This window comes from Vibrio stylophorae (assembly GCF_921293875.1).
In the GTDB taxonomy this organism is placed as follows: domain Bacteria; phylum Pseudomonadota; class Gammaproteobacteria; order Enterobacterales; family Vibrionaceae; genus Vibrio_A; species Vibrio_A stylophorae.
Map to the genome: position 1 here is coordinate 286,271 of NZ_CAKLDI010000002.1, position 57,671 is coordinate 343,941.

Sequence of the window (57,671 nt, forward strand, 5' to 3'; positions counted from 1 at the left end):
CACGGCACCCATTTGAGCAGGATGCGAAAAATGAACGCCGTGACGAATAGTTCTATGACGGGGTACTTCACTGCATTGAAGTCTTCGAGCGTCATATAACCTTTGGCTTGTTCAAGCGTCATCCAAATGAGCTCGCCTTGGCATTGGCCGTTGGCAATTTCACCGATACACGTTTGAACAAATTGGGCTGGCATGGGTTAAGCCTTGGCCTTGATTTCAGGCAATTTAAACAGGGTGATGTTGGTGCCTGATTGGTGCTGGCCACGACCATCAACAAAGCTGTAGTCACGGGTAGCAAGGCAAAAATCTTGTTGTTTACCCAGCATGCTTTCAAAGGCTTTGCCGTTTTGGGCTTCTTGCCAAAGCTCAGCGGATACTTTGACTTTCACAACCTGCGAGGGCTTGGTGGTCAGCAAGTTCAGTTCACCACTAACCGTGATTTCACCGTTGTCACGATTGGTGAATGTGCGCTGTTGAATGTCATCAATGTCTGCAATTTGTGCTTGTACGATCATCTTTCAGTTCCTTTGCTATGTTCGGGGTTCATAAGGGGAGTTATTGACACAAGTCCAAGGCTCCCGATTCTGGGGACCCGCAAAGCGGGTCTCCCCAGAATTCGGGAGGCGCACCATAGATTTCACCGGAATACATCCAAGCTGGCTTCATGGCTGGAACATCTAATAGAAAAGCGATTTCATCTTGCATGCGCTCGAATTCTTCTTGCTGCATCAAGTGGTATTCCAATTCTTCTTCAAGGGTTTCAAAGACAGTTTTTACACCGCCCATGATGGCGCGAACGCCACGGATGAAGGCTTTCTTGTTGGCAAATTTCCAGTTGGCAAAGCGCGTAGGGAGACGTTTACCAAGCATGGTGATACCGACGATTTGCGCGGCCATCTCATCGCCATAACGGGTTTGACGAACAAGGCCGTCAAGGTCGAGGCGCTTGAAGTAAAGAGGGCGCGCAGCAATATCTTTGCGGCTGACAAATACGCCACCACAGGCCATCACAAAGGTTTTGAAATCACCCTCATCAGCGGCGCGGCGAACGGTCTCAAGTGCAAAGTGTTCTTCTTTGGTAAATCCGTTTTGAATGAGCAACGCGTCATCCTCTTTGAATTCATTGCGAAAGCGGCGAAGCTCGCGCCATGCGGTGATGCTGGGACCACCAATAAATTGAAACTGGCGAATGCCATTGAGACGCGCAAAAGCCACCACAGATGCTGCTGCATCTTTACCGCTTTTATCTGTGACACGGTCACTTTCAATGTGTGCGCCGTCGATGTTCTTACTCAGGTACTTGGCGACATAGCCAACGGCTGAGCCGCGTTTGCGTTTGAAATCGATTCGCACTGATTTGAAGCGATACTTGCGAGCGCCTTTTTCCGTTGGGCTGTCTTGCAAGGCATAACGGCGAAGCAGACTTGTCACTGTCTTTTGATGCTCGGCGCGCATGAAATAAAGCATGTGATGATGCGGTGTGCCGTCATGGTGCGGCTCAACGATACGCATGCCATAGATTTTGATATCCAGCTTGCTTAGCTCACGGCCAAAGTTCTTATGAACGCCCATCAAATGCTCATGCGTATCCAGCACGGATGGTTTACCTGCTTCGAGCCAATTGGGGTTTACATCATCGCCACGGTAAACATGAAAGCGACTTGGCGCGGTCACGGTATAAAACATCGCAACATGGCCTGACTCTTTGGCGATTTCTTCAAAGGCGCGCAGGCGTACAAACATTTCGGCGCGGCGAATGGTTGGATTGGAAACGGACTTGGCCGCCAGTTCATAAAGCGTGAACCAAGTGGATGGGTCATCTTCTTTGTAAAGCACAGTGTTGGTGAGAGCGCGCTCAGAATCGACTGAGCGCGCCTTGATTTGCTCAAGGCCGAACGCCGAGCAGTAGGGGGACTGTGCTTTGTTAATCAGTTGAAGGTCACGGGCAACCGACTCAACGCGAGCCAAGTAAACGCGGCGAATTTGGCGGCGCAGCCAATCTTCGCAGCAAGCTCTATTGATAAGCGGCTCAAGTGGTATGTCATTTTGTGGGGTTGGAAATGACAAACCAAGGTCAGCAAGAAGTGACTGCACCTTGAGGAACTTGGCTTGAACATCTGGAATGCGAGCCGTTGCCAGGCGATGTGCGCGTGCTTTTGCCTTGGCTAAATCACGAATCTCATGGGCATCAAGCGTATAGTTCAAGTTGTTTTCGCGTAGGCGGTCGTGCGCATCTTGAATTTGCCGCATCGCAGCATGGAAACCTTGGCGCTCAGCGATGCTCTCAAATGCTGAAACCATATGAGGGCCAAAGTCACGACAGCGACGCGTGAGCGAATAGAGATTTTTACGCCAATTGGTTAGGCGTGTTTTGTGATTGTTTGATAGCGTGATGCCATTAATCTGGTCATTGAGTGCATCAGAGCGTTGCTGCGATGCGCTTAGTGAGCAGTTGCGGAAAGAATCCGACATGTGGTGGTCAGCAAAACCACCAAGACCCAATTCATCATAAGCGTTGCCAGTGTGGGCAATGGCCGCTTGATACTCAGCTTTGCTTAGAACTGCGTGAGCATTTAGCGCTGGCACGAAATGAGCCGAATAGCTTTGGCCAGTGGCTGAATCGATGCATTGGGTGAGCTGGCTCATTTGGATTGTTCCATATACGCTTGCATTGCAAGATGAACGCGGCGAGTAATTATTGGATTGCTCAAGGATATAAAAAACGCGATCTTAATCTCAGGCCACGTAGGGGCGCCCACCAAATCTGCATCAGTGATACCATGAATTGCAGTGGCCTCAGCGGATACAGTCTGAGAAGGTTTCACCAAGGTGTCTAAAAGAACATGGCCAGATTCTGAAATAATGCTGATTTCAATGATTTCAGCATTGTCGTCTAAACCTGTGGTTTCAGTGTCGAGGTAAATGTTCATGAGAGTGCCTTGATGAAATGCGAATATTCGCAATCCTAGATGCGGATTTCCGCAATTACAAGATGCGAAAATTCGCAATCAATCCGCTAAAATCAGAAAAAACAGGAGGCTTTCATGTACCAAAGTAAGCTGTTAGATGCCTACAAAAAGGCTCAAAACTACATACAAGACAAGCAAATCGCACATGATTTGAACGTAGATGCATCTCGAGTTAGTGAAATGCGCAAAGGTAAACGCTATATCTCTGATTCTGAGGCACTTTTTCTTGCTGATGGTGCAGGCATTGACCCACAGCTTGCGTTGCTCGGTTGTCATGCTGATCGTAACGATAACCCGCACATCAAAGGGCTATGGGAAAGCATTGCAAAAAAGTGGAATAGCCAAGGATTACAAGCGCTCGCGGTAGTTTTTGGCGCTGGCACCCTGACCTATATTGAGTTCGCATTACATAGATTATGTTAAATTAAGTATTCTATGAATAAGGGAGAACCTAGTTGTTCTCCCTTTTCTTTTGGTTTTTCAGCGCATTACCAGATTTTCTATTTAACCGATTATTTACCATAAAATAGATAATTGCCACTTTATATTCGTCATATCTCATCTTTGCTCGAGGCGCGCATCGTGCTCAGCTGATGATACAACGAACATAAGATGTCAAATTGACATGGCTCGATGTTTTTTAAACATCAAACTAGCAATGGTTTTCTGCTTTAATCCTTTAAATTCAATGAATTAATATTTGGCATGTTTCATGCTCTTTATGGCTATCGACATAAATCATGAAAGAAAAATACGTTGGAATTGCGTATTTGAATATCGTCAACGAGGGTTATATGGGAATTAGTTTCGCAGAGCCAGAGCGCCTTACATTAATATTTGATGCAGACAATCGCCAAGAATGGCAAAACACCTCTGCTATTTTAGAACAGCTATCACTGTGTCATTCTGACATCATTGCTGATATTGGTGCTGGCACGGGTTATTTTAGTCAGCTTTTTTCTGAGCAAGCCCATAAGGTCTATGCCATTGACCGCGAGCCGAACATGGTGACTTATCTTCAAAATCGATTCGATGCCGCTGAGACAATGGCTGAGGTGGTTCCTATCCTTTCAACCGACGAAAATCCACACCTGCCTGATGATGCCAATGTGATTTTTATCGCCAATACCTATCGCTTTGTGCATCAGCGCCCTACTTTTCTTACTGCGCTAAAAGCGCAATCCATGGAAAATGCGCGTTATATGATTGTCGATTTTAAGGGAAGTCATGCCAGAGTGAGCCCAGAACAAGCTTGCGAAGAAGTTGAGCATGCAGGTTTTAGAATCACGCATTTTGATCGCATAACTTGCCCCGACCATTATATTTTGCAATTTACGCGCTAACCTTTTCGCATCCATTCCGCATCAATGAAAAAGCCACCCGAAGGTGGCTTTTTGCGTAGCTGTGCTGTCGTCATTAGAAATCAATGAAATCAAACGCAACTTCTGGATTCACATCGGCGTCGTAATCAATACCGTCGATACCAAAACCGAAGAGTTTGATAAATTCAGCTTTGTAGTTTTCATAATCAGTCAATGATTTAAGATTTTCATCGGTGATTTGCGGCCATAGATCGCGGCAATGCTGCTGAATATCATCACGCAGTTCCCAATCATCGAGGCGAAGACGGTTTTTCTCATCCACTTCTGCTGCAGAGCCATCAGCTTTGTACAAACGCTCTGCAAACATGCGATATGCTTGCTCGATACAACCTTCGTGAACGCCCTCTTCGCGCATTTTCTTAAAGACCATGGCGATATAAAGTGGCATCACAGGGATTGCTGAACTTGCTTGCGTTACAACACTTTTCAGTACTGCGACATTTGCGCCGCCGCCGATGGCAGAAAGACGAGTGTTGAGCTCTTCTGCTGCGCGATCCAAGTCCATTTTTGCTTTACCAAGCGCGCCATCCCAGTAGATTGGCCAAGTGAGCTCAGTACCGATATAGCTGTAAGCGACAGTGCGACAACCTTCTGCCAGTACGCCAGCATCAGCCAGTGCATTGATCCAAAGTTCCCAATCTTGGCCGCCCATCACAGTGACAGTATCTGCAATTTCTTGCGCTGTCGCTGGCTCAATGCTGGCTTCGATAATGGTGTCTTTATTGGTATCAACCGCAGTTGATGTGTAGGTTTGGCCAATTGGTTTTAGGCTTGAGCGAATGAGTTCGCCAGATTCTGGCATCTTACGCACTGGAGAAGCGAGTGAGTAAACCACCATGTCGATTTGACCGAGATCTTCTTTAATCAATTCGATGGTTTTTGCTTTTGCATCATGCGAGAAAGCGTCACCATTAAGACTTTTTGCATAAAGGCCAGCTTCGTGCGCTAGCTTGTCAAAAGCCGCAGCATTGTAAAAACCAGCCGTACCAGGTTTTTTCTCAGTCCCTGATTTTTCAAAGAACACGCCAATGGTTGCTGCATCACCAGCAAATGCTGCGGTAATGCGTGATGCCAAGCCGTAGCCGCTTGAAGAGCCGATCACCAACACACGTTTCGGCGCATTAGCGATTTTGCCTTTGGCGAGAGTGTAATCAATTTGTTCGCGAACATTGTGTTCACAGCCCACAGGATGAGTCGTTGTGCAGATAAAGCCACGAATACGAGGTTTGATGATCATAATTTTGGGTTCTTAGTCTTAAATAACATTGGCCGTAGGATAAAAGGTTCATTCGACCTTGGCGACTCTTTTTCTAGAAAAAAGCGAGTGGTTGGAGCTGTTTAGCGATCCTTTTGCCACTTTTCGCTTAAATTTTCATAGCCAGTCGCAAATCCCTAACGCTTTTTATCGCTCTGTGCGGATGCGCTGGCATCGGCATGTATGTTTTTTTGGTCAAGTAGCTGTTTGATTAAAGCCAGCTTGCCTTTAATCACGCGTCCACGTACGTATAAATACCAATCTGACGGCGCCCCACTGTCATTTTTGATGACAAAACCATTATGACGCTCTTCCAAGCTTTGCGCTCGCTCAGTCGGTTTCTCTTTCCCCTCGACCACATTGGGCTCGACGAAAATATTGAGCTCAACCCACCAGTCGATGCAGCTTTTAATCTGTGTCAAACGCCCAGTTATGACACGGTTGTTTAAACGGGCTCGCCATGTGGGCGCATCTTCAGAAAGGCGCTCAACAAGGTAACCGCGGTATAGCGTACTTCTCATTTTCATGGGCATACCAATGTTTTTTATCTTTTTGATTTAATTATTTTATTTACATTTCATCACTTACATTCACATCCATGATCGAGTTCGCACTTTACTGTTTTTTCTATCAATAAAATATACGAAACGCCGTTATCTTAAAGAGGTTAGCAATGTCTAACTTTTTATAATAACTATATCTCAAGAGGCTCATATGAATTGGTTAAACCAAGTCAGCTTTAAGTATAAGCTCGCATTCCCTGTTACGATTATCGTACTCGCATTTTCTCTTCTTATCTCGCAGGTCTTTTTTGTTGCCAACGAACAAGCGAAAACTAACACTATTTTACGCGAACATGTGCAACCAGTGTTAGATGATTTAGAAGATGCCTACCGCGATATGTATCAGCTAATGAATGCCGGCATGGGGCTTGCGCTTGCCAGCGCAGAAAACGAGGAAGGCATCAAGCTGCATACCTTTAATTTTTATGATAATGCAGATAAAGCCGGTCCACGCGTCGCGACTGTATACAAACTAATTGATAGTGGATTTTTAGATGGGTCACTACGTCCAGAAGTCGACTTACTCGCACGTGAACTGAAAAGTTGGCGTGACCGTTACGAATTTATGGTGAAAAATCCAGCGCAGGCCGCTGATTATTATCGCCAGAACGAAATTGCACTCGAAACGACTTTTGAAGCGATTCGTGAACAGCTTAAAGTGATTCGCAAAGCAATTGAGAAAAATCGCGCCGCGATGACCGATAAAGTAGAAGCGCATGCCGCCCGCACCAACCAAATGCTCCTTTGGGGAACGCTTGTGGTGATTCTACTTTCTGCTGCCATGACTTGGGTGCTAGTGAAAATGCTACTCAACCCAATGCATCGCTTAACCGGTACCTTGCAAGAGATTGCTGCGGGTGATGGCGACCTCACCTCACGCGTTGAAGTACTTGGTAATGATGAAATTGCCAAATTAGGCGGCGCATTTAACACCTTTGCCGACAAAATCCACAACACGGTGAGTCGCGTGATTGCAGCATCGCATCGTGTTCGTACTGGCGCTGAAGAGTTAACGGCGCTAAATCGTCAAATCCTCAGTGCAAGTCAGTCACAGCAAGATCAAAGTGATCAAATCGCTACGGCGATTAACGAGCTTAGTGCAACCACACATACGGTGAGTGAAAATGCCAATGATGCATCGGTAGCGACGCAAGATATCTACACCCAAGCTGACCACGTACAAGCGACGCTGAACGATGCCATGGGCGCGATGACTCAGCTTGTGGCAGAGATTCAAAACTCAAGCGATATTGTCAGCACACTTGAGCAAAATGTGGAAAGCATTGCCTCGATTCTTGATGTGATCCGTGGCATTGCTGAGCAAACCAACCTACTTGCCCTCAACGCTGCTATTGAAGCTGCGCGCGCGGGTGAACAAGGTCGTGGCTTTGCTGTGGTTGCGGATGAAGTACGTTCACTTGCAAGTAAAACACAAGCAAGTACGGGTGAAATTCAGCATATGATTGAGCAGCTGCAAAGCACCGCGAAGCAATCAGTCAGCGCGATGCAAACCAGCTCAAGTGTGGGTAATCGCACTGTGGAGCATGCGCAGCAAACCAATACTTCACTAGAAGCGATGAATACCGCGATTGCCGTGATTAATGAAATGAACGATCACATGGCAACTGCGGCCAATGAGCAAAATCATGTCACCACGGATTTGAACCGCAATATTCAATCCATTGTAGATAGCTGTAACCAGACCTTAGCGCATATTCAAAATGCGCAAAGCGCTTGTCAATCACTGGCCAATGAAAGCGGTGAGCTGGATCAGTTGATGTCGCAGTTTAAGGTTTAAACTGTCAGTAATATTGTCAGATGCACAGACACAATGAACGCCTCTTTTGAGGCGTTTTTTGTGTCTACTAAACAGTGTTTAGTCGCAAATCTGATTGTTGTATTGAAGAACTATTAATGACTCATCCAAACAAGTTAGTTATAGTGCATTAGAGTTAATGAATGAGTGATATACGCGATGGCAAAACAAGTACAGATCACCACAGACAGCCCAGCTTTATTCGCACTATTTACCCGGCCTCTTGAGGATTTAGCACCGCTGCAAACCCTCACGCAGGGTGAATATGCCAAAAATTCTTTGCTAGCGATGCGCAAGGATTGGAATCACTTTGTCGAATATTGCCAGCTCAATTCGCGCTGTCCGCTTCCTGCGGAGCCCAATACCGTAAAACTATTTCTGCTGCAGATGAGCCAAGCGCGTAAGTTTGCTTCACTGCGGCGCTACAGCTTAACCATCGCCCGCGTACATCGATACTTAGGGCAAATCGACCCTGTGGCACATCGCGAAGTTCACTACACCCTGCAATCACTGCGTGGCGACAAAAAAGATGACGCAACACAGGCGCGCCCTTTTCACGCCAAGCACCTCAAAGCGCTCTATCGACAATTAGGCGAAAGCGAACTGGTTAAAGATCAGCGCGATTTGGCGATTTGGGCGGTAATGTTTGAAACGCTGCTGAAAAGAAGCGAGCTTTGCGAACTCACCTGCGCCAATTTGGCTGAAGATGACGACGGCACCTTGTTTATTGAAATTGATCAGCACTATTTGCCCCTCACCCAAGAAACCAGAGCGCAACTCGAGTACTGGCTCGCCTTAGCCGGTATCAGTGATGGCCTGCTCTTTCGTAGCATCGACAGGCATAGCAATGTGGCGCAAAGCCCCATGGATCACTCCTCCATTTATCGCGTGTTTCGCCGCGCGAGTCAGCTACTGGGCTTTGATCACAAAAATCCATTTTCAGGGCAATCTTCGCGCGTTGGTGCCACCCAAGCACTGGCTAAAACAGGCTTAAATCTCGATCAGATCCAGAAAATTGGACGTTGGAAGAGCGCAGCAATGCCCGCGCAATATTTGGGTAAAAAAGTGAAAAGTGAGCGTGAAAAAGCGAAATTTAAGCGACAAAAGGACTTGAATTAAGCGAAAGATTTCACTTGTTAAGTGGGATTGAGTGGATAAATATTTGGACAAGGCGGTTTTCAAGGATGCTTTCTGACTAAAAGTATCACAAAAAAAATTGAAAATGCAGTCTTGCGAAAACGTTTTCGCGCACTAGAATAATGAAAAACGGGACGCCCCAAAAAGCGCCCCGTTTTTTTTGTGTCCAAAATACGTTAAGGAAAAGAGATGCGTATTGAACAAGACTTAAAACTCGGTTTTAAAGATGTGCTGTTTCGCCCAAAACGCTCAACCCTAAAAAGCCGGTCCCAAGTGGAATTAACCCGCGAGTTTACATTCAAGCATAGTGGTCGTCAATGGTCTGGCGTGCCTGTCATTGCCGCCAACATGGACTCCGTGGGCAGTTTTGACATGGCTTTAGCTTTGGCGAAACACCAGATGCTGACTGCAATCCACAAACACTACACCGTCGAACAATGGCAATCTTTTGTGACCGCCCATCCAGAAGCCTGCCCCTATGTAATGGTGTCAACTGGCACATCGGATGCTGATTTTGAAAAAACCAAAGCGATTTTGGCACTGAACCCAGATCTTCTGTTTATCTGCATCGATATCGCCAACGGCTACTCTGAGCATTTAGTACAATATGTGCAACGCGTACGCGCCGCCTTCCCAGACAAAGTGATCAGTGCTGGTAACGTTGTTACTGGTGATATGGTTGAAGAGCTGATCCTTGCTGGCGCAGATATCGTCAAAGTGGGTATCGGCCCTGGCTCTGTGTGTACCACGCGCGTTAAAACTGGCGTCGGTTATCCGCAGCTTTCAGCCATTATTGAATGCGCAGATGCCGCTCATGGTCTAGGTGGTCGCATCATCGGTGATGGCGGCTGTACTTGCCCAGGCGATGTGGCTAAAGCATTTGGCGGCGGCGCTGATTTCGTGATGCTTGGCGGCATGCTGGCAGGCCATGAAGAAAGCGGCGGCGAAGTCATCGAAAAAGATGGCAAACTCTGGATGAAATTCTACGGCATGTCATCACAATCAGCCATGGACAAACACTCAGGCGGCGTTGCCCAATACCGCGCAGCTGAAGGTAAAACCGTGCTACTACCTTTCCGTGGTCCTGTTGAACTCAGCGTGCAAGATATCCTTGGCGGCGTACGCTCAACCTGTACCTATGTGGGCGCAGCACAGCTCAAAGAGCTGACCAAACGCACCACCTTTATCCGCGTACAAGAGCAAGAAAACCAAGTTTTTGGTCGCGAGTAATTCGGTTAGACCACGATAACAAAAGGGAGCTCGCTGCTCCCTTTTCTCAATGCGTCACTCATTAATGGATAGTTGGCTGTGCACTTCACACCGAAAACACGAGCAAACCTCTTCTAGCATTCAGCGTAGCCGACGACTAACGCACAACTTGTTGCGAACATCAAATACCTAAATCGAGTGATAATTTATACTATCCAGCGCCGTTCCAACGGACTGTCGCCTATTTGTCGGGTTACTGTCGTTACCGACAGCGCGCGAATTGCTTATGGTAAGTGCAAATCACACAGGGAAAGAAAATGCTCATACGTAAACTTCGATTGCAGCGCGGTTGGTCGCAGGATCAACTCGCGACATTTTGTGATGTTAGCGTCCGTACCATTCAGCGCATTGAACGCGGCGAAAAGCCTGGATTAGATACATGCAATGCACTAGCTGCTGTTTTCGAAATTGACGTTGAGCAATTACAGCAGGAGATTGCCATGCACCATTACATAAATAACGATACGACGACACCGAAGCACACAAATGAAACTCGTCACGACACTGATCGTAGTGCCAGTAAAGAAGAACTAGAAATGCGCGAGGAAGTGCGAAAGCTTAAAAAGTTTTACGCTAAAGTGCTCTGTTATCTTGCCGTGATGACACTCCTTTTAATCATAAATTTAATCACAGACCCTAGTTATTTATGGGTCGTATGGCCAGCCTTAGGTTGGGGTATTGGAATTGTCTGTTATGGCATCAGCACCTACCGAATCTTCGATTTTTTCGGTGACGAATGGGAAAAGAAACAAGTTGAAAAACGGCTGAAACGTAAGCTTTAGACAGTGTCGTTTTGCCTTGAATAGGATTGCTGAATTGTCCTTCCTTCGCTTTCCTTACTTTATGATGCTGCCAGTGAAAGTAAGGAAAGTCAGATCAAAAGAAGTGCAGAATAGATGTCAAATAATCATTACATTTGCGCTTGTCTATTATTTTCGATCACCCTCAATCACCGCTACCCTAAATGATAAATCGGCGTAAAGTCGAAAGACCATTTCAAATTCTGAGTGACCCATGAAGACAAAACTCTTGGCAGCGCTCCTTGCCTCCTGCTTTGCTTATTCAGCCAATGCGTGTACCGGCATTTCATTAAACACCACCGACAACGACTATATTCAAGCCCGCACCATTGAATGGGGCGAAAATAATCTCAATAGCAAATTAGTTATCTCCCCTCGCAACTATCGCTATGCCAGTACCCTGCCAAATCAAAAGCAAGGATTAAGCTGGCAATCTAAATATGGCTTTGTGGGTATTTCAGTCAGTGACGATCGATTTATTGCAGAAGGGGTCAATGAACAAGGCTTGTCCGCTGGGCTTTTCTATTTTAAAAACTATGGCGATTTAGCCAAATTTGATCCAAAAGACAGCGCCAACAACATCACGGATATGGACTTTGTCCGTTGGATGCTTAGCCAATATGCAACGGTCGATGAAGTCAAATCAGCGCTCAATAGCATTAAAATCGTCAATGTTTATATCGATAAGAAAGGCAATCCATCCCCCACAGCGCACTGGCGCGTGTCAGACAAACAGGGACATAGCGTGATCATTGAGATCACCCATGGCGGGCAAATTCATTTCTATGACAATGTCGCCAAAGTCCTCACCAATGCGCCAGATTATCCATGGCAGCTCACCAACCTAAATAATTACGTTAACCTCACCCCAGGTATCGCGCAAAACCAAAGTATCAATGGTGTGAATACATTCTCCTTTGGCGTTGGCTCTGGCGCTTTGGGACTACCAGGTGATATCACCCCACCGTCTCGCTTTGTGCGCGCAGCGTTCTATGTCAATTCCGCACCCAAATTGCCTACGGCAAAAGCGGCTGTATCACAGGCATTTCATATCCTGAATAACTTTGATATTCCCATCGGTAGCGAGTTTAACAACAAAGCCCATATTCCAAATTTACCCAGCGCCACCCAATGGACCTCAGTCATCGATCAAACGCATGGCATGCTGTACTACACCACTATGTTTGATAATCGTATTAAGTCCATCAATCTGCATAAAATCGATTTTCATCAGTCACGTGAAAAGACCTATCCACTTGATGATCATCGATTCCATACCATGGATGTCACACCAAAATAGCCCATGGCTAACCAACAAAAAGACGTGCAATGCACGTCTTTTTTGTTACGGACTATATGAGCGGCTCACAACTGCTCAGCGGCTCTATATCATCACAGCGAATTTTAGGCTTCGTCTGTTTTCAATAAGGACTCATGGGAAAACTGCTGGCGTGTCACCCAACCCCATTTGGGATCTTGGTATTGGTCTTCCCGATAATTTTGCTGGGTATAATCGCCAATCACCTCGCGCCAAAAGCGTACCGCGTGATCGGCCCCTGCCACTTGCTTGATCTCCCATGCACCTTGCAAGGATGCAAAAATCTGCTGAATAAACTGTTTGCCGAGCTGATTTTGTCGAAAATAAGGGACGATATAAAAATCGCACACCTCAAAATGTCCAACAGCCTCCTGCGCAATGGCGGTCAAACCCGCAGGCACACCCTCATGATAAAGCAGGTAGCCTGTGACATCACCGCCAAGCTCGGTATCTAGAGGAAAGCGCCCCGCTGCATCCGGCTTTTTTTGCATGATCTTTGAAAATTCAGCTTCATAGGCCTGCGCAAGGTTATGGTAGATTACGAGCCGCTCTTGGGTGACTTTGATAATTTGCATAGCGCACCTTTAATCATCTATTTATCAATAGAGTTTAGCGCTGATACGCCGGCCCAATCAAATCAAGGCAACGGAGCTGAAAGAAACGCTATTTAGCGCAATTCAAGCAAAGAAAATTGATTGGCCCGCACAGAGCAAAAAAGAACCCACAGAGAGTAAAAAAGCGCCGAAGCGCTTTTTGATTGAAGAGTGACAACTCAACACATTGATACCCGTTATTGAGGCTGATGGGTGAGCAGCACCATCACCTCGGCATGCTCAGTATGTGGGAACATATCAAACCATTGCACCTTAGTGACAACGTAACCATCAAGGCGGGACAAATCTTCTGCAAGTGTCTGCGGATTACAGCTAGAGTAAATGATGTGCTGCGGCGCAAAGTGGCTCAACTGTTGGCAAAGCGGCGCACCTAACCCGCGACGCGGCGGATTCACCAAGACCAATTCTGGCGCACTATCGTGCTGCATCGAAAAACCCGTAGAATCAAGGGCTGCAAATGACAAACCCTCAAGACCCATCATTTGTGCTGAGCGTTTGGCACTGGCGATGGCTTCAGGTTCAATCTCAATGCCAGTGACCTTGGTGGTTTCACTGGCGCAATGCAACGCAAATCCACCTACCCCACAAAAGAGATCCCACATGTCACTTGGATTGATCGCACGAACCCATTCTCGCGCTGTGGCATAAAGCTGCTCGGCAACTACGCCATTGGTTTGAAAAAAACTTTTGGGACGCACCACCAGCGGCACGTCATTGAAATACTCCAGCAGATGCGTTTGCTCAGTAAGATATATCTCTTTCTCGCCTTCCAAACGCGCCATATGCACCGGCTGAATATTGGCGGTCACTACCGCAATGGCGGGACACATCTCTTTTAACAGTGGCAAGGCACGCTCAATACGCGCAATGGCATCTTCACTGCGCAGCACCAAACGCAGCATCATAGTGCCACCAGCTAAGTTTTCGCTAAGCAGCACAAACTTTAGCTCGCCTTTTTTCTTTGCCAGATTATAGGGCGGGATCCCTGCTTTTCGAATCCACGCTTCAAGTTGCGCAAGCACGGTTTGCATGCTTTCAGAGTAAAGGGCGCAGTGCGTTAAGCTCAGCGGCTGACCATTGGCATCCATGGCAGCTGCACCTAAACAAGGCGCATGCGCTGCGCCATGCACCACCATTTTTGCTTTATTGCGAAAGCCTGTGGTCGGGCTTTGGATAGGTTCAAGCCATTGCTGCGGCGAAAAAGGCGCAAGCAATTGGCGAAGCGCACTATCCTTTTGCGCGACTTGTTGGGCATAAGGCATCGCAGCAAGCGGGCAAGAGCGACATAAACCTTGTTCTGATAATGAGCAGTGCATGAATTGAGTCTTACTGGTGCTGCGTTGCAGCAAATTAAGGGCGGCGCATTCTACCACTGCCGCCTAAGGCGCGCTAACAAATAATGGATACCGCCTGCCGCGGAAGGTTCGTCGAAAGACAGTCCAAGTGATAACGACGATAAACACCCGCAGCGGATGATTCCCTGCATATACTTAGCATATCAGCTCAATGCATGGCTGCTCTCAATACATGGCGCTAGCAAAGCCGCAATCAAAGAGACTACACATCCACAAACTAAATCGCCTCAAGCTGGCACGAACATACTGTGTCATCAGGCGCTGTCTATCACCTATCGCAAAAGGAGCTTTTATGCCGACCCCGACCAACCGCCAAGCACTTTTAGTGATCGATCTACAACATGACTACTTTCCTGAAGGCAAATTTCCGCTATGGAATACCGCCCAAATCCTTGAAAACATAAAACGCGCTATTGGGCAGGCAAGCGCAAAAGGCATGCTGATAGTTCATATTCAGCATATTGCGGATCCCGCTATGGGTCTGGCACCCTTTTTTAATGAGGGCAGCCTTGGCGCGCAAATCCATCCGCATATAATTGCAGCCGCGCCTAATAGCCCTGTGGTAGTGAAGCATTTTGCTGATAGTTTTGAGCAAACTAATCTCAATGACATACTGCAAGCCCATGATATTGAAACGCTCTATTTGTGCGGCATGATGACGCAAAACTGCGTCACGCATACAGCGCTATCCAAATCTGCTGAAAAGTATCAAGTATCCGTGCTTGCCGATTGCACCACTACGGTCAATGAAATGCTGCATTTAATTGCGCTGCATGCCCTTTCGCCGCGTATTCCACTGTTGCCGTCGGTGCAGGCATTGGCTTAGGCAATCGTCTATATAGACGTAAATAAACAGCGTAAATAACAACAAAACAGCCAACATCAGCTCAGCAATCACCAACAACTGAGCGCAAACTTCACCGTATTTTTATTCCCGCTTTTTCACTCAAGCCATACACGCCATCCCTGAAATGGCGTGTGTGGCGTTTTTCTGTCCAGTTATTGATACGTTCTCCCCCTTCATTAATTTATCGCCTATCAAAACTGAAGATTGCTATTCATTTTCTTATTTATTAATTAGATAGATTGAAAAAACAAACTAAGTTCGCGTATTCAACACGCTGAATTAATTTGTAGTTCAAATCAAAAGAGCGAAATATAGCTATCAGTCCGCTCAGATTTTTAACTGAGCGAATGGTTTTCTTTTAATCCAACCTTATTCGTAAGGAAAAGCAGTAAGAAGAAACATCATGAAACGAACAATGATGAAAACAATCCCCCTTTACGCGCTTGCGCTGTGCGCATTCCCAACATTTGCCGCACCCTATGTTGGTGTCGGCTATGCCCTTGGCTATGCACAGCAAGATCAAAATATTCGATTTAATGAACAGCCAAGCTCAAAGCTGGATCCAAACTTAGAAGATGGCATCGCCAGCCTATTTGCCGGCTATACCTTATCCCCAAGTTGGGCCATTGAGTTGGGCTATCGCCAATATGATCTTGATGATAGCCACACTGCGAATTTAGGCACCGTCAATCAAGGCGGTAAAGATTACTACCACAGTAAAGAGTGGGATGCCTCCGTCGATGCCAAACAGGTTTATTTGGCTCCGGTCTGGCGCTATCAGCTCAGTGAAAAATGGCAAGGACAGATCAAAGCCGGACTAACCTACACCCAGTATCAAGCCTCGCAATCATTGGATAACGAGCTTGAACTCATCACCAATGATGATATTGAAATCAATAACCGTCTTGAGCATCAAAGCAAGGATCACAATCAGTTTGGCGGCCTTGTTTCTGTGGGCGTTGCGTATCAACTTATGCCGCAATGGTTTGTCGGTGGTGATGTGCAATATCAGGCCGATAGCTTTGCGCAGGTCACCGCAATCAATCTCGCGACCCGCTATCAGTTCTAGGGTCTTCTTAACCGTTCTTCATTCTGGAAATATTTTCACCAAGCGTATGCAATCAAGGCAGCCATTGGCTGCCTTTCTCTCCCCTAGGGTTTTCACACTGGGTTTCAATCAGTTTTTTCAAAGCGCACAGCTTTCAAGGCAATCAGTTTCATAGTTTTTTGCTATCAAATGGATAGGTACAGCCGGATTGTTGCACGTGTTTGACGTTGTTATCTTCACTGCAAGCCCAAAGAGAGACAATCCTTATGTTGATTCATACCTATCGCATTGCCTTATTCAATCATTGCCAAGAAAGCGTCGAGTTCAAAATCATCTCGACCAAAAGCCGCGATGAAGCAGAGCTCATGACCCTGTTAGAAAACGACCCGCGTTGTCAGCCTTTTCTAAGCAGCCATAACAAGCAAACCAAAGCATGGCTTTGCGACAGCGACCAATTCCCAAGTTGGTCTCATGAGCAGGACTACCTGATTCAGTTTTAATCACCTATTAAGCGCAGGCGGATTTTTCCAAAATTTATCAACATCATATTGAGCGCCGCCTGTTTTTTCGCACTGCATCCCCTAAATGGGGAATGGGATATCACAATGACTAAAGAAAACCAAAATATGAGCGGTAAATGCCCTGTGATGCACGGCGGCATGACTTCATCGCAAAACTCAAACGTTGCTTGGTGGCCAAATGCCCTCAACCTCGACATTCTTTCTCAGCACGATCACAAAACCAACCCAATGGGCGCAGACTTCGACTATCGCGAAGCTGTGAAGTCTTTGGATGTGGCAGCGCTAAAAAATGATGTTAAAGAGCTGATGACCAACAGCCAAGAATGGTGGCCAGCAGACTGGGGTCACTATGGCGGCTTGATGGTACGTATGGCATGGCACTCAGCAGGTTCATACCGTATTGGTGATGGTCGCGGTGGCGCGAGCACGGGTAACCAACGTTTTGCGCCGCTGAACTCTTGGCCTGATAACGCCAACCTAGACAAAGCACGTCGCCTACTTTGGCCAATCAAACAAAAATACGGCAACAAAATTAGCTGGGCTGATTTGATTGTTCTTGCCGGTACCATGGCTTATGAGTCAATGGGTCTACCATCTTATGGTTTCGGCTTTGGTCGTGAAGATATCTGGCATCCAGAAAAAGATGTGTACTGGGGCTCTGAAAAAGAGTGGCTAGCATCAAGCGACACTGAAAACAGCCGCTACAGCGCGAATAGCGAAGAGCGCGATCTTGAAGATCCATTGGCAGCGGTCATGATGGGCCTTATTTACGTCAACCCTGAAGGCGTCGATGGCAACCCAGATCCACTAAAAACTGCGCAAGATATGCGTGTGACCTTTGCTCGTATGGGGATGGATGACGAAGAAACCGTTGCCCTTACCGCAGGTGGCCACACCATTGGTAAAGCGCACGGTAATGGTGATGCCGCCAATCTTGGCGATGCACCAGAAGGCGCAGATATTGCTGAGCAAGGCTTCGGTTGGCAAAACAACACCACACGTAGCATTGGCCGTGACACTGTCACCAGCGGCATTGAAGGTGCGTGGACCAGCAATCCAACCCAATGGGACAATGGCTTCTTTGAAATGCTACTGAACCACGAGTGGGAACTGACCAAGAGCCCAGCCGGTGCATGGCAATGGGAACCGGTTGAGATCAAAGAAGAGAACAAACCGGTTGATGTGGAAGATGCCAGCATTCGCCACAACCCAATGATGACCGATGCCGATATGGCGCTGAAAGTTGACCCAGATTACCGCGTGATCTCTGAGAAATTCTATAACGACCCAGAATACTTCTCACAAACCTTTGCTCGCGCATGGTTCAAACTTACCCACCGCGATATGGGACCAAAAGCACGCTACATCGGTCCAGATGTACCAGCCGGTGATTTGATTTGGCAAGATCCAATCCCAGCAGGCAACAGCCTTTACAATGTGCAAGCTGTTAAAGCAAAAATTGAAGCCGCTAACCTTAGCATTCAAGAGATGGTGAGCACTGCATGGGATAGTGCCCGTACTTTCCGCAATTCAGACAAGCGCGGTGGTGCTAACGGCGCGCGTATCCGCCTTGCACCGCAAAACCAATGGCAAGGCAACGAGCCTGAGCGTCTTGCTCGCGTACTCAATGTACTGACCCCAATTGCTGAAGAGTTTGATATTAGCGTTGCTGATGTGATTGTGCTTGCTGGTAACCTAGGCATTGAACAAGCGGCGAAAGCAGCTGGTTTTGATATCGAAGTGCCATTTGCACCAGGTCGCGGCGATGCCAGCGAAGAACAAACCGATGTTGAATCATTTGCGGTTCTTGAGCCTGTGGCTGACGGTTTCCGTAACTGGCAAAAACAGCACTATGCATCTGCCCCTGAAGAGTTGATGCTAGATCGCGCTCAATTGCTTGGTTTAACTGCACCAGAAATGACAGTACTCCTTGGCGGTATGCGTGTGATGGGTGCGAACTATGGCAACAGCCTACACGGTGTGTTCACCGATCGCGTTGGCGCACTGACCAATGACTTCTTCGTGAACTTGACCGATATGAACTACAGCTGGAAACCAACAGGCCGTAACTCATACGACATCGTATCTCGCGCAACGGGTAACGTGAAATTCACCGCAACCCGTGTGGACTTGGTGTTTGGTTCAAACTCCATCTTGCGTGCATACGCTGAGGTTTACGCACAAAACGATAACCAAGAAAAATTCGTCAAAGACTTTGTTGCCGCATGGACCAAAGTGATGAATGCAGACCGTTTTGATATCGCGTAACAACATACGTCCAAAGGGACATTTCAGTTAAAACAAAGCCCGCTTTTGCGGGCTTTTTATTACAGGCAATCTTGCACAAACATACGGCTATAGGGGCAAAAGAATACGCCCGGTATAAAATATGCCTGCGCAATGCTCTCCTCTAATGTGGGCACATACCCTTCTTCATAGGGATCAAAGGCAATACTGTAGCTATTAAATTCTTGGTGACAAAAGCGCTGATAAAGCGTTTTAAAAAAAGTGATGATTTCAGCGCTAGCGTACCCAGGATTGGGAGATAACGCGCGATAGCCCTCGCCTTTCCAAAACAGCAATAATGCCGTGCCCGCATCGCACAAAGGATGATCAATCATGGCTTGCAGCGACGGCAATGCATTGTCATCCCAATTATAATGATCAGCCACGACATGCAATTCCTCTTTGCTTTGTAAGCACTCAATCGTCACTACAGCATCATCGTCAATATTCATTTGATCGGCCATATAGCGAACATCGTCATAATCCTCACCTTTAGCTTCACACATCCGCTGCCATGCTGTTTGGCTTGGTATACAACCACATTCAAAGCAGATTGACGCGCGCAGCTTTTGCGCATTGTTTAATTTTTTAGCCATGTTCTTTGTCGTCTTCTTTAACCAGATTTTGAGTCATCAACTCAAGCCGTTTAGCTAGTGATCCTTAAGCAAAATTTGGCAACTTTTATTGCGGCCAAATATGTTCACACATCAATAGCCCCTAAAAACGCCTGAATTTTAATCACGCTTATCAATGACATATCAACAATACCATTGGGACATTGCGCGCATTTGTTTACACCGCAATCGGCTAAAACAAAGTGTCAAAGCAAAGCCCATCTTTAGAAATCAAGCACAAACAAGCTTTTCATGATGAATAGGACTGAAATCAGCAGCGCCCTTTACGATTGGCTTAACAATTGGAATTCAAGTGAATTGCTGTACACAGCAGAATATATCACTCTAAAATAATGATAAGCTCATCAATCAAAGATTGAGCTAAATAACAAATCAATACAAAAAGATAACGAAGCATCAACATGAATCAATATGTCAACGAGCCGTCGAACTACCAGTTACTGATCAAAAATCTGCTTTTTTCTCCAGTGGCATTTAATCCCGAGCAAGAAATTGTTTACGCCAACCACCGCCGCCACAGCTACAAAACCTTTCATCAGCGCGTCAAACAATTTGCCAATGCACTGACCCAAATGGGCGTTAAAAAAGGCGATACCGTTGCTGTAATGGATTACGACTCGCACCGTTATCTTGAATGTTACTTTGCCATTCCCATGATTGGCGCCAAACTCCATATGATCAATGTGCGCCTTTCGCCCGAGCAGATTCTCTTTACCATCGATCATGCGGAAGATGACATTCTCTTAATTCATGAAGAATTTTTGCCAATCCTTGATCAGATCAAAGGTCGCATCGATACCATCACCAACTATGTCGTCCTGCGCGATGGTGAAGGTTGTGAATATGAGCAGCTGCTCGAAAATCAAAGCACCGAATTTCGATTCCCAGACTTTGATGAAAACACCGTCGCCACCACCTTCTATACCACGGGCACCACAGGCATGCCCAAAGGGGTTTATTTTACCCACCGCCAGTTGGTACTCCATACCCTAGGCATTTTGAGCACCATTGGTACCAATGAATCGCAGGGGCGTTTACATCAAGGCGATATCTATATGCCAATCACCCCAATGTTTCACGTGCATGCCTGGGGCCTGCCCTACATGGCAACCATGCTCGGTGTAAAACAGGTCTACCCCGGCAAATATGTCCCAGACGTCTTACTCAATCTTATTGAGCAAGAGAACGTGACCTTCTCGCACTGCGTACCAACGATTTTGCATCTACTTTTGAGCTCGCCAAAATCAAAAGACATCGACTTTTCTCGCTGGAAAGTGGTGATCGGCGGCGCCGCGCTTCCAAAAGCGCTGTGTAAATCAGCCCTTGAGCGCGATATTGATGTATTTGCAGGTTACGGCATGAGTGAAACTGGCCCGATTCTTTCGATTGTACAGCTCTCACCGGACTATCTTGAACTCGACAATGACCAACAGTCCGAGTACCGCTCAAAAACGGGTAAAAAAGTGGCCATGGTCGAGGCGTATATTATCGATGAAGAGATGAATAAGCTGCCGCATGATGGTGAAACCAGCGGTGAAATTGTGGTTCGCGCGCCGTGGTTAACCCCCAACTACTACAAAGACAACAAGAACTCAAAAGCGCTGTGGCGCGGCGGTTATTTACACACAGGTGATGTGGCAACCATCGACAGCGACGGCTTTATTAAGATCACCGATCGCGTCAAAGACATGATTAAAATCTCAGGCGAATGGGTCAGCTCACTCGAACTTGAAGATATTTTGCATCAACACTGCGCCGTGTCAGAAGTCGCTGTAATTGGCATGCCACACAACAAATGGGGCGAAGTACCGCTTGCACTTGTGACGCTCAAAGAAGACGCGCAAGTCAGCGAAAAAGAGCTGGTGAGCTTTGCCAAAGAGTTTATCTCCAAAGGTATTCTGGCCCGCGAAGCCCTGCTGATGAAAATCAAACTGGTTGATAGCATCGCCAAAACCAGCGTCGGCAAAGTCGATAAAAAAGAGCTACGCCGGCTTCATCTGTAATAAATTCATGGGGTCGAATCTGATTTGCACTCAGCTGACGACAAATCGATAGACATGTGACGATAGCCATGTGACGAAATAGAAACATGAACAATTAGTCCGATAAATAGTCCGATGGTTTTGCCACCGGACTATTTGTTTATAGGACTTAAGCGATGACAGCTTCGGTTTCTAAATGGAAGAGATGACAATGCTTCGTTTTAAAATGAAGGGAAATCAAATCACCGCTTTCGACCATCCTATCGGCGTCAAAAGGTAATCGCGCTACCATCTTATTTTTCCCGATATGAAAGTAGAGATATTGCTCATTGCCCATAGACTCCACAACATTGATTCGGTGTTGTTGTGTATTGGTCGATGCATGCGGCTCATCAACCAGTGCTATCTTGATATGCTCTGGGCGCAAACCAAACCAGACCCACTCATTGACCCGTTTACGTGCTAGTTGTTGTTTATTTTGCGGTAGCTCCCAGCAAGTATTATCTTCGCTGACAACGTGCATGATACCGCGACGCTCAACGATTTGTGTTTTGATGATATTCATTGCCGGCGAGCCAATAAACCCAGCGACAAATTTATTGGCTGGATAGTGATATAGGTTCATGGGTGTGTCCACTTGCATGATTTCACCTTTATTCAGCACACAGATGCGATCGCCCAGCGTCATTGCCTCAACCTGATCGTGCGTCACATAAATCATGGTTGCATTCTGCCCTTCAGCTTTTAGATCATTGTGCAGCTGAGCGATACTGACCCGTGTGGAAACGCGAAGTTTTGCATCTAAATTCGATAACGGCTCATCAAATAAGAACACATCGGGCTTTCTAACCATGGCGCGGCCTAACGCAACGCGCTGACGCTGACCGCCGGACATCTCTGCGGGTTTATGATGCAGTAGGTGCTCGATTTCTAGTGTTTTTGCAGCTTCAGAAATACGCTTGTCGATTTCTGTTTTTGGCAATTTTTGCTGCTTCAAGCTAAACGCCATATTCTCATAAACCGACATATGGGGATAAAGCGCGTAGTTCTGAAATACCATTGAAATACCGCGCTCTTTTGGCGGCAGATCATTGACTCGCTTATCACCGATAAAAACATCACCCTCACTAATGTCTTCTAATCCAGCAATCATCCGTAGCGTTGTCGATTTTGCGCAGCCTGATGGGCCAACGAACACCATAAATTCACCTTCATGGATATTCAAATCAATCCCATGAACTGCTTTAAAGCCATTTGGGTAGATCTTTTCAACCTTTTTTAGAATGACTTCTGCCATGATTATTCCTTAATCTAATGCGTTAAATGCTTGAAGGTCGAAATGCGCGACGGAGGAAATCACCAAATCGGCAACAGGCGCTAGTTCATCGCGAAGCGCCGTTCCCGTAAGAACCCCTACTTTTTTTGCGCCCGCACGGTGCCCAAATTCCATATCAGAAACCGTATCGCCAAACATAATGACTTCATGCGGCTCAATACCGCATTGCTGACAAAATGCATTCAACAGTGCTGGCGCTGGCTTTGGCTCAATATCGCCATCGCTATAGCCGATGTAATCAAATAATTCGCTAAGCCCAGCCTTTGCAAGTGAATACAGTGTCGCGTCTTTGGTGTCTGCCGTTGCGATCCCGAGATAGATCCCTTGCTGCTTGAAAGCTCGCAGTTTTTCAGTGACGCCCGGTAACGCTTGAATCCACTCACAATGATGCTTCACCTGCTGATTAAATGCGGCTTTCGTCACCTGAGTGAACGCTGCGATTGAGACATCTGGTGCCAGCATGTCAAACCAAGCTTGCGCTATATCTTCAACAGGATTCGAAGCTAACAATCCGTGATTCAATACCACATCACCTTCGATACCAATGGCTGAGAGTAGCGCGGTAATGGTGACGTTTTGATGACCTTGGTGCTGATTGCTGTAATCTTTAACGACCTGACTTACGCCGTGAGACACATTGAGCCATAGGTTATGAAACTCAAGTAAAGTTCCGTCTTTATCAAACAAAAGTCCTTTAAATTTCATGATGATTCAATCGCTCCATCAGCTCACCCCAAGTCTCAACTAAAGGTGTGATAAACATCGGTTGCCGGCCGTCAAATACAGGGTTGATGCAGCCTTCAAATTCATGGTTATCTTGGCGGCGAATATCAATGCGACACCATGCATAACCTTCTTTGACGTCAAAATATTGCGGCTCCTGAGTGAGCCTATGACGCGCATAAACCTCGCCATCGATGATGATTTCTGCAATGTAATTCATTGCGTCATCTGTCACTGAAAGTGCGTAAGTTAAAGCAACACCTTGCGCATCTTGCCCCGGTAGAATGTCACCTTGATTGATTTGAAAAACTAACCCACAACGACGCTCAACATAAATCCGACCACGACGCAGACCAGAAAGAATGCCTTCACCACTAAGTCCGTGACTAAATACAAACGTTGAAGGGTCGCCATAAATAGAAGGCTCCGTGGCATTGGGATTACGCTCCTGCAGTGCGAGGTGAGAATCACTACCGCCAACCGCAGCGATTCGATGACCGCAGTTCCATAGTTCATTGAGCACTTGAAGCGCCTCATCGGCAGCTTTTGCTGATGTTGGCCATGTGGGATCACAACAAACCTCAAGCGTGGATACTTGACTCAGCTCCATGGCATCAAAGCGCCAGTGCCACGGTTGCATCATCGGGTGGTTAATACTGATTGAACTTTGCCCGAGCTCCGCTAATGCCATCCCAGCCTCAATAACCGCTGCTGCATTGTGCTTCACCTGTCGCAAATCAAGTGAGCGGGCAGCGCCATGAACATTGAAGTGGCCAAGCTCAGTTGTCACTTCAATGCCGGGTAAAAACAGACACTGCTCTGATAGAGGCAGTTTTGAATGACATATGTTGTGCTCAGTGAAAAAGAAGAAATCGAGCCCTTGCGATTCAACAATCGCTTTTGCCACGTCTAAGCTATTATGTCCATCTGAAAGCTGGGTATGCGCATGCAGATCGCCGCGATACCAACGAGCGTCCGCATTGAGCGTTCTGTTATAATCGAACATCAATTGATGCGCTGAATTTGCAACTGACACTACGGGTAAGGTGCATAGGGGAATGTCCGCATCAAACACAATGTCAATTTGATAAGGCATCGTGCGCTCGTGATGACATTCACCTTCGAGGTTATAAAGCGCAAGCGTCCATTGACCTGACGGCAACTCGCCATCAATGGCACCCAAACCTGAATTTTGCACACCAATATGAAGCGATTTTGCGGCGTTATCGAATAAAAACATGCCTCGAAAACCTTGCTTTGCATCATATACAGCTGCGTATAAAAAGCCTTTTGTGATCACACTACCAGTCATACTGACTGACACGACGCCCACAGGAACATCAAAGCCCAACTGCTTTCGACCTGCACTGAGCTCACCATGAAATTGAATCATGAGATTTACCAAATAGTTAAAAGAATCTGAAATAGCCCACTGCACGCACGGGGTGGTCGTGGGCTTTTTTTAAGTTGCAATGAACAGTTACTATGAATGGTTGCTATGAATAGTTGCTATGAACGATTGGCCCGATTGACTCTGTCCAATGCTCTTTGTGCTTTCTTCGCCGCATGCCGAAGTGCTTTTTCAGCGGGAACGTTTTGGATTTGGATTTGGTCCGCTGCGACTTTCAGCGCATCAATAATCTTACCGTTCGTTGGGTCGCGAAAATCTGGCGTTGCTGTGGTTGCTTGCTTCAGTGGCACCAGCGCTTGCGGATTCTCTTTTGTATAAGCTTGATACTCAGGCACAGTTTCAACACTCAACCGCACGGGGATGTAGCCTGTAAACTTCGACCATGTCGCTGTATTTTTGGCATTCGTGAAGAACGCCATAAACTCAAAGGCCCCTTTTGCCGCCGCTTCATCCGTACCTTGTGGCATAACGAAAACCAATGCACCAGCTTGCGGCGCAGAGCGGTGCCCGCCCCAGCCTGGTTGCGAGGTTGCTGCAAGCTTGGAAAAGTCGAGATCGCCCTGATCGCCAGATGAGCCAGTATAACCAAGCGTGTTGTTTTTCATCACATCATCAATGGTTTTGTACCAATACTCCCAACCTTGGCCGCCATGGTGTATACGCATAATTTGATCATCATGAATCCACTGACGAAAGCTCTCCCAAACCGTGACCCACTCTTTTGAGTCAATCAGAACCTTATTTCCATCATCACTGATCACCTTCGCACCATTTGAAAAGGCAGCATCAATCATGTTTTCAGGCCCCCACATCGGTTCCCAACCATAAAAAGTGGTATTGCCACGGTCATCGCGCTGTGTGACTTTCGCTGCAACCCTTGCCACACCTTGCCACGTGCTTAAATCTTGTTCATCAAAGCCATGTTCTGCCAACACATGCTTGTTGTAATAAAACACCTGCGTCGTACCGTATGCTGGTAAGCCGATAATGGTGTCATCTTCTGCTGTCACTTGGTTTTTAAAGGCACCGACAAAATCAGCAAAATTAAAAGCATCATCCATGTAGGGTGCAATATCGCGACTCAGACCACGCAGGTGCATGGCATGCGCTCTGCTAGAATCGAGTAATACCAGCTCTGGCGCAGTACGAGACGCAAGGCCAGCTTGCAGTTTTTGGTAAGTTTCGGTGTAGTTCCCTTGCAGCGCAGGCTTAATCACATATTCCTCTTGGCTTGAATTAAATTCCGCAATCATTTGAGTCATCATTTGCTGTGGTTTCGTACCACCTGAGTACCAAAAATTAACCTCTGTTTTCGCCAAAACCTGATGAGAGAACATCGAGGCACCAGCACATAACAATGCGAGTGTATGTCGTTTCATTTTCGTTTACTCTTTTACGCCGCTATCGGCGATACCTGAAAGAATCGTCTTTTGACAGATGATAAATAGAATGAGCAAAGGCATGACGGCGATAGTACTCGCCGCCATAATTTGCGACCAATTCAAGCCATAGTTCCCTTCAGCAATAAAATAGTGACGAATCCCCGTGGCAATGAGATTCAACTCTTGCGTTGTGATCACAAGGCTCGGCCACATATAGCTGTTGTAGTTCGTGATAAAGGTAATTAAGAAAAGGGTTGCGATCGCCGCTTTGCATTGCGGCAGCAAAATCTTCCATAGAATTTTCAGCTCGCCTGCGCCATCAATACGTGCCGCTTCAATCAATGATGGATGAATCTTGAGAAACACTTGGCGTAAATAAAACACCCCAAAAATCGAGGCGGCATTGGACACCACCAATCCCATGTGAGAATCAAGCAATCCAAGCTTTGCAAGCGTCATATAGGAAGGGATATAAGTCACCGCACCTGGCAACATGTAACACCCCATCACCACAAAGTAGATCAGCGTTTTTGCTCGAAACTTCAATTGCGTTAGCGCATAGGCGAACATCGCTGAGTTGATGATCACCAATAACGTGGTAAGCAGCGCGACTGTAAAACTGTTAAAGATATACAAACCAAAGGGTGTGCTTTGAAAGGTTTCAATAAAGCTCTGCCAGCGAAAGGTTTCTGGGATCAGATTGAGCGGGCTTGCGAATATCTCATCGTTACTTTTCAGTGCGCCTGAAAGCATCCATAAAAATGGGAAAACCATGATGCTGCCGCAGGTCGTCAAAAACAGATGTTTGAAGCACACCACGCCTGATACGCGATCAATCTTGCTTACTTTTGCTCGCGTGAATGTTGTTTGTGAACGTCGCGCCATGCTGATGGTCAGCACGTTATCCATAACTTGCGTTGTCATACTTGAATCCTTAGTAATAAACCCAGCGTTTACCTATGTAGGTATTCGCTAATGCCAACAAACCCGTGATAATAAAAATAACCAGTGATGTTGCCGCAGCTGGCCCCATCTCATAACGCTCGAACGCTTGCTGATAGAACAAATAGAGCAAGGTGCGCGTCTCACCACCTGGACCGCCTTGCGTCAGGATCTGAAATTGATCAAAGGCCTGCACCGCAGTAATGCTATTCACCACCACTAAGAAAAACGTGGTTGGTGAAACCAATGGCAAAGTAATCTTGATGAAATAAGTCCAAGGGCTGCAGCCATCAATTAACGAGGCTTCATAAAGGGAGGATGGGATTTTGTTCAGCGCGCTGATATAAAACAGCATGGTCCAACCTATTGCTTGCCAAATGGTCACAATAATCACGGCAATCATCGCCGTATCACCATGTTCAAGCCACGCGATGCTTTCAAATCCAGCCGACATCAATAACTGGTTTGCTAAGCCCGCTTTCGATTCAAAGACCCATGACCAAATAATAGAAACGGCCACCGTGGGGGTAATCCAAGGAGAAAAGATCACCGCACGATAAAATTGGCTACCTGCAAAGTTTTTGTGCAATAAAAGCGCGAAGACAAGACCAAGCATCACGGTTGGAATCACCACACCAAGTGAAAACCAAAAGGTATTCAATAAGGCTTGTGTGAATTCGAAGTCTTCAATCATATATTGGTAGTTTTCGAACCCGATAAAGTCATAATCAGGCGAGATATAATCCCAATCGGTAAAACTGATATAGATGGAATAACCGAAAGGCATGAGCCAAAACATCACTAAAGGCACAAGTAAAGGTGCAGTAAAAAGAAGCACCTTGAATCGGTTATTCATCTGTTGTGAAAAAGCAGACATAACGTTCTCTTTGTTCTGTGTATGCCGTTAATTTAGGCGAGCAATGTGACAAGTCTGCGCGGCTGTTCTTCATATTTTTTATGGTCAGCCATAAGAAAATCTTTACTCTGCATCAGCCAGCTCAATTTGGTGATAAAGCCAGTCACAGAAAAAATTCACTTTGGCACTGCGGCAATGTTTCGTAACGAGGTAGTGCCCTGAGTCAGATGGCATTGAAGCATCAACAGCTAAAACGAGATCTTTCTTTTTGAGCAATGTTGAAACGGCAAGGGAGCGAACAAGCAATACGCCAATGCCCTGTTTTGCCGCTTCAAGGGCATGGAGTGAATTACTAATTTCCAGCTGAATTTGCGGAAGTTCTGTACTCAATTGATTGTGGCTAAGCCACTGCATCAAATTTTCTTGATAACCTTTCACCTGAACAGCGGGCAGCTTAGAAAATGCATTCGCATTCAACTGCGCCTGATATTGCTGCTTAAATGCGGGGCTACAAACCAACTGCCAATGCTCTTGGAATAGACGTTCATAGCTGGTCTCTTCACTGTCGACTTTGCCATTGGTGATCTCGATATCGACATTTTCACATGGGTTTGTCGATGGCCAATCAACAAGCTGAATATCTAAGCGAATAAACGAGTATTGCTGGTAAAAGGAAGGCAAACGAGGCAATAACCAATTATGACAAAAGGTATGATTGACACGCAGACTTAAAACATCCGTCTCTTTCTCGCCAAATAAGATCTGAGTTTGCAGCTTCAGATGCGCGAGTGAGCCAGAGACAATCGGTTGATAATGTTGCGCCGCAGATGTGAGTTTGACGCCTCGTTTTCCGCGCTCAAATAATGTCGCCCCAAGAAAGCTCTCTAAGCTTTTAAGTTGCTGACTCACGGCGGCTTGAGTTACGCATAACTCGCGCGCCGCTGCGCCAATCGATCCCAGGCGTGCTACTGCCTCAAATGCCACCAAGGCACGTAATGGAGGAAGCATAAATTCACCGAATTGAAATAAAAAATAAATTACTTCAATCAAGTTTCAGTTTTTATAACAATCTATTTCAGATTGATGACGGATAGAGGCATTGAGGTAGAAGTATAGAGGGTTAAAACTGAGCTCATAACGTTTGTAAAAGCCGGAATCGCTATGAATTCGACTGACTCATCCTATGTTCTTCATCGGCGTGTATGAAAAGACACCACGTACAAAGCGTTAGATAGCGACCAAACCACACTGTGAATATAATTTATCATCAATAAGATAAGTCATTCACCAGCAAATCAGGGGCCAATATGCTATGCAAATCTAATCAAAAATTCGTCTAAATCCTTTGCTATAACATTCAACATTTCCTTTTCAGACTGTTGAAGAACTACCGCATGATACGAAAATTTTTTGCGCAATTGTTCATAGCTTAATTGATATCTATCTCCACTCAAGATTGTTTCAATCGGATTACCATATCCCCTAAAAAAACCGAGAAAACCAGACCTTTGGTCTAAACAACTCTTTATTGCTCCTGCGATATTGACTATGTCCTGATAGTCATCGCAAAACTGTCGTAAGAGTGCTTGATAATTAGATTGAAATCCATTGTCTAAGGCGATGCTTATCTTCAATTCATTGATTTGTTCAAAGAGAGAAGACAAACGCAGATAAAGATCTGAAACATCTATCTGAGCAATTAATCCCATATTCCGCTTATAATTGCGCTCATGAAAATCCAAATTTCGTGTATTTTTTTGAGTTTCATCAATAATCTTAATCATTACATTTTGAATAATTTCAATACATCATCCTGATAGCTCACTCAATTTCCCCATCTAAACATAATGTAAACGATATAGTTAAACATTAAAGAAATTTGGTCAAATATGAATGACTACAAATGTTATGAATAAAAGTTCTAGCCAGATATGAGGTGAGAATTGTTTTGTACCATCCACTCGCCCTTCAATTAATGATCCACAAAATGTCCACACAGCATGCACATCAGGGTATCTAATTGACATTTAACATCGCTGGAATCCGCATTTTTACTGGGATGAGGAATGATGAGTCTTAGTAAAAGATACAACAAAGCCCACTTTCGTGGGCTTTTTTATTACTAGGCACTAGCAATTATGCACGGCCAGTAAATTTGCGCTCTTCAACGTTGATGCGAATACGTTCGCCAGTTGAGATGTGCTCAGGCACTTGAACAACAAGACCCGTGGTCAATGTTGCTGGCTTGGTACGTGCAGTTGCAGATTGACCTTTGATTGAAGGATCAGTTTCAGCAATTTCCAACTCAACAGAAGCAGGCAGTACGATAGATACAGGTGCGTCGTTCACTAGAACAACCAAGATGCCTTGAGTATCTTCATTGATGAATAGCACTTCATCAGCAATTGATTCTTTGTTGATGTTGTACGAAGTGTAATCTTCGCTATCCATGAATACGTACTCGTCACCATCGATGTATGACAGTGTAGAAGGACGACGGATCAAATCAGCAAGAGTTAGCATGTCTGAATCTTTGAAAGATTCATCCAATTTCGCGCCAGTCACAACGTCATACATACGCATACGGTAAATACTGCCACCTGCGCGACCTTGTGGTACAGAACGCTCGATATCTTTTACAAAGTAAACGCCGCCATTGATTTCAACAGCCGCATTTTTTTTGATTTCACTTGCCTTTGGCATGAGGGTCAATCTCTGAAAATTTGAAAAAACAAAGAATACTACAAATCTTGCAAGGCGCAAGACTGGCTCAGTTCAAAAACAGCGACTTTCAGCACTAATTGTGTGGTTAAACTGCGCTTTTGATGATTGATTCATCAGTTCCTATTCACTGAAGAAAAAACAGCCAACATAGTATCGCGACAAAATACTCAGCAAAGAAAAAGCCAAGCATTGCTTGGCTTTTTCTTTCAACGCGAATTACTTACTTTCGACAGGTTTTGGGCCATCCGGTGCAAGTAATACCACAGTACCTTTTAACGCAACGCCAGCAAGCATGGCGCCCGCACCACACTGGAAGGTTTCGCTGCTACTTGTAAGGTGGTCTTTATAGTTTGATTGAATATTGATCACGGCATTACCGCCCTGCTCAATCGCTGTATTTTTCAGCGCAATCATTGCAGATAGAAAGACCCAATTGCAGGCCTCTTCATCGCTTTTAAATACAGAGCTGGTTTTTTTGTTCGTTTTTACATTCACAAAGCTTTTAATCACAGTGCCATGGGGCTGATCACCAAAGTAAAAGGCAACATCCGTTCCTAATTTTTCCTTGGCATCTTGCGAGCTCATCGCTGGTGCAATCGCATAGTCACCAATATCATCACGTGCTTGCGCCTGCCCAGCACTCAGCGCCAAAATCGATAGCAGTAGTAATCCGATTTTCTTCATTGTTATCTCTCTTTATTTTTGTCCATTCTTCACTGTGCGTACCCTAGCAAGCCGATTGACATCGCGCTATTTCAGCCAAAAAGAATTGAAATGCTCTCGCGGTTTTAATCGCACTCAATGCAAACCGACCACCAATTCGCGACTTCGCGCAAAAATCATACAGCCATATCATACATGCCAAGGTGCCGCGCAATGCCGACCTACCTTACTTGATTTATCGACTGATTTGTCAAATAAATGCCATGTCTTCATTGACATGAATCTATCGCTCAAAGTTCAAACACATTTTGCGATAGTAGGCAGTTGAGAGAGAAATAATGACGAATTGCTTTGCTTTCACTGTGTATTTAGCGCCAGATATGTAGATGCGCATACCAGATATAAATACGCCGAAATGCGTCCGTATTGAAATCGTCAACGCTTTACTCTGCCGCTTTCTAGTAGATAAAAATAAAGCCGCATTATGCGGCCCTATTTTGATAATTTCGATTGGAATAAATCGTAATTATGACAAGTTGGCTTTTTCGACAGCAGCTTGACCTTTACGACGCTCAATCTCTTCAGCAACGGCAATATGAACACATTGCTTGTTCACAGGGTTTAGATATGTACCCAAAGATTTCACAAGAACCAAAGCTACTGGGAAACCAACGATAGTGATGCACAAACCTACAATTTGGAAGATGGTCACAATCGTCATCAAAAGACCCAATGGGAAATAAAGCACCATGACGATCGTTGAATATGCTTTCCACGCTTTGTTTTGCTGCACATTGAGATCGCTTTTGCTCACCATCGCACGACCAAAGGGGCACAATAGGAATTTCGAAAATTGAATCAAGCCCAGACCAATAGGCGCTGCCACAACAGTAATGGTTAAAAACAAACCGCAAAGAAAAACACAAAATGCACTAATGAAACCAAAGAATGGAAAATGCCAAAGAATATTCCCTAAAAGACGCATCCTAACCTCTTATAAATATTATGAATTTAATTGAGCGCGCGATTGTATAGAAGCATCATTCCTCAGGCGAGTCTTTTACATTCATTCTTGATTCATCTGCCCAAGTTATCGTCATTCTTTAACCTTATTGATCAATTAAATCAATTTACATAACAGTATTTTATAAATGGCGCTGTGTTTTATTTCTTATAATGCAAACAAATAGACTGCTGATGCAGCCAACATCCCATCGAACGCGCAGAGTTTGCCTATAGTTGAAAGGTCCTCAAACAAAAGAAGTGGCCATTATGTATCTTACAAGACTCATCTATGTCAGCACCTTATCAGCCGAATGTGACCAGCAAGCGCTTGATGAAATCCTACAAATTTCACGAGTGAATAATCAAAAAAACCATCTCACAGGACTGCTTAGCCACAACAATCGTTATTTTTTACAATGCATTGAAGGTGCCCGCGCCAAGGTCAATGAAGCTTATAACCGTATTTTGAGCGATCCGCGTCATAGCCGTGTCGTTATTTTGCAGTATCAAGAAATTACTGAGCGCGAGTTTGGTGATTGGTCCATGGGCGAGATCCCACAATGCTATTTAACCGCACTTTTGAACCTGCAGTTTTCTGGATCAAGCGAATTTTTACCCTATGATCTTACCGGTGAAAGCGCCTATCGCATGCTACGACAGCTAAAGCAAAAATTACCTTCTGAATAGCCAACAATAATCAGGCTGCGCAAATTTAGTCCATTCACAGTGTGACTCATTGGTGCAGCTTGCCTTCTATATCGATGATGACATAGTCTGGCTATATAGAAGGCAAGCTGAACGATGGCGCGCTGATTACTCGCGAATACAAGATGCAAAAGAGGAGTCCAGAAAATGGCAGATCAAATGCGCGTATTGATCATTGGTGCTGGCTGGCTCGGTCTTCCTCTTGCGATGCACTTACAAACGCAAGGTCATTGGGTCATGGCCACGCGGCGCTCTGAAAAAAAGATCCTCGATGAAAATCTTCATGGCCATGTGCCCTTGGTTCACTTGGACTTAGCCAAGGATAATGCTGAATCGCACTTACATCAGCTTTTAAAGCAGCATCAGGTGAGCCATGTGGTGGGCTGCTTTCCGCCAGGACTTCGACAATCAACTAAAAATGTCGCACCGAAATCGACTTACGCCAAGCAGTGGCAACGCATCGTTAATGCTTGCCATGACTTGCCATTGCAAAAGATCGTGATGGTCAGCTCAACCTCAGTTTATCCCGAGCGCGCACAAGCCATGCGAGAGGAGGATGCCAGCCTGACTTTAGCGATGGCGCAGGATAATTTTTCCGATCGCGCGCGCGCCATGTTGCAAGCAGAACAAACCGTGATCGACAGTCAACACGTCTATGCCATCGTTCGATGTAGCGGCTTGATTGGTCCGCATCGTCACCCAGCTCGCTTTGCGGCGCGAATGGCTCAAGTCAGTGACGCAGCGCCAGCCAATATGCTGCATCAAACCGATGCCATTGCCATTCTTACTTTGATGCTCAGCCAAGCTGATTCCATGGTGGTCAATGCCACCAGCCCTGAAACTGTTTCAAAGGCGCGTTTTTATCAGCAAGCGATCACACTGAGCGGCCAATCAATGGCACTGCCTGAAATCAACCAACAGCCCGATAAACGCATTCTTGCCACGCGCATTTGCCAATTGGGCTACCAGTTTCGTTATCCAAACACGCTGGATGCACTGGCTGCCATTGAGCCTGAACACAAGGTGCAACAATAACCACACTTGCAAAATCAAGTTGCGTTAAGACGCGTAGCATACACATAAATTTTACCGCATATATGCATGTCCAAAAGGCACATCATAGAAGGGAGAAAACTTAGCGTGGGCGCACATTCTTAACCTGAAGTATTCGATTTTTAACATACTGCAACGCAATATCTATGACCATGGATCAACCGATATAAGGAAAATAGAGTGCTTCTACTCATCACCTCAATCATAGCTGTAACCTTGATCGCCGTGATGGTTGCTTTTGCTTTTAGTATTGAACGAACGCCAATTCAGGGCGTTTGCCGACAGGTGCAAGTGTTAAAAAACGACCACCGCTGTCAGTGCAAATCCCCCTGCCCAACGCATCGTTTAAGTATTGTGCCACAACAAAGGCACACTTCTGTGTTACGTGTGGTTCGCTAGCGCCAACGTTCACAATCAAAAATGTTCCAATTGATTGCATGAATCAAATCAAAAAGCCCAGCAAATGCTGGGCTTTTACCATTGATAGCAACCTTCATGACAAGGGACTAAAACCTTTGCCCTAAATCCAACGCCGTACCCGTTGGCAATAATCGAGATAAGGCTGTTGAAAACGTGAAGCCAGCAGTCGCTCTTCTGGTTTGATTTGAAAATAAGTGAGATAAACAACAAAAAAGACCACCACCAGCGCCGCCCATACACTTGGCCAGCCCAGCGTCATCGCTAGTAAGCTAATCGCCATGGCAAGATACATGGGATTGCGACTAAATCGGTAAATACCTGATTGCACCAACGCATTCACTTGCTCAAATTGGTAAGGATGAACCGTGGTTTTTTGCTGATAAAAGCAATAAAAAGCATTCAGCACAATGGCCATTGCTAGGCCGATACCAGTGCATAACCCCATCCACTGCCATAAATATTGAGGCAATGCCTGATCGGATGCCCCATAAATTGCGACCGCGCACAGCGCAACAAGTAATAAAGGGGGGACTTTTAATTCTAATGCTCGCAACATAACGTTCCCTGTTTGTGTGATGGATTTAATTCGATTCGGTGTCTTCGATGTTCTTGTTTCATCAATTGTTCATTCGATTCTTTCACATTGCAGCAACACCGCCCTAAGCGCAAGCATAAAAAAACCACTGCCAGCAGTGGTTTTTTTCGCCAATAATTGGCCAAGGCTTAGTGAAACAGCTTTTTACGAATGGCTTTATAGCTCTCAATCACAAACGTTGCCGCGCCGCCTTCGACTGTGGCGTTGGTGTAATCACCGACAGGCGTAATAAAACCCATTTTAAATTTCTGATTGGCATCCTCAGCACTCGGTGCGTCAATCACATCACCAACCACCTCAAAGCCTGCAGAGATAAGCTGTTCTTTTTCTTCGATAAAACTCTCAGATCTCATATCTAGATAGGTCGTTGTTTTTGAGCCGTCGATCTCTTGTTGAAAAAACTGAAATTTAGCCATGCGCCCTCCCCTCGCGATATGTAAATCGGCTTTACTTGTTAATGACTTAGTTTTTATACTGAAAATCTCAGTAGAGCTGATGTTACTAAAGGCACGCGCTCATTTTTGCGCAGGTAATCGCAACTTTATCCAACCTTTTGTTAGCTTTCAGCTTCAATTTCAGAGAGGTAGGCTTGTAAACCGGCATCATCAATGATTTCAAGCCCTTGCTCTGTTTTCATCACCCAGCCCTCTTCAATCAGGGATTTCACAGCGCGGCGATACACGCGGCTTGACGTGCCAAAGCGCTCTGCTTCTTGTTCTGCCTTATCAAAACCGCCTAAAACGAAAGGCATTTGTGCTTGATGCTGGCGCAACCACAGATCTTGCGCGATGTTATAGCGAATCGAATGAAGCAGCCGCTGCGTTGAAATCGCCAGTGAGTCTTGATAATCAAACGCTAAGCCGCCGCTAAAAAAGATCAAAAACTGCGGATTGACCTCAAGCCATTTTTCCAGCGCATGAAAAGAGATAAAGTCCACGGTCAGCGGATCTTCCGCAACCACCCACCACTGACAAGGCTCATGGGTAAAAAATTCAATCTCGCCAAAGATTTGATCATCGCACTGCACTTCACCAAGCTGAAACCGCCGACCATTATTGGCTGTGGTACTCATTGAGACACGCCCCACCGAGACAATGAGCAATTGCTCAACCGTTTGCCCCTGCTCAAGCAAAATTTCTCCCGCAATACAGTCATGGGAATGATGCACTAAGCTTTTAAGCTGCTGCTCAAATTGCAATTGAAGCTCAGCCATTTTTTGGCCAAAACGAAGATGAGGATAGGGTTTGATTTGCATAGTTCAATATACGCGAGCGGTCACCATGTTTGATTGATCCTCTCACCGCAACCTGCCCGACGCAATCCCATAAACCCATACACAAGGGTGCTGAGTTCACATTTTTTAAGATTGCGGCACATAAAAAGCCCAGCAATCGCTGGGCTTTCTCTTTTTAAGGTTTATCTAGGTTTATCAAAGCGTATCAAGCTAACTTTAAGTTGATAACCCTACTTTATCCCTTATCACATGACTTCAGTTATGAGGAAGGTTAATGCGTGGCCGTAAGCGCTATTAGTGCAGCACGTCCCGCTTGTTTTTCCGCATTCATCAATAACGTATCTGCATCCACGTATTGACTCACTCCCTCTTGAACATCCGCTTGATAAAGCACCACGTTATTTAAAATAGCGCCCATTTTTAAGCCGCGTAAACGCCCAACGGTCAGCAGCGCTGCAGTTTCCATATCTGCTGCAAGCACCCCTTTTTGATGCCAGAACTCACAGAGTTGATCTTCTTGGTCGGTATAAAAACTATCGTGTGAGCGCACAATGCCGCAATGATAGCTTTGCTCAATCTGCTGACAAGCCTTTGCAAGCGCCAGCTGCAGCGATGGATCGGCTGATGCTGGATAAGCTGCATCAACATAGGCTTTTGAACCACCATCATCACGCACCGCAGCTTCAACGACCACCAACTCACCTAAATTGATATTTGGCTGCAAAGCACCAGCAGAGCCAACGCGTATGATTTTTTCAACGCCGCATTGACGCAGTTCTTCCAGTGCAATCAGTGCCGATGGCGCGCCAATCCCCGTACTACAAATGACCACAGGCTGTCCGGCGAAAGTACCTCGCATGATGCGGTACTCTCGGTTTTCTGCAATCAATTTAGGTTGTTCTAGCAGTACGGCCAGGCGATTCACTCGGTTAGGCTCACCGCAGACAATGGCAAGCGCTGGAATATCATCAGGCGTCACCGCTAGGTGTGGCATCATTGTTAACATGAAGCCTCCTTATTACGTTTAGCCGTGATCATCCACTCACGAGCGCCGTTAGCTGCAATCACCAAAAGGATGGCGTATTCGATAGACAAGGCGTAAACGCCCTGCGCCGCGTAAATACCCACACTAATCACATTGATTACCACCCAAAGCACCCAGTTTTCTACATATTTGCGGGTCATCAGAATTTGCGCAACCACGGACAGTACTGTCATGCATGAATCCCAGAATGGGAAGGCATCAGGTGCCAATTGCGGCGCTGGAATTTGGCTGCCAAAGAGGTTCAAAAAGTCCACCACAATCGTGGCAAGCATCAAGAAGAATGGGTCGATATAAGCCGTCATCAAAGCGATACCCAAAGCGCTCAAAATCACAGTAATAAGTAGCTTATCTTTGCTCATCCAACGCACTTGCAGGGTATCACCCTCATCATTGGTTGGTCTTGTCCATGCATACCAGCCGTAAACGTTGGCACAAAAGAAAAACAGCTGAAGCAACAACAAACCGTAGAGTTGGATTTGGAAAAAGATCACCGCAAAGAGCGATACGTTAATCAAGCCAAAGAGGTAGTTGATGGTTTTTTCTTGGCTTGCAAACCAAATACAAAGCAAACCGAAAATAGTCCCGATCGCTTCAATCCATGACATGTCGTAACCGCCGCCAATGGGAATATGAACCATGGTATTCCCAATATCGAAGAAAGAGACAATGCTCATGATGCTTTCCTTTTATTATGTTGATAAGACCGCTGCATTGTAAAAAAGCAAATTTGAACAAAAGAGGACATTTGTCCGCCCACTCATGCGCCGCATCATAAAATTCACCCATGACTCGCTGCAAGCGCCAAGGAATGTGAGTTTCATCACGCGCACTCAGATTTCATTTTCTTTCTCTTGAGACATTCGCTGGCGTGAGGTCGCATTTTGATCCATCTTCGCGACAAAAGCCGACTATATTCAAATCAAATTCGCCCACCGGGCACACATGCAGCTAATAGCATGATTTGAAGCAAGAGGAGCACCTATGAGCGATCATAAGCCAGCCGGCAAATGTCCTTTTATTCACGGCAGTCATACGGCCATGGGAGGAGGCGGCACAAAAAACCAAGATTGGTGGCCCAATCAACTGAACCTTCGCATCCTTCACCAAAACGACACCAAAACCAATCCCCTCGGCGAAACCTTTAACTATAAAGAAGCCTTTCTTTCTCTCGATCTGAATCAAGTGAAAGCCGATATTCTCGCGGTACTCACCACCTCACAACCTTGGTGGCCAGCCGACTATGGTCACTATGGCCCATTGATGATTCGTATGGCTTGGCACGCAGCCGGAACCTATCGTACCGGCGATGGTCGCGGCGGCGCAGGTACGGGGAATCAACGCTTTGCCCCGCTCAATAGCTGGCCTGATAATGGCAACCTTGATAAAGCGCGTCGTTTACTTTGGCCCGTCAAACAAAAATATGGCAATAAGCTCTCATGGGCTGATCTCTTTATTTTGACCGGTAATGTCTCGCTGGAGTCCATGGGGCTGAAAACCTTTGGTTTTGCGGGTGGCCGCGAAGATATTTGGGAGCCAGAAGAGGATATTTACTGGGGCGCGGAAGATGAATGGCTCGGTAATAAACGCTACAGCGGTGAGCGCGATCTTGAAAACCCACTAGCCGCGGTGCAAATGGGTCTGATTTATGTCAACCCTGAAGGGCCAGATGGCAATCCAGATCCACTCGGCTCGGGCCGGGATGTTCGTGACACCTTTGCACGTATGGCAATGAATGACTATGAAACTGTTGCCCTTACCGCCGGCGGCCACACCTTTGGTAAATGTCACGGCGCAGGTGATGCGGCATTAGTCGGGCCTGAGCCAGAAGCGGCGCCCATGCAAAATATGGGGCTGGGCTGGATCAGCCAGTATGGCAGTGGTAAAGGACGCGATGCCATCACCAGTGGCTTAGAAGGCTCATGGACACCTACCCCAACACAATGGGATAACAGCTATTTTGATGTGCTCTTTGGTTATAAGTGGGAACTCGTGAAAAGCCCAGCAGGCGCGCATCAATGGGCGGCGGTTGATCTCTCACCAGAGCATCATGCGCCTGATCCTGAGCTGCCCGACCATCCTGTTCGCCTAATGATGACAACGGCTGATATGGCGATGCGAGAAGATCCAGCCTATCGCAAAATTTCAGAGCATTTCCATCAAAATCCAGCTGAATTTGCCGATGCCTTTGCTCGCGCTTGGTTCAAACTCACCCACCGCGATATGGGACCAAAGAGTCGATATTTAGGCTCAGAAGTACCTGATGAAGATTTGATCTGGCAAGATCCAATTCCACCACTCGATCATCCGCTCATTAATGAGCAAGATATTGAATCGCTCAAGCGAACCATTCTTGCCTCCGAGCTCAGCATCGCGCAATTGGTTTATACCGCATGGTCTTCTGCTTCTACCTATCGCGGCTCAGATCATCGCGGCGGCGCAAATGGCGCGCGTATTGCACTTGCCCCGCAAAAAGATTGGGCAGTCAATGAGCCTGAGCAGCTTGCCAAAGTGCTCGATGTCTACCGCGGCATCCAAAACGCCTTTAATGCCATGCAAAGTGATGGCAAAGCGGTTTCACTAGCGGACTTAATTGTCCTTGGTGGCAGCGCTGCTGTAGAACAAGCCGCCAAAGCCGGCGGTTTTGATGTCACAGTGCCCTTTAGTCCAGGTCGTATGGACGCCCTGCAAGAGCATACCGATGTCGAATCTTTTGCCGTGCTTGAACCCATCGCGGATGGTTTTAGAAATTACGAAAAAGGCCAATGCGCTGTAACAGCCGAAGAGATGCTCCTTGATCGCGCCCAGCTGCTTAAACTCACAGCACCAGAAATGACAGTGCTCGTTGGCGGGCTTCGCGTACTCAATGCCAACTTTGGCGAATCACCGCATGGCTTATTGACCCACCAACCTGAAGTGCTTAGCAATGACTTCTTTGTTAACTTGCTGGACTTAGACACCTATTGGCAACCAACCGACGACACGGAAAGCCACTTCCTTGGCCGCAGCCGCGCAAACGATGAGCAAAAATGGAGCGCTACCCGTGTTGATTTGGTGTTTGGCGCAAACTCGCAGCTTCGCGCAATTTCTGAAGTTTACGGCGCCAAAGACGCACAGGAAAAATTTGTGCGCGACTTTGTCAGCGCTTGGGTCAAAGTGATGAATGCCGACCGCTTTGAGCTAGGGTAATGGACTGTATAATTTGAAATTACAGAGACTAAAAAGCCAAGCATGACGCTTGGCTTTTTTTTTTTGATTTTGGTGAGTTTTCTGTCTGAAACACTGTATTTAATAACGCTAAATCTGTGACTAATTTTAGCTGTCGATGACAGCGCCTTGTTATGCGTTTTCTACCGATAATATGGTTTGTTCATTATTAGAATGACGCTGGAAATGACCATGACTATCTGGCCATACACATTGTAATGCCCTGAAACTAGCAGGATCATAGTATGCACCTGCAGCCCTTAAATACGCTTCCGCGTTTTCATTTGTAACTGAGACAAATTTGACGGGGTAATTTTTCAGGACTTGATCGGATAAATCGCCATCAGAATATGCTTCACCACCCTCAATTAGTTTAGCGATATCGTTAAGGAGAGCATGCATTAACTTTGTATCTAGCCCTGACATGATAATTTCAGGATGCTTGAACGTTTCTTCTAAGCCGATAGTGTAAGAAAAGCTTTGAATATCATCTCCACAAACTGACATAACGTGCAGCCCATGTTCCTGAATATCGTTTTTTATTTTTTCCATCACTTCACGCATGGAACAAATATCTCCTAACGTATAACGCTCAATTCAATTGTGAATCACTCTAATTGCCTGTTAGCCCTATACCCAAAGGTTGCGTGCCTCTACTACTTCGATTTTGACACCGAAGCTCGTAATGTTAGGCAATGTAACATTATGGTGCGCTCGAATTTGAGCCCCAATGGCGTGTTCCTTATCATGCGTTGTATGAGCATCCGAGACCAAAGTTACGCAGTAGCCTAAACCTGCTGCTCTGCGAATGGTGGTATCAATGCAAAACTCAGAGGCGTAGCCACACACAATTAAGCTATCCACATTAAGTTCACTCAATACGCGCTGAAGATTGGTATTCAAAAACGAGTCTGGTGTCGTTTTGCGAACGAAATAGTCACCTGTTTGTGTTACTAAGCTCGACTGCAATGCCCAACCAGCGCTTTCATATTCAATAACAGATTTAGGTTGCTCATGCTGGATAAAAATAACGGGGACAGACTTCGCACGCGCCAATTTCGTAACCGCATTAATGTTGTTGAGCACGATTTGAGATTGAAATGGCTAAGGTTCTGGATCAAACAGAATCGACTGAACATCAATAACTAATACCGCAGATTTCATAAATGCCTCTGATAGGGCTAACGTTGCACACAGCTGCCGAGGTGACAGTTGCCGAAGATCGGCTGCTGCGCGTGGTTATGCATTTGACTCATACATTTTGAATATACTGTTATACTCTTGCTCACTCGCTGCCGCTGATTTTGGAATATATATTGATAGCCCTTTTTGTAAGACCAAAAACATACCATTTGCAGCAAGTACAATATTTTCGATCCCTTCCCAGCTCATTTCACCCTTTGATATTGGTCCATCATAAAATATGGATGAAGAAGTGAATTTTAAAATATTTTGCTTATTAAAACTTGATGCATTTCGCATTAAGTTGTACCACTGAAACTTATCCCAGAAGTGCCAAGCGATTGTTAGCAGCCCAATAACAGCGAATAGTAAAATGGATTGATGTGGCTTATTTTGATTTATGAAATACACATAAATAGAGATATTGGCAATAAAAATGAGCATCCCTAAATAAATTGTCCATTTACGCATCTTACTTCGATGTTTTATAAAGTCTTTCCAAAATGAATTTAGATAATCTTCGTTTTGAGACCAAGTTACTTTAATTTCCATACATTCCTTTATGAATAACGCTAAGTTAAGGGTTGGAAAACAGTTGCGCGCTAAAATTGAGCGAAGCAAAACAGCACACTATTTGGCATCCCGCTTGAACTACTTGTTAGAAACCACAGCACTCAAAGATGCCAAAGTAACAGCCCTTCCCTGCGTAAACCACCGCACCAATTGCAGAACTTAACCGCCACCCAACTTTGCCTGAACGAGCCAATTGCACTTACCAAAATATGAGAGAAGTTGTGCATATTGGCGATGTGAAAAAGCCGACTTGGCGGAAGTGCGGAAAATTGGAAGGCAATGCGCGCGCTGAACTTATGTTTGCAGCCCGAGCGCGTGATTAGAAGTGAAACGCGTAATCACCGTTGATTGAATTGGCTGCAAACCGCCCACTGGAAACAGTAAATCCCACGAAGGTTTTCTAACGTTTAGTTAAGGGGTAGCCGAAGTACGCAACCCCGTGTTCGAAGCGAAACCAAGCGCACGTAGGATGTCCCACTAGAACTACTTGTTGGGTCATTTTATGCTGTCATTGAATCTATTTCGTAAGCTTAGTGTCACATTAAATATACGAACGAGAATGAATAAACCTCCAATTGATACAAGCAACATCATTATATTCATAACGACCGAATTTAACTTCCAATCATGGTTAATCGCTCGAATATAAACCCCACCATTATATACAGCATGAGCGAAGATAACAGGCCATAGTGAACGACTATAGTAATAGAGCCAACCTAAAAAACACCCCATCCAAAATGTAACAAACATTTGATATATATTCAAATGATACAAACCAAAAAGAAAAGCTGATAAAATAATAGCTTTACTAGGGGGGTAGTGGCTTAAAAAGCCCCTTAAGATAATCCCTCTAAACAACATTTCTTCTAAAAAAGGTGCTATGAGGCATATTGAAATTACACTAACAACACCACCACTCATCATTCTCTCTAACATATCTATGGTTTCTTTATCTTCAGGCATGAAAGAAATAAGAAAACCCATTAAGTCAACAAACCACCACACAGAACCCAAAACCACTAAAAAAACAGGAGTAAACAGCATCAAAACTGTACTTTTTATAGACTTATCAGAGGCATGGAATAATTCTGAATAATTCAAACCCGTAAAGGACATCGCGGCTGTAATGACAATACCAGTTGATATCACTAAAATAATTGAAGATCGTGGATCCCCATATTTAAAAACAACCCCTGCATCATAAAAGCCAGCTCCAATTAATATTTGTAAAGCGAGCAACATAATTAGCATCGCTACTGCGATTAAAATATCTGGTTGATTCTTATTCATATTTAGATTCCAAATCTCATAATAACCGAACGCTAAGTTAAGGGGTGACAAACAGTAGTGCGCTACCCTTGAGCGAAGCGAAACTGCGCACAACTTGGCATTCTACTTAAACTACTTGTTAGAAACCGCAGCGCTTAAAGATGCCAAGGTAACAGTCCCAACCCAAATAAACTACGACATCAATAACAAAATTTAATCGTCACTTAAATTTATCTGAATGAGCCAATTGCGCTTACCTAAATGAGAGAGAAGTTGTACATGTTAGCGACACGAAAAAACCAACGTGCCGGGAGTGGGAAAAATTGAAAGGCGATGGTTGCACGAGATTTATGTTTGCAGCCCGAGCACCTGATTAAAAGTGAAACGCGTAATCACCGCTGATTGAATTGGCTGCGAACCGCCCACGAATCTAAACCAAATTCAGAGAAGATTTTCTAACGCTAAGTTAAGGGGTTGGCAACTCATACCGAGCTCCGCGTACCGCCAGAATGACTAAAACCAACGCATCGTGAAAATACCATGCGCTGCGAATTCCGCTTAAACAGTTTGTGAGTTGCGCTGTTGAATAAGATCTAAAAAATTAATATCAACATGCCCGTCTTCATCTCTAACGTGGACTCTTTCGTTGAAAAGCGCATCATCAATATTTGTATTATCGGTAAAGATTTCCATAAAGAGCGGTTTTATCGTTCGGCTCTGAATTGCAGCAGCTAGTGCTTCATGAGCAAGGTTGATAAAAAACTCTGTATCGTCATCGTTCCCACTTTCATCAAGAGGCCCCAGCACTTCCCAACCTTCAAAGATATCTCGTAATCTTGAAATATTTGAATTACCTTTTTCAAAATCGGAGAGAATGATAAAGGGATTAGGAGAACAATTTGGATGACACTCAAAATCCATGTCTTCTTTACTCCATAGATTCCAATGTAAATCATAGTGCCAAAAAGCAACCGATAATGTCATATGGGAAAATGATTTTTGACGAGCATAAAATTTAAGCTCATCCTTACGACTGGCAAGCAATGTTTTTAACGCACTCTTGTAGTACTTAATCAATCTTTTTTTATTGGTAAAAAAGCGCCAGACAAAAGGAACATGTACCTTAAGTTCAAGTTCAGAACAGATATTGGCAGTCAGAATCATTGCTCGCGCGATCAAATCAAGTACCTCTTAATGATTTTTAGCGAAATCATCTCATAATGTGAGCAGCTAACGCCACATTAAGTAGTGAGTAATCCACCACCAAACTCAAACAAATCATCGTAAACACAAGACACGAGAATTGAATGAACAATTCAACCGTTAAGAATCACGCTTAAATGCTATGCTATAAAACCATTATTTTCATATTGATAAATGTGGTCTGCGTACAATTTACCACCAATTTTATAAGAATTTGGGATAACCTCTTTCAATGTAAAGCCACATTTGGTTAGCACTTTCTCTGACGCAATATTACCCTCTGTTACAACCGCATTAAACGATTGCAAACCATGCTCTCGATATGCCCATTGCAGTAAAGCCTTTAAAGATTCGGTTCCATAGCCTAATCCATGAAATTTGGGTTGGAATAGAAACCCAACTTCAGCTGAGCCATTATGTATACGAAAGCCAGTTACACCGATCTTCTCACCTGTTTCATTCAGAGTGATGATTAAGCATAACCAATGCTTAGAAGTCTTTGTCCAAACGGGAAGTCGAGACTCAAAACTTGCCTTAATTTCCTCTAAAGGCGGTTCATCAAAGCATAAGCGAATGACTGCAGGATCACGATATAGCGTGTGAAATAGCGGCCAATCTTCAGCAGTGATTTGAGCCATACCTAATCTATCTGTATCAATTTTCAAACGCAGAACGCTCCTAGTTTTATAGCTATGCATTAAGCTACGAATCCTGTTTATACAGCCATCAGAACAATCACTTACACTTCAAATCAGCATGATTTGTCACAGCAAGTGCAAATTCTGCTTCATGTTCACCAATCACAGCATTGTGATCCTATGGAAAGTAAATTTCTCTTGTTTGTATATACAGCGCCCGACTAACTTGCTGGAAAATCGTTTGAATCGAATTGAAGAATGTAGCTGCACATCTCGATTGCATAGCGTTGACACCACCAAGACACAAGCATAACATCAAAGCATACCGACCGTCGGTATGCTTTGAGTTTAGAGTATTGGGTAAAAAATGGCTAACAAAAAACCAAGTCGACGCGCAGAACTATTGAGCCTTGCGCAGACGCTGTTTTTAGAAAAAGGCTACGAACAGACATCTATGCAAGATATTTGCAGCGCTGCTGGCGTATCAAAAGGCGCGCTCTACCATCACTTCAAATCGAAAGAAGAAGTACTAGATGCCATGGTAGATGCTTTGATGGAACGCGCGGTAGACAAAGTGAGCATTATTGCTCGCGATCCAATACTCAGTGCCGCCGAGAAGATGGAACAAATCATTGGCTTATCCATCGATTCAAAGATGGACACTGGCAGTGAATCCCAATCTTTTAAACACGCAATTCAGCACCCTCACAACGCTCTTCTATTTTTTAAATTGAGAAATATCTGGGTCTCTAAAATCGGGCCAGAGATAGAAATTGTTATTACGCAAGGCGTTACCGAATCGGTATTTGACGTGCAATTCCCCGAGGAAACAGCCCGAACGCTAGTCATGACCATTAGTGATTTTGGCGATGAAATGGAACGGATCATCGCAAACAAACAAACACTAAACGTAGCCAAAGCGCTTGAGCGCTCTAAACAAGCATTGTTTTGTATTTGTCACCGCTTGCTTGGTGCAGCACAGAACTAAATGTTCTCGACAATAAGGTTTAGACAAATGATCTACGATTTCAACACGGCACTCATCCCGCCTCTCAACCAAATTGGCGGCAAAGCCAAAGGGCTTATGGATTCGACTCACGCAGGTTTTCCAGTACCAGAAGGCATTGTACTTTCAGTCGATTTTTTCAAACCCTGGCTCGATGACATTAAGTCTTCCGCAGAATGGCAGGCGTTTTTGCGAGAAGGAAGCAAAGAAAAATGCGAGGCCATCGCTCAGCGCATTAGCCAATTAAGATTTAGTGCTGAACAAAAAGCCGCGCTAGAGAAACATCTATCGACACTGCCTGGCGATCTTTTCTCAACACGATCTTCGTCGCCAGAAGAGGATCTTGATGGCACCTCATTTGCTGGAATGTATGAAACCTATCTTGGGGTGCAGCGCAAAGACCTCGAAGCTTTCGTGATAAAAACCTTTGCGTCCTGTTTTGATTATCGCGTTATGGGTTACAAGACTCAAAACCATATTGCACTGGATAACACAGCCATAGCGGTAGTGATTCAGCGTCAGATCCATTCTGATGTTAGTGGCGTCGCCTTTTCGTTGAATCCTTTAAACAACGCTTATGATGAAGTGGTGATCAACGCCTCTTTCGGCTTAGGCGAAGCGATCGTATCGGGCTTAGTCACGCCCGATACCTATATCGTGGACAAGCTAACCAATCAGATCACTGAAAAGAAAATTAACGCCAAAAACATTGCCGTTCAGCTGACCACTTCAGGTTTCGTGGAACAAACTAACAATGAGCATCCAACAGCGCAGGCTCTAAATGATACACAGATCATTGAGCTCTCACACCTAGTGCGCCAAATAGAAAAATTCCACGAAAAACATATGGATACGGAATGGGCATTCGAAGCTGGCACCTTGTATTTATTGCAAGCAAGACCGATTACGACATACCTTCCGCTCTTTCCGGAAATGATCACAAATCCTGGTGACAATAAAGAACTCTACATGGACTTTATAACCGTTACCCAAGGTTTTACAGATTCCATGTCAGATTTAGGTATCGATATTTGGGCCAAAATGGTGCACATCGGTAACGGTTTGCCCATGGGCAAAGACGGTATTTTGTGGGCGATTCATGGACGTCACTATATGAGTATGTCTCATTTAATGCGCGTTAGTCCCGCCATGCTAAAAACCTTCAGTTCTCACGATGAGCCAACCAAGCATATATTTGCTCAACTTGATCAAAGTGAGTTCACGCAAGGGAAAACGCCAGCAGCGCTCAAGGGGTTTCTTTGGAATATCACCAAACACATGGCACCGATGTATGCAGGAAGTGCAATACGAGGCCTTTTCAATGGGCGTTCTGCCCTAAAACGTTATGAAGATGCAAGTGACAAGGTTTGGCAGCTATTACATCATCAACTCGAAGTGACTGATAAACCTTTTACCCAATTGGTCGACGAGTCTCTAGCTGGTTTTTCTGAACTGATAAAAGAAGTCGGTGGCGTACTGATTGCTGCATCAGTGGCGAAATGGAAAATTGAGCGCATGTTTAAAAAGCATGATGAAGCAAAAGATCTGATTGTTTCTCTTGCAATGAACTTACCCAATAATCCTGTTGCCGAAATGGGTCGACTGATGTGGCAGCTCGCTGCGCAACCCGAGTTTATGAATACTCGGTCTGCTGAGGCGTTTGCGACAAACCTAAATGCTAACAAGTATTCAGCTCAATTTATGGCGCTCTATGCCGATTATATTCAGCGCTTTGGCTGCCGCGGCGCGAAAGAAATAGACATTGCGACACCTCGAATGTCAGAAAACATTGAGCATATTTTCAACATGCTAAAGAATATTGATGTGTCTAACGACACGGAGTCAAAAGTACAGAAACGTAGTGAAGCCGCCTATCTCAAATTACGTCAAATAGCGCGCAACATTGGTAAAGAAGACAAATTTATTAAACTGGCCAAAATCTATCGAGACATGATTGGCTACCGTGACCATCCCAAGTATATGTATGTCGTCGCCGTGAGTTTATTAAGACAAAAAGCGCTACTACTAGGAACCCAATGGGTCAATGAAGGTCGAATTACCAAAGCAGAACATGTGTTCAACCTATCTCTTGCGCAGATTTCTCAAGCTGAAAATAGTGAGGCGTCCTCACTCATGCCTCTGGTTGAAAAAAACATTGCTGCGCGAAACTTAGTTTCGCAAGTGAAAGACTGGCCTCGAATCCTTGATAGTCGAGGTAAGATTTATCATGGAGTTGCAGAAGCCAAAGATGGTGAAATTAGTGGTGAAAGTATCTCTCCAGGGATCATTCAAGGTCGTGCAAAAGTGCTATTAAACCCTTATGAAAAAGTCGTCAATAAAGGTGAAATACTAGTCTGCAAGGCCAGCGAGCCAAGTTGGGTGCCTGTATTCATTAATGCATCGGGAGTCGTCATGGAAGTTGGCGGCCCGCTTCAACATGGCGCAATTATCGCTCGGGAATACGGCTTACCTTGTATCAGCAGTGTGCAGAATGCCACGCAAATCATTAAAGATGGCGACATGATTGAGATTGATGGTTCAAGAGGAACCCTTCGAATTATTAGCACCTCATCTATTGAACCTTCACATTAACGGTTCAATCAAACTTCGAGATTCAGATAAATATTCAGCGAGATTTGTCGCAACCATTTGATCACAAATCTCGTATCAAGACATAAGGCAGTATCGTTTACGCAGATTTCTTGCCATTTAAGAGCAGCACTAGAAATCAAAGGGGGTGAGTCAAAAGAGGTAATCCTTTGAATTTTGATACAAAAAAGCCAAGCATGAAGCTTGGCTTTTTTGTTGAATTTGGTGGGTCTAGGCAGACTCGAACTGCCGACCCCTACCATGTCAAGGTAGTACTCTAACCAACTGAGCTATAGACCCAAATCCTTCACATTCAATCAGACGATATGAACGGGTTGACCCTGTCAACGAGGACGAATATTAGTGATACGCCCTTTAGCTGTCAACCGCATTTTTATTGAAGATCGCTCGTTTGTTCTCTTTTTGTTCGAGCTGTATCTTTTTCCAACACATTCTTGCCGCTTAATTCGCTACTTGGTGATTATTCGAGCGCTTCACTCTCTCTTTTTTGTCTTTATACCCTTGATGGCAGTGTCCAAGCGGCATATGCAACGCATCTTAGATGCACTCTAGGCTAGTCAGTGGACGTGACAATGTGTGAATAAAATGCATGAATAGAATTCATCCATATCCATAAAAATATTTCTTCTATTGTGCAAAAATTTAGTGGGTGAATAATCACGCACCACAGTGCATAAATCCAGTAAGTAGAATTGTGTTTTTAACTCTATGCCATTGATTTAAAAATTGATAATGACAGTTACGGAATATTCAAACTAAGAGACTTACGCAGGAATATGCAATTAATAAGTTTTGTCGAAATGATAGATATTTATCACTGTTTTCCTATTTGAAAACTCCATAACCTCGCCCTATCTGATCGTTCCTGATCACACTCTCACAATTTTATCTAACTTCAACCTTGGAGATTTGCTGTGTCTATCACAAAGGCAGCGGGCAAAGCGACAATTTGGGTTCCAATCACTGGCCTAGGCATTTTTGCAATTGCTTCTGGCTATTTGATGAGCTTGATTCCGCTAGTGCTCGATCAAAATCAGTTCCCTGCTCAAACTGCTGGCTGGATGGCGAGTAGTTATTATCTGGGTCTGTTACTTGGTGCTGTGATCGTCGAAGCAATTATCGCAAAAATTGGCCATCGCCAATCTATGGTTGGGTTTCTAGCGCTCACAGCACTAACCGTTGGTGGCATGATGCTGTGGAGTCATCCAAATATTTGGGTTTTTCTACGTCTTGTCGCTGGCATTGCTGTGGCGGGTGTTTTTGTGGTGATCGAGTCTTGGCTCCTCATTTGTGACAGCGCAAAACAGCGCACCCGTCGTTTGAGCCTCTATATGCTGGTTCTCTATGGCGGCACCGCCTTGGGCCAATTGCTAATTAGTGCGCTCGGTGCCAGTGGTCAAGCGCCTTTTATTCTAATTATCACCATGTTACTTGTGTCACTTTTGCCACCTATGCTGGTGCGCGGTGCCAAGCCACCAGTAACAGAGCATCAAGCCATGCGTTGGAAAGATATTCGAGCGCTCAATAAGGCCGCTCTTTTTGGCTGCTTTATTTCTGGCATGCTACTCGGCCCAATCTACGGATTGCTGCCGCTATTTTTAACCCAGCAACGCATGAATGAAGCGCAGGTGGGCGTGGTGATGACCGCTGTCGTCGTTGGCGGAATGCTAGTTCAACCGATTATTAGTTTGTTTGCGGGTCGTGGTAAGAAGATTTGGCAAATTGCATGTTGCGCACTGCTAGGGGTCATCGCTGTAGAAGGCGTGATCATGAGTGGTTCAAGTCAAATGACCGTCATTAGCTACATGATGCTAGGTATGGCAAGCTTTGCTATTTACCCCATTGCCATCAGCCTCGCCTGTGATGATATTCGACCTGAACAAGTCGTTTCTGCAACGCAAATCTGCCTACTCGGCTATGGCGTTGGCTCAGTTGCGGGTCCACTCATGGCTGGCGCAATGCTTTCCATGATGCCTTATTACTTGCTGGCTTGCATGGTTGCCACATTTGCATCATTGGTGATGGGGAAAAATCGCACTTTGGCGATGCCACAATAATTCAAACGCATTTTATGCTGGAAAACGCCGCATTAGCGGCGTTTTTTATTGCCTCTAATTTGAGCCGTCTCTCGGGGTCAATCACGATTTTTTAGATTGGCTAATAGTTCAAATTTCGAAGCGAAAATTAGGTCATCTGTAATGAAAGTCGGTAAAATCGACACATAAACGGACAAAGATGGCACTTTAAACATGGATATGTTTCCTTTTTACTTCGCACCATTTTCCCTGATGTTTGGTCTTTTAGGTCTACAGATCGCAGCAGATAAAGGCTATAACCATAAATTATGGGCACTCATTGGCGCACTACTTGGCCCAGTTGCCCTGATCCTGTTCGTGCTACCGCAAAAAAGCAATGTGGTGATCTCGCACTATTACGGTCGTATTCTCCCTTTGTTACTCATTCTCGACTTATTAGCGATCATTGGCCTAACCGCCATGTCATTAGGTTTTATTGGCAACGCAGAAGCCAGTCCATTTGCGCTTATCGCTAACGCGCCAATGCAACATTGGGATCTTATGTTACAAGTGATGCTCATTGTGATCGCTGCCGCCACATTGCTCCTCAGCTTCTTTTTAAAGCATCACTTAGGCCAGCTATTACTGATTTGTTATGGACTATTCTTCGTGACAACTTGGGCTAATTTTCAAGCCACAGATAGCCAAAGCATCGCGAATTGGTTACTAACCAGCGGCATCGCCTATTTCAGTGTCTTTCGCTGCGTTTTTTGGCCACTTTTTGGCTGGCACCGCAGCCTTCGAAGACAACATTACACGCCGCCCAAACGTGTCTATTCACGCCCGGCAGCAAGCCTCTAATATTGAAAATTGCGAGCAAATAGCTCGCAATTTTTTTGTTTTAAATACGTTGCCCAATTTTTATCACATCTTCTCAATTTCGAGAGCGAAATCGAAAGTTACCGTTTTCGTAGCAGTTTTTTCTGCATTTAGAGGGTTTTTTCGTCATTTTCGCTACTGGTCAGATTTGCCCGAATATGACAAGTCTCTAAAATTCGCCCCATAAATAAATGGAGCGATTGACTCCGATTCAACATAAGAACCATACACAATGAACAAGAAGCAGATTTTTACCCGTAGCGCCATCGCAGTTGCGATGCTCGCTTCAGCCCCGCAGGCATTCGCCGCTGGCTTCCAAATCAATGCACAATCAGCGACCGGCATTGGCCGTGCATTTGCTGGTGATGCCGTAATTGCCGATAACGCATCTGTAATGGCGCGCAACCCTGCCGCCATGGCACTTTTTGATGAAAAGGCCTTCTCCATTGGCTTTGAAACCATCACCTCTATGATTGAAGTGAGCGATGCTCGATATAATTATGTAGATAAAACTTTCACCCCAAAATCTGCTTCAATTGCTGATAACGATGATGTAGGTGGCACCTCAGTTGCGCCAAATATTCATTTTATTATGCCAATCAATGAAAAATTCGCAGTTGGTGTAAATGCCTATTCTAACTTCGGCACCAAAACCGAATTTGCTGATGATTATACTGCAACTGAATATGGCGGCCTCACCGATGTCAAAAGCTTTAACTTTGGTATCGCAGGCTCCTATCGTCTTAATGAGCAATGGAGCTTTGGTGCAGGCTTAGACCTTATCTATGGTCAAGGCACCATGAAGCGCGTTGCAAACAGCAATTTACCTCTTATTGGCGGTAAGCCATTATTAGACGTGGATAGCGCAGATGGTTTTGCTGTCGGTTTTAATGTCGGTACCGTTTTTGAACTCGATGAAAACAACCGCTTTGGTTTGGCTTATCGCTACAGCCCTGAGTTTGAAGCAAAAGATGACAAAGGTCAGAAAATCACCCTACCATTGCCTGATATTGCTGAGTTCTCTGGTTTCCATAAACTAGAAAATACCAAGTTCGCAGTGCACTACTCCATTCAATACATCGGCTGGAGTAAGTTTGATCAAATCGATTTTGAAAACCTTCAAGACAGCGTTCTCACTGGCCCTTATCAAAAACCATATGAATGGCAAGATGGCTGGCACTACGCCATTGGTGGTACTTACTACCTCAACTCAGATTGGACCCTGCGTGCCGGTTATATGTACGACACCAGCGCCCAAGATCAGTTGACCTCGATCTCTGTGCCAGACTCAGATCGTCAATGGTTCTCAGCAGGTTTCACCTATCACCTAGATCCTAAATCAAATATCGACTTTGGGTTTACGTACTTAATGGGCCAAAAAGTTTCGGTTTCAGAATCTACATCTGTGAATGCCCCTGTAGGCCCTGGCGGTAGTGTTGTTCCAGTTAATATCAGCGGAGTAACGGCAACTACACAAGCCAATGCAATCTTGATGGGCTTGCAATATAGTCGCAGCTTCTAATCGCTTTGCAATACAATCAGTCAAACAAAAAAGCAGCCTCATGGGCTGCTTTTTTATTGCTGACATTCAGCAGTACACGCTTTTCTTTCATACACTCAATAAAGAAAAGGGAGAGCTGCCATGCAACTACTGATCACCGCAGGCACCAGCGCGATTGGGCAAGCGTTAATCGCATATTATTTGGCAAATTATGACGATTACTTTATCTCTGCCACCTATCATCGAAGCCGTCCTAAATTATCGCACCCACGCTTGCAGTGGCACCCCACAGATTTAAGCCATGAAGCTGATGTTCAGCAGCTTGCCAGCCAATTTGCACTGCTTGATGGCATCATTAATTGCGCTGGATTTTTACATGATGAGCAGCAAAGCCCCGAAAAATCACTGAGCCAATTTCAGCCTGAGTTTTTTGAGCAAAATATCGCTGCCAACACGCTCCCCACGCTTCTGCTGGCCAAGCACTTTGCTTCCAGTTTAAGCCATCCATCCCCCTCTTTCTTTGTCTCACTCTCTGCAAGAATTGGTAGTCTTGCGGATAACAAAATTGGCGGCTGGATCAGTTATCGCATGAGTAAAGCGGCGCTCAATATGGCTATCAAAACCATTGCGATTGAGTGGCAACGAATACTCCCCTGCTGCTGCGTATTGGCTATCCATCCAGGCACAACAAAATCAAGACTGACACGCCCTTTTGAACGCAATGTACCAGCCCATCAACTACATTCACCGCAACAAACAGCCGAGGCGATTGTGCAGGTCATATATCAAAAAAAGGCCGCAGATAGCGGCCAGTTTGTCGATTATCAAGGCTGTGTTATCCCTTGGTAAAGAGATACTCAAGGAAGTACTGTGCGCGAGCGTTTTGTGACTAAGCTGCTGACTTCAGATAGACACTTGGCGTAGCAATACAGACTGACGGCACCTTCAATTTGGGCAATTCAACACAAAGTGACTGCTGATTAAGTCGCACTTGATTGGATGGAAATAGCGTTTTCACACGCGCTTGCCATTGCGTTACGGGCGTATCGGAAACCGCATTCATCAGCAATATTTGAATCTCGGCGACGCGAATTTTTTCCACATAAGCAAGGTAATGCGGCGTTGCGACATCAACCAAATTCACCCCAATCATATTTTGAATCTCACTCATTGCCGCACGTGCTTGAGGCTCATTTGACGCGGCTAAATATTGCGCTAATGTCTGCTGCGAGCGTTCAGCTGCCAGTTGAAATGGATATTGCTGATAGTTTGAGGTCATATTGGGCTTATAAAATAAACGCTGAATGACTTTAGGCATCGCCAAATAAAGATCAGAAAAATAGAGATGCGCATATTTTGCATCAGCAAATTGCTGATAGAGCGTATCCATCATGGCGTATTCACGCGCCATTGGTAGGTAAAGATCGCGCTCAGCCTTTGACAAGGGCGCTAAAGGTGTCAAATTCAGTGCGTATCGCATATTGAGCGCATGTCGCAACTCAAAGCTATAAGTTAGGGTTCGAAGTGATACAAATTTAATCAGCAGATTATCGCTTTGCGCTAACCAATGACGCTGATGTTTAATGAATAAGTCTAAATCTTGCTGCGCTTTTGTCAGATCGCCTGCCTCAGCCCTCAACAGAATCGACTGCAGCACCATTTCACTGCCCGCCATCAAATGGACATAGTCTGGCAGTGGCTCATCACCCGTAGGTGCCGTTAGGTGCGCAAAATCATCAAGCGCAATCAATTGCTGATACCGCTCAAAGAGCTGCGCATTGTTTACGAGATTATCTTTTGCAACTTGCAGGACCTGTGGCTCAAAACAACCCACAAAATGCGCTTTGATACAGGGGAGCGGCGTATAGGTATAAAATCGCTCATCAATGGGGAAGTCGGTACCCGTGGCCGTTTTCTTCACTTGCTCAAAGCGCTGACGTCCATAGTGAATGGGGCCCTGCTCTGCGCCTTGAGCAGATGGCGCATTAAACCCTAATAAATAAAAATATGCGCGACTTTCATCGGGTATAGATTGTTCGACGCGCTCAAGCATGGCTTTGCTATTCACCGACAAAGGCTCATCCCCATGCATATAAAACCCAAGTGCCACGATCAACAAAACGGCCAATAACAGCAGTCCAAGGCATGCTTTCAATAACTTGCGCACAATTTAATCCATTGATTTTAAAGAAATAAAAAATAACATTGGTTGGCCACTTTGCCCTCACCTTTTCTCATCCCATCGCATAACCGCGTAAAATTCGCTAGACTCATCACACAATTTTGCAAAATAGATCACTATGGCAACATCTACATCGCCAACAGTTTCGCTTGCGCGTCAGCTCTATGAGATGACATGGCCCATGCTTTTTGGCGTGCTCGCCCTGATGAGTTTTCAATTAGTCGATAGCATTTTTATCAGCCGACTGGGGGTGATTCCGTTGGCAACACAAGGCTTCACCATGCCTTTGCAAATGCTGATTATCGGTATTCAGGTTGGCCTTGGCATTGCGACCACAGCGCTTATCTCAAGAGCACTTGGCAGCAAAAACCAAAATCTGGCCACCGAATTGGCGACCATCATCTTATGCTTTGGCACCCTTTTAATTGCCGCATTCGCTACACTTCTTTGGTTTTTGCGCGCACCAATTTTATCAGCGCTTGGTGCACAATCTGCGGTATTTCCAGTCGTGGATGTTTATTGGCCTTGGTGGCTACTAAGCAGCTGGGTCGGCGCAATCTTTTATTTTTTTAATAGTATCTGCCGCGCCAATGGCAATACGAAGCTCCCCGGCGCAATGATGGTAGTGACCAGCTTGCTCAACATGGTGCTTGATCCCATCTTTATTTTCACCCTCGGACTGGGCATTCAAGGTGCCGCCATCGCCAGTTTACTGGCCTTTGTGTTAGCCACCTTGATTATGGCGCCCAAGATCATTGGCCAAGGCTGGCTCAATTCACACTGGCGACAATTTGAATGGCGCAATCAGCTAAAAAACATTCAAGTGATGATGGCACCAGCGATGCTTAGCCAGCTACTCCCCCCTGTCTCTGCACTATTTGCAACTAAAATGGTGGCAAGTTTTGGCGCGGCGACAGTGGCTGCATGGGCACTTGGATCGCGCATCGAAATTTTCTCCATCGTGACCGTACTCGCGCTCACAATGGCGATGCCCCCCATGATTGGCAACCTCATGGGGCAACGCCAATTTGTGCAAATTGAGCAGCTTTTTCGCCTATCGTGCCGCTTTATTGTGCTTTGGCAAAGTGCCATCGCACTGATACTGCTGTTTGCTCGTCCTTGGCTCAGTCCCGTCATGGCACCAGAGCAAGCCGTACAATCAGTGCTAAATATCCATCTTTTATGGGTGCCCATCAGCCTAGGCCCACTGGGTGTGTGTATGATCATGGTTTCTAGTGCGAATGCCTTGGGCCAGCCCATGCGCGCACTCCTGATTTCAGCCATGCGTCTGTTTTTGTGCTATCTACCCTTTGTTGGTGTCGGCGTCCTGCTGGCAAAATCACAAGAGAGTCTTGCCTATATCTTTATCGGGGTATTACTCGGCAACCTATGTGCAGGCCTGTGTGGTTGGTGGCAAGGGCAGCAAGCGTTGGCAAAAACCAAACGCTGCTATGAAAAATGTCCAGCTGTGTAAATACGTAGATATGACAGTGGATAAAAAAATAGCGGCATACG

At 45.4% G+C, this 57,671-nt stretch carries 53 protein-coding genes, 1 tRNA gene and 1 pseudogene (1 of these 55 cut by a window edge); 22 read left to right on the forward strand and 33 right to left on the reverse strand.

What is annotated here, in order from left to right; all coding sequences use genetic code 11:
* The 4 genes in view from L9P36_RS14960 to L9P36_RS14975 are tightly spaced (at most 40 nt apart) and all read right to left on the reverse strand, a layout consistent with a single transcriptional unit that may run on beyond the window.
* Positions 1-194, reverse strand: partial view of a hypothetical protein gene (locus L9P36_RS14960; protein ID WP_237468347.1) — the 5' portion only. It extends 7 nt beyond the left edge of the window; 194 of the gene's 201 nt are visible here — the first part of the coding sequence; its start codon is at positions 192-194; its stop codon lies beyond the left edge, outside the window.
* A gap of 3 nt (positions 195-197) precedes the next feature.
* A complete protein-coding gene (locus tag L9P36_RS14965) occupies positions 198-515 on the reverse strand; it encodes a hypothetical protein (RefSeq protein ID WP_237468349.1) in 318 nt (105 codons plus the stop codon).
* A 40-nt stretch (positions 516-555) separates the two neighbouring features.
* A complete protein-coding gene (locus L9P36_RS14970) occupies positions 556-2,646 on the reverse strand; it encodes a replication endonuclease (protein ID WP_237468351.1) in 2,091 nt (696 codons plus the stop codon).
* Positions 2,643-2,930 (reverse strand): 3'-5' exonuclease, encoded by a 288-nt coding sequence (locus L9P36_RS14975; RefSeq protein ID WP_237468353.1) that lies wholly within the window; start codon positions 2,928-2,930, stop codon positions 2,643-2,645. Before L9P36_RS14975 ends, L9P36_RS14970 begins: the two co-directional genes overlap by 4 nt.
* Positions 2,931-3,044: 114 nt before the next feature.
* Here L9P36_RS14975 and L9P36_RS14980 point away from each other — a divergent pair, with 114 nt between their 5' ends.
* Positions 3,045-3,392 (forward strand): DUF3693 domain-containing protein, encoded by a 348-nt coding sequence (locus L9P36_RS14980; RefSeq protein ID WP_237468355.1) that lies wholly within the window; start codon positions 3,045-3,047, stop codon positions 3,390-3,392.
* A gap of 371 nt (positions 3,393-3,763) precedes the next feature.
* On the forward strand, positions 3,764-4,312 hold the full coding sequence (locus L9P36_RS14985; RefSeq protein WP_237468357.1) for a class I SAM-dependent methyltransferase: 549 nt from the start codon (positions 3,764-3,766) through the stop codon (positions 4,310-4,312).
* 73 nt (positions 4,313-4,385) lie between these two features.
* Here L9P36_RS14985 and fabV read toward each other — a convergent pair whose 3' ends face one another.
* Positions 4,386-5,588, reverse strand: a complete 1,203-nt coding sequence (gene fabV, locus L9P36_RS14990) for an enoyl-ACP reductase FabV (RefSeq protein WP_237468359.1) — start codon at positions 5,586-5,588, stop codon at positions 4,386-4,388.
* Between the two features lie 155 nt (positions 5,589-5,743).
* Positions 5,744-6,133, reverse strand: coding sequence for a DUF3319 domain-containing protein (locus L9P36_RS14995; RefSeq protein ID WP_237468360.1), 390 nt, complete (start codon positions 6,131-6,133; stop codon positions 5,744-5,746).
* Positions 6,134-6,320: 187 nt separating this feature from the next.
* Here L9P36_RS14995 and L9P36_RS15000 point away from each other — a divergent pair, with 187 nt between their 5' ends.
* The 5 genes from L9P36_RS15000 (at position 6,321) to L9P36_RS15020 (ending at position 12,491) form a co-directional block, all read left to right on the forward strand.
* Positions 6,321-7,967, forward strand: coding sequence for a methyl-accepting chemotaxis protein (locus tag L9P36_RS15000; protein WP_237468362.1), 1,647 nt, complete (start codon positions 6,321-6,323; stop codon positions 7,965-7,967).
* Between the two features lie 177 nt (positions 7,968-8,144).
* Positions 8,145-9,104, forward strand: coding sequence for a tyrosine-type recombinase/integrase (locus L9P36_RS15005; protein ID WP_237468363.1), 960 nt, complete (start codon positions 8,145-8,147; stop codon positions 9,102-9,104).
* Between the two features lie 207 nt (positions 9,105-9,311).
* Positions 9,312-10,352, forward strand: coding sequence for a GMP reductase (locus tag L9P36_RS15010; protein ID WP_237468364.1), 1,041 nt, complete (start codon positions 9,312-9,314; stop codon positions 10,350-10,352).
* Positions 10,353-10,648: 296 nt separating this feature from the next.
* The gene (locus L9P36_RS15015) at positions 10,649-11,173 is read left to right on the forward strand and encodes a 2TM domain-containing protein (protein WP_237468366.1); all 525 of its coding nucleotides are present in this window, start codon (positions 10,649-10,651) and stop codon (positions 11,171-11,173) included.
* A gap of 232 nt (positions 11,174-11,405) precedes the next feature.
* The gene (locus tag L9P36_RS15020) at positions 11,406-12,491 is read left to right on the forward strand and encodes a linear amide C-N hydrolase (RefSeq protein ID WP_237468368.1); all 1,086 of its coding nucleotides are present in this window, start codon (positions 11,406-11,408) and stop codon (positions 12,489-12,491) included.
* A gap of 104 nt (positions 12,492-12,595) precedes the next feature.
* Here the strand turns inward: L9P36_RS15020 and L9P36_RS15025 are convergent, their stop codons facing one another.
* Entirely contained in the window at positions 12,596-13,084 is a 489-nt protein-coding gene (locus L9P36_RS15025; RefSeq protein ID WP_237468369.1) for a GNAT family N-acetyltransferase, read from the reverse strand.
* A gap of 215 nt (positions 13,085-13,299) precedes the next feature.
* Positions 13,300-14,469, reverse strand: a complete 1,170-nt coding sequence (gene rlmC, locus L9P36_RS15030) for a 23S rRNA (uracil(747)-C(5))-methyltransferase RlmC (RefSeq protein ID WP_290368716.1) — start codon at positions 14,467-14,469, stop codon at positions 13,300-13,302.
* 301 nt (positions 14,470-14,770) lie between these two features.
* On the opposite strand from rlmC, the gene L9P36_RS15035 reads away from it, so the two are divergent.
* From L9P36_RS15035 to katG (L9P36_RS15050), 4 genes are all read left to right on the forward strand, one after another.
* A complete protein-coding gene (locus L9P36_RS15035; RefSeq protein WP_237468373.1) occupies positions 14,771-15,304 on the forward strand; it encodes a cysteine hydrolase family protein in 534 nt (177 codons plus the stop codon).
* 439 nt (positions 15,305-15,743) lie between these two features.
* Complete coding sequence (locus L9P36_RS15040; RefSeq protein WP_237468375.1) at positions 15,744-16,394, forward strand: AcfA family outer membrane beta-barrel protein; 651 nt, start codon at positions 15,744-15,746, stop codon at positions 16,392-16,394.
* Between the two features lie 245 nt (positions 16,395-16,639).
* Complete coding sequence (locus L9P36_RS15045) at positions 16,640-16,873, forward strand: hypothetical protein (RefSeq protein ID WP_237468377.1); 234 nt, start codon at positions 16,640-16,642, stop codon at positions 16,871-16,873.
* 105 nt (positions 16,874-16,978) lie between these two features.
* Positions 16,979-19,162 (forward strand): catalase/peroxidase HPI, encoded by a 2,184-nt coding sequence (gene katG / locus L9P36_RS15050; protein ID WP_237468379.1) that lies wholly within the window; start codon positions 16,979-16,981, stop codon positions 19,160-19,162.
* A gap of 59 nt (positions 19,163-19,221) precedes the next feature.
* On the opposite strand, the gene L9P36_RS15055 is transcribed toward katG (L9P36_RS15050), so the two are convergent.
* Entirely contained in the window at positions 19,222-19,776 is a 555-nt protein-coding gene (locus L9P36_RS15055; RefSeq protein WP_237468380.1) for a DUF4274 domain-containing protein, read from the reverse strand.
* Positions 19,777-20,216: 440 nt separating this feature from the next.
* On the opposite strand from L9P36_RS15055, the gene L9P36_RS15060 reads away from it, so the two are divergent.
* Complete coding sequence (locus L9P36_RS15060; RefSeq protein ID WP_237468382.1) at positions 20,217-21,818, forward strand: long-chain fatty acid--CoA ligase; 1,602 nt, start codon at positions 20,217-20,219, stop codon at positions 21,816-21,818.
* Positions 21,819-21,966: 148 nt separating this feature from the next.
* Here L9P36_RS15060 and L9P36_RS15065 read toward each other — a convergent pair whose 3' ends face one another.
* The 11 genes from L9P36_RS15065 to L9P36_RS15115 form a co-directional block, all read right to left on the reverse strand.
* Positions 21,967-23,094 carry an ABC transporter ATP-binding protein gene (locus tag L9P36_RS15065; RefSeq protein WP_237468384.1) on the reverse strand — a complete coding sequence of 376 codons (1,128 nt, stop codon included), beginning with the start codon at positions 23,092-23,094 and terminating at the stop codon, positions 21,967-21,969.
* A 9-nt stretch (positions 23,095-23,103) separates the two neighbouring features.
* Positions 23,104-23,838 (reverse strand): HAD family hydrolase, encoded by a 735-nt coding sequence (locus L9P36_RS15070; RefSeq protein ID WP_237468386.1) that lies wholly within the window; start codon positions 23,836-23,838, stop codon positions 23,104-23,106.
* Positions 23,828-25,249, reverse strand: a complete 1,422-nt coding sequence (locus L9P36_RS15075) for a CehA/McbA family metallohydrolase (RefSeq protein ID WP_237468388.1) — start codon at positions 25,247-25,249, stop codon at positions 23,828-23,830. The genes L9P36_RS15070 and L9P36_RS15075 overlap by 11 nt, the downstream gene beginning before the upstream one ends.
* 116 nt (positions 25,250-25,365) lie before the next feature.
* On the reverse strand, positions 25,366-26,646 hold the full coding sequence (locus L9P36_RS15080; RefSeq protein ID WP_237468390.1) for an extracellular solute-binding protein: 1,281 nt from the start codon (positions 26,644-26,646) through the stop codon (positions 25,366-25,368).
* A gap of 6 nt (positions 26,647-26,652) precedes the next feature.
* Positions 26,653-27,573, reverse strand: a complete 921-nt coding sequence (locus L9P36_RS15085; RefSeq protein WP_237468391.1) for a carbohydrate ABC transporter permease — start codon at positions 27,571-27,573, stop codon at positions 26,653-26,655.
* Positions 27,574-27,583: 10 nt separating this feature from the next.
* Complete coding sequence (locus L9P36_RS15090; protein WP_237468393.1) at positions 27,584-28,468, reverse strand: carbohydrate ABC transporter permease; 885 nt, start codon at positions 28,466-28,468, stop codon at positions 27,584-27,586.
* A gap of 102 nt (positions 28,469-28,570) precedes the next feature.
* Entirely contained in the window at positions 28,571-29,455 is an 885-nt protein-coding gene (locus L9P36_RS15095) for a LysR substrate-binding domain-containing protein (protein WP_237468394.1), read from the reverse strand.
* A gap of 302 nt (positions 29,456-29,757) precedes the next feature.
* Entirely contained in the window at positions 29,758-30,231 is a 474-nt protein-coding gene (locus tag L9P36_RS15100; RefSeq protein ID WP_237468396.1) for a hypothetical protein, read from the reverse strand.
* Positions 30,232-30,583: 352 nt separating this feature from the next.
* A complete protein-coding gene (gene efpL, locus L9P36_RS15105; protein ID WP_237468397.1) occupies positions 30,584-31,150 on the reverse strand; it encodes an elongation factor P-like protein EfpL in 567 nt (188 codons plus the stop codon).
* Positions 31,151-31,387: 237 nt separating this feature from the next.
* A complete protein-coding gene (locus L9P36_RS15110) occupies positions 31,388-31,855 on the reverse strand; it encodes an excinuclease (protein ID WP_237468399.1) in 468 nt (155 codons plus the stop codon).
* A 505-nt stretch (positions 31,856-32,360) separates the two neighbouring features.
* Positions 32,361-32,819, reverse strand: a complete 459-nt coding sequence (locus L9P36_RS15115) for a YccF domain-containing protein (RefSeq protein ID WP_237468401.1) — start codon at positions 32,817-32,819, stop codon at positions 32,361-32,363.
* A gap of 287 nt (positions 32,820-33,106) precedes the next feature.
* Here L9P36_RS15115 and L9P36_RS15120 point away from each other — a divergent pair, with 287 nt between their 5' ends.
* Together L9P36_RS15120 and L9P36_RS15125 are read left to right on the forward strand one after the other, a co-directional pair.
* Positions 33,107-33,526 carry a BLUF domain-containing protein gene (locus L9P36_RS15120; RefSeq protein ID WP_237468403.1) on the forward strand — a complete coding sequence of 140 codons (420 nt, stop codon included), beginning with the start codon at positions 33,107-33,109 and terminating at the stop codon, positions 33,524-33,526.
* A 165-nt stretch (positions 33,527-33,691) separates the two neighbouring features.
* Positions 33,692-34,579 carry an NAD-dependent epimerase/dehydratase family protein gene (locus L9P36_RS15125; protein WP_237468405.1) on the forward strand — a complete coding sequence of 296 codons (888 nt, stop codon included), beginning with the start codon at positions 33,692-33,694 and terminating at the stop codon, positions 34,577-34,579.
* Between the two features lie 538 nt (positions 34,580-35,117).
* On the opposite strand, the gene L9P36_RS15130 is transcribed toward L9P36_RS15125, so the two are convergent.
* The 5 genes from L9P36_RS15130 to pnuC form a co-directional block, all read right to left on the reverse strand.
* On the reverse strand, positions 35,118-35,573 hold the full coding sequence (locus L9P36_RS15130; protein ID WP_237468406.1) for a methyltransferase family protein: 456 nt from the start codon (positions 35,571-35,573) through the stop codon (positions 35,118-35,120).
* 167 nt (positions 35,574-35,740) lie between these two features.
* A complete protein-coding gene (locus L9P36_RS15135) occupies positions 35,741-36,028 on the reverse strand; it encodes a hypothetical protein (protein ID WP_237468408.1) in 288 nt (95 codons plus the stop codon).
* A 140-nt stretch (positions 36,029-36,168) separates the two neighbouring features.
* Complete coding sequence (locus tag L9P36_RS15140; RefSeq protein ID WP_237468409.1) at positions 36,169-36,867, reverse strand: Crp/Fnr family transcriptional regulator; 699 nt, start codon at positions 36,865-36,867, stop codon at positions 36,169-36,171.
* Positions 36,868-37,117: 250 nt separating this feature from the next.
* Positions 37,118-37,852 carry a nucleoside phosphorylase gene (locus L9P36_RS15145; protein WP_435532785.1) on the reverse strand — a complete coding sequence of 245 codons (735 nt, stop codon included), beginning with the start codon at positions 37,850-37,852 and terminating at the stop codon, positions 37,118-37,120.
* Positions 37,846-38,565, reverse strand: a complete 720-nt coding sequence (gene pnuC, locus L9P36_RS15150; RefSeq protein ID WP_237468411.1) for a nicotinamide riboside transporter PnuC — start codon at positions 38,563-38,565, stop codon at positions 37,846-37,848. Before pnuC ends, L9P36_RS15145 begins: the two co-directional genes overlap by 7 nt.
* Before the next feature lie 307 nt (positions 38,566-38,872).
* Here pnuC and katG (L9P36_RS15155) point away from each other — a divergent pair, with 307 nt between their 5' ends.
* A complete protein-coding gene (katG, locus tag L9P36_RS15155) occupies positions 38,873-41,077 on the forward strand; it encodes a catalase/peroxidase HPI (protein ID WP_237468413.1) in 2,205 nt (734 codons plus the stop codon).
* Positions 41,078-41,227: 150 nt separating this feature from the next.
* Here katG (L9P36_RS15155) and L9P36_RS15160 read toward each other — a convergent pair whose 3' ends face one another.
* From L9P36_RS15160 to L9P36_RS15185, 6 genes and pseudogenes are all read right to left on the reverse strand, one after another.
* A complete protein-coding gene (locus L9P36_RS15160) occupies positions 41,228-41,659 on the reverse strand; it encodes a DUF4262 domain-containing protein (protein WP_237468414.1) in 432 nt (143 codons plus the stop codon).
* Positions 41,660-41,725: 66 nt separating this feature from the next.
* Positions 41,726-42,259, reverse strand: a pseudogene (locus L9P36_RS15165) (cysteine hydrolase family protein).
* Positions 42,260-42,334: 75 nt separating this feature from the next.
* Complete coding sequence (locus L9P36_RS15170) at positions 42,335-42,829, reverse strand: YcxB family protein (protein ID WP_237468415.1); 495 nt, start codon at positions 42,827-42,829, stop codon at positions 42,335-42,337.
* A gap of 516 nt (positions 42,830-43,345) precedes the next feature.
* Positions 43,346-44,143, reverse strand: a complete 798-nt coding sequence (locus L9P36_RS15175) for a CPBP family intramembrane glutamic endopeptidase (protein ID WP_237468417.1) — start codon at positions 44,141-44,143, stop codon at positions 43,346-43,348.
* 537 nt (positions 44,144-44,680) lie between these two features.
* Positions 44,681-45,286 carry a hypothetical protein gene (locus L9P36_RS15180; protein ID WP_237468419.1) on the reverse strand — a complete coding sequence of 202 codons (606 nt, stop codon included), beginning with the start codon at positions 45,284-45,286 and terminating at the stop codon, positions 44,681-44,683.
* A gap of 179 nt (positions 45,287-45,465) precedes the next feature.
* Positions 45,466-45,990, reverse strand: coding sequence for a GNAT family N-acetyltransferase (locus tag L9P36_RS15185; protein WP_237468421.1), 525 nt, complete (start codon positions 45,988-45,990; stop codon positions 45,466-45,468).
* 340 nt (positions 45,991-46,330) lie between these two features.
* Between L9P36_RS15185 and L9P36_RS15190 the strand changes: the two genes are divergently transcribed.
* Both L9P36_RS15190 and L9P36_RS15195 read left to right on the forward strand, forming a co-directional pair.
* A complete protein-coding gene (locus tag L9P36_RS15190) occupies positions 46,331-46,951 on the forward strand; it encodes a TetR/AcrR family transcriptional regulator (RefSeq protein ID WP_237468423.1) in 621 nt (206 codons plus the stop codon).
* A 27-nt stretch (positions 46,952-46,978) separates the two neighbouring features.
* Positions 46,979-49,561: a PEP/pyruvate-binding domain-containing protein gene (locus L9P36_RS15195; protein ID WP_237468425.1), complete on the forward strand. Its 2,583-nt coding sequence runs from the start codon at positions 46,979-46,981 to the stop codon at positions 49,559-49,561.
* A 220-nt stretch (positions 49,562-49,781) separates the two neighbouring features.
* Here the strand turns inward: L9P36_RS15195 and L9P36_RS15200 are convergent.
* Positions 49,782-49,858 (reverse strand) — tRNA-Val (locus L9P36_RS15200).
* Between the two features lie 635 nt (positions 49,859-50,493).
* Here L9P36_RS15200 and L9P36_RS15205 point away from each other — a divergent pair.
* The 4 genes from L9P36_RS15205 to L9P36_RS15220 all read left to right on the forward strand — a co-directional run bounded on the left by L9P36_RS15205 (position 50,494) and on the right by L9P36_RS15220 (position 54,823).
* Positions 50,494-51,636, forward strand: a complete 1,143-nt coding sequence (locus tag L9P36_RS15205) for an MFS transporter (protein ID WP_237468426.1) — start codon at positions 50,494-50,496, stop codon at positions 51,634-51,636.
* Positions 51,637-51,828: 192 nt separating this feature from the next.
* Positions 51,829-52,455, forward strand: coding sequence for a hypothetical protein (locus L9P36_RS15210; RefSeq protein WP_237468428.1), 627 nt, complete (start codon positions 51,829-51,831; stop codon positions 52,453-52,455).
* A 250-nt stretch (positions 52,456-52,705) separates the two neighbouring features.
* Positions 52,706-53,995 (forward strand): outer membrane protein transport protein, encoded by a 1,290-nt coding sequence (locus L9P36_RS15215; protein WP_237468430.1) that lies wholly within the window; start codon positions 52,706-52,708, stop codon positions 53,993-53,995.
* A 120-nt stretch (positions 53,996-54,115) separates the two neighbouring features.
* Entirely contained in the window at positions 54,116-54,823 is a 708-nt protein-coding gene (locus tag L9P36_RS15220; protein WP_237468432.1) for an SDR family NAD(P)-dependent oxidoreductase, read from the forward strand.
* Between the two features lie 40 nt (positions 54,824-54,863).
* Here the strand turns inward: L9P36_RS15220 and L9P36_RS15225 are convergent, their stop codons facing one another.
* On the reverse strand, positions 54,864-56,141 hold the full coding sequence (locus L9P36_RS15225; protein WP_237468433.1) for a hypothetical protein: 1,278 nt from the start codon (positions 56,139-56,141) through the stop codon (positions 54,864-54,866).
* A gap of 133 nt (positions 56,142-56,274) precedes the next feature.
* On the opposite strand from L9P36_RS15225, the gene L9P36_RS15230 reads away from it, so the two are divergent.
* On the forward strand, positions 56,275-57,630 hold the full coding sequence (locus L9P36_RS15230; protein ID WP_237468434.1) for an MATE family efflux transporter: 1,356 nt from the start codon (positions 56,275-56,277) through the stop codon (positions 57,628-57,630).
* Positions 57,631-57,671 lie beyond the last annotated feature (41 nt).

What these genes read in the sequence shown, in the direction of transcription:
- L9P36_RS14965 (WP_237468349.1), bottom strand. Translation starts at nt 515, where the DNA reads ATGATCGTACAAGCACAAATTGCAGACATTGATGACATTCAACAGCGC.
- L9P36_RS14970 (WP_237468351.1), bottom strand. Translation starts at nt 2,646, where the DNA reads ATGAGCCAGCTCACCCAATGCATCGATTCAGCCACTGGCCAAAGCTAT.
- L9P36_RS14975 (WP_237468353.1), bottom strand. Translation starts at nt 2,930, where the DNA reads ATGAACATTTACCTCGACACTGAAACCACAGGTTTAGACGACAATGCT.
- L9P36_RS14980 (WP_237468355.1), top strand. Translation starts at nt 3,045, where the DNA reads ATGTACCAAAGTAAGCTGTTAGATGCCTACAAAAAGGCTCAAAACTAC.
- L9P36_RS14985 (WP_237468357.1), top strand. Translation starts at nt 3,764, where the DNA reads ATGGGAATTAGTTTCGCAGAGCCAGAGCGCCTTACATTAATATTTGAT.
- fabV (WP_237468359.1), bottom strand. Translation starts at nt 5,588, where the DNA reads ATGATCATCAAACCTCGTATTCGTGGCTTTATCTGCACAACGACTCAT.
- L9P36_RS14995 (WP_237468360.1), bottom strand. Translation starts at nt 6,133, where the DNA reads ATGAAAATGAGAAGTACGCTATACCGCGGTTACCTTGTTGAGCGCCTT.
- L9P36_RS15000 (WP_237468362.1), top strand. Translation starts at nt 6,321, where the DNA reads ATGAATTGGTTAAACCAAGTCAGCTTTAAGTATAAGCTCGCATTCCCT.
- L9P36_RS15005 (WP_237468363.1), top strand. Translation starts at nt 8,145, where the DNA reads ATGGCAAAACAAGTACAGATCACCACAGACAGCCCAGCTTTATTCGCA.
- L9P36_RS15010 (WP_237468364.1), top strand. Translation starts at nt 9,312, where the DNA reads ATGCGTATTGAACAAGACTTAAAACTCGGTTTTAAAGATGTGCTGTTT.
- L9P36_RS15015 (WP_237468366.1), top strand. Translation starts at nt 10,649, where the DNA reads ATGCTCATACGTAAACTTCGATTGCAGCGCGGTTGGTCGCAGGATCAA.
- L9P36_RS15020 (WP_237468368.1), top strand. Translation starts at nt 11,406, where the DNA reads ATGAAGACAAAACTCTTGGCAGCGCTCCTTGCCTCCTGCTTTGCTTAT.
- L9P36_RS15025 (WP_237468369.1), bottom strand. Translation starts at nt 13,084, where the DNA reads ATGCAAATTATCAAAGTCACCCAAGAGCGGCTCGTAATCTACCATAAC.
- L9P36_RS15035 (WP_237468373.1), top strand. Translation starts at nt 14,771, where the DNA reads ATGCCGACCCCGACCAACCGCCAAGCACTTTTAGTGATCGATCTACAA.
- L9P36_RS15040 (WP_237468375.1), top strand. Translation starts at nt 15,744, where the DNA reads ATGAAAACAATCCCCCTTTACGCGCTTGCGCTGTGCGCATTCCCAACA.
- L9P36_RS15045 (WP_237468377.1), top strand. Translation starts at nt 16,640, where the DNA reads ATGTTGATTCATACCTATCGCATTGCCTTATTCAATCATTGCCAAGAA.
- katG (WP_237468379.1), top strand. Translation starts at nt 16,979, where the DNA reads ATGACTAAAGAAAACCAAAATATGAGCGGTAAATGCCCTGTGATGCAC.
- L9P36_RS15055 (WP_237468380.1), bottom strand. Translation starts at nt 19,776, where the DNA reads ATGGCTAAAAAATTAAACAATGCGCAAAAGCTGCGCGCGTCAATCTGC.
- L9P36_RS15060 (WP_237468382.1), top strand. Translation starts at nt 20,217, where the DNA reads ATGAATCAATATGTCAACGAGCCGTCGAACTACCAGTTACTGATCAAA.
- L9P36_RS15065 (WP_237468384.1), bottom strand. Translation starts at nt 23,094, where the DNA reads ATGGCAGAAGTCATTCTAAAAAAGGTTGAAAAGATCTACCCAAATGGC.
- L9P36_RS15070 (WP_237468386.1), bottom strand. Translation starts at nt 23,838, where the DNA reads ATGAAATTTAAAGGACTTTTGTTTGATAAAGACGGAACTTTACTTGAG.
- L9P36_RS15075 (WP_237468388.1), bottom strand. Translation starts at nt 25,249, where the DNA reads ATGATTCAATTTCATGGTGAGCTCAGTGCAGGTCGAAAGCAGTTGGGC.
- L9P36_RS15080 (WP_237468390.1), bottom strand. Translation starts at nt 26,646, where the DNA reads ATGAAACGACATACACTCGCATTGTTATGTGCTGGTGCCTCGATGTTC.
- L9P36_RS15085 (WP_237468391.1), bottom strand. Translation starts at nt 27,573, where the DNA reads ATGACAACGCAAGTTATGGATAACGTGCTGACCATCAGCATGGCGCGA.
- L9P36_RS15090 (WP_237468393.1), bottom strand. Translation starts at nt 28,468, where the DNA reads ATGTCTGCTTTTTCACAACAGATGAATAACCGATTCAAGGTGCTTCTT.
- L9P36_RS15095 (WP_237468394.1), bottom strand. Translation starts at nt 29,455, where the DNA reads ATGCTTCCTCCATTACGTGCCTTGGTGGCATTTGAGGCAGTAGCACGC.
- L9P36_RS15100 (WP_237468396.1), bottom strand. Translation starts at nt 30,231, where the DNA reads ATGATTAAGATTATTGATGAAACTCAAAAAAATACACGAAATTTGGAT.
- efpL (WP_237468397.1), bottom strand. Translation starts at nt 31,150, where the DNA reads ATGCCAAAGGCAAGTGAAATCAAAAAAAATGCGGCTGTTGAAATCAAT.
- L9P36_RS15110 (WP_237468399.1), bottom strand. Translation starts at nt 31,855, where the DNA reads ATGAAGAAAATCGGATTACTACTGCTATCGATTTTGGCGCTGAGTGCT.
- L9P36_RS15115 (WP_237468401.1), bottom strand. Translation starts at nt 32,819, where the DNA reads ATGCGTCTTTTAGGGAATATTCTTTGGCATTTTCCATTCTTTGGTTTC.
- L9P36_RS15120 (WP_237468403.1), top strand. Translation starts at nt 33,107, where the DNA reads ATGTATCTTACAAGACTCATCTATGTCAGCACCTTATCAGCCGAATGT.
- L9P36_RS15125 (WP_237468405.1), top strand. Translation starts at nt 33,692, where the DNA reads ATGGCAGATCAAATGCGCGTATTGATCATTGGTGCTGGCTGGCTCGGT.
- L9P36_RS15130 (WP_237468406.1), bottom strand. Translation starts at nt 35,573, where the DNA reads ATGTTGCGAGCATTAGAATTAAAAGTCCCCCCTTTATTACTTGTTGCG.
- L9P36_RS15135 (WP_237468408.1), bottom strand. Translation starts at nt 36,028, where the DNA reads ATGGCTAAATTTCAGTTTTTTCAACAAGAGATCGACGGCTCAAAAACA.
- L9P36_RS15140 (WP_237468409.1), bottom strand. Translation starts at nt 36,867, where the DNA reads ATGCAAATCAAACCCTATCCTCATCTTCGTTTTGGCCAAAAAATGGCT.
- L9P36_RS15145 (WP_435532785.1), bottom strand. Translation starts at nt 37,852, where the DNA reads ATGTTAACAATGATGCCACACCTAGCGGTGACGCCTGATGATATTCCA.
- pnuC (WP_237468411.1), bottom strand. Translation starts at nt 38,565, where the DNA reads ATGAGCATTGTCTCTTTCTTCGATATTGGGAATACCATGGTTCATATT.
- katG (WP_237468413.1), top strand. Translation starts at nt 38,873, where the DNA reads ATGAGCGATCATAAGCCAGCCGGCAAATGTCCTTTTATTCACGGCAGT.
- L9P36_RS15160 (WP_237468414.1), bottom strand. Translation starts at nt 41,659, where the DNA reads ATGCGTGAAGTGATGGAAAAAATAAAAAACGATATTCAGGAACATGGG.
- L9P36_RS15170 (WP_237468415.1), bottom strand. Translation starts at nt 42,829, where the DNA reads ATGGAAATTAAAGTAACTTGGTCTCAAAACGAAGATTATCTAAATTCA.
- L9P36_RS15175 (WP_237468417.1), bottom strand. Translation starts at nt 44,143, where the DNA reads ATGAATAAGAATCAACCAGATATTTTAATCGCAGTAGCGATGCTAATT.
- L9P36_RS15180 (WP_237468419.1), bottom strand. Translation starts at nt 45,286, where the DNA reads ATGATTCTGACTGCCAATATCTGTTCTGAACTTGAACTTAAGGTACAT.
- L9P36_RS15190 (WP_237468423.1), top strand. Translation starts at nt 46,331, where the DNA reads ATGGCTAACAAAAAACCAAGTCGACGCGCAGAACTATTGAGCCTTGCG.
- L9P36_RS15195 (WP_237468425.1), top strand. Translation starts at nt 46,979, where the DNA reads ATGATCTACGATTTCAACACGGCACTCATCCCGCCTCTCAACCAAATT.
- L9P36_RS15210 (WP_237468428.1), top strand. Translation starts at nt 51,829, where the DNA reads ATGGATATGTTTCCTTTTTACTTCGCACCATTTTCCCTGATGTTTGGT.
- L9P36_RS15215 (WP_237468430.1), top strand. Translation starts at nt 52,706, where the DNA reads ATGAACAAGAAGCAGATTTTTACCCGTAGCGCCATCGCAGTTGCGATG.
- L9P36_RS15220 (WP_237468432.1), top strand. Translation starts at nt 54,116, where the DNA reads ATGCAACTACTGATCACCGCAGGCACCAGCGCGATTGGGCAAGCGTTA.
- L9P36_RS15230 (WP_237468434.1), top strand. Translation starts at nt 56,275, where the DNA reads ATGGCAACATCTACATCGCCAACAGTTTCGCTTGCGCGTCAGCTCTAT.